This window comes from Mycobacterium sp. SM3041, from assembly GCF_039668335.1.
Lineage (GTDB): Bacteria > Actinomycetota > Actinomycetes > Mycobacteriales > Mycobacteriaceae > Mycobacterium.
Window position 1 is genome coordinate 1 of sequence record NZ_JAYXBQ010000001.1, and the last position, 57,671, is coordinate 57,671.

A 57,671-nucleotide genomic window follows, 5' to 3' on the forward strand; every position below is an offset into this window, starting at 1 on the left:
AAATTCTGACGATCTTCTTCACGTCGGGTGGGTCAGGATTGCACTGGTGTGGCTAACGGGCCGGAAGTGGTAGCTGTCATATCCTGAGACGCGTGGCAATTTCGCGTCGTGACCTGCTGAAATACGCTGCAGCTGCGCCGGCCGCGGTCGGCCTCGGCGCCGGATTGCAATCGGTACTGGGCGCGACCACCGCCTCGGCAGCCCCCTACGGAGTGTTGCTGGACTACGCGGCAGGGGTGATCAGCGCGTCCGACATCCGGTCGGCCGGGGCGCTGGGCGCCATCCGGTATGTGTCGGACCGCCGGCCGGGCGGGGCGTGGATGCTCGGCAAGCCCATCGAGCTGCCGGAGGCGCGCGATCTCTACAAGGGCGGCCTGAAGATCGTCTCCTGTTACCAGTACGGCAAGGAGTCGACGGCCGACTGGCTGGGCGGGCACGCCGCCGGCGTGCAGCATGCCCAGCGCGGGTTCGCATTGCACACCGCGGCGGGCGGCCCGGTCGGGGCGCCGATCTACGCGTCGATCGACGACGATCCGACTCCGGAGCAGTACAAAGCACAAGTTGCGCCCTACCTGCGCGGCTGGGAATCAGTGCTGGGGCACCGGCGGGTCGGCGTGTATGCCAACTCCAAGACCATCGAGTGGGCCGTGCAGGACGGCTTGGGGTCGTACTTCTGGCAGCACAACTGGGGCTCGCCCGGTGGGACCGCGCATCCGGCGGCCGCACTGCATCAGGTCGAGATCGACAAACGCCATGTCGGGGGAGTCGGCGTCGACATCAACCACATCCTCAAGCCGCGCTTCGGGCAGTGGGACTGACGGGCGCGCAGATTACCGCTCAGTAGTTAGCTGGCGGCCAGCTCTAAGAAAACGAGATGAAACCGCAGCAAATGGCGGCGCGGTAACTTACCGCCTATATAGACACACAGACCGTCATTGTCGAGTGTTTTCTGGAACGGGTCTTTTCCTACTCATTAGTAAGGTCCGGCACCGTCACAAGCATGGTCACGATTTGATAACAATACCGCTTTGATCAGCGATGTTGTTACTACTCGACCGTAACCAGCCGCCAACAGGACGTTTGTCCTGTTGGGTACGGGCAGTCCCACGACGCGGTGTTACCCGCGTAGGTGGTTACCGATCCGTAGAACTCGTTGGTAACCATTTCCGGCAGAAAAACGCCGCGAATCTTATGACACTCTTAGTGCAGTCGGCCCGGCTCTCAGGCACCCGAAAAACGGGCGCCAGACGTAGCACGGGCCTCACGTGATCCGACGTCGCATCGCGTTGCCCCAGGGCCGACTACCAAGACCAAGCACCTGACCGGTTCGCGCGGCAAAGACGAGAGGGACGCATGACGATCAACGAGCACCGCAATGTGACCAGTGGCAACACCGAGGCGGTGGCGGCGAGCGCCCATGCTCTCGTGGACCTGCTGAACGCCGGCGAGCCGTATGCCGTCGCGTTCGGTGGTCAGGGTGCCTCGTGGCTGGAGAACCTCGAAGAGCTCGTCAGCTCGGCCGGCATCGAATCCGAGCTCAGCGAGATCGTCGGCGAAGCGGCCCTGCTGCTGGAGCCCGTCGCGCGCGAGCTCGTCGTCGTGCGACCCATCGGCTTCGAGCCCATGCAGTGGGTGCGCGCCCTCGCCGCCGACGAGCCGCTGCCGTCGGCCAAGCAGCTGACCACCGCCGCCATCTCCGGGCCCGGCATCCTGCTGGCCCAGATGGCCGCCATCCGCGCCGTCCAGCGTCAGGGCCTCGACCTGGCCGGCACCCCGCCGGTCGCCGTCGCCGGTCACTCGCAGGGCATCATCGCCGCCGAGGCGCTCAAGGCCAACGGCACCCGCGACGCCGAACTCCTCGCGCTCCTCCAGCTCATCGGTGCCGCCGGTTCGCTCGTCTCGCGCCGTCGCGGCATGGTCGGTCGCGGTGACAAGTCGCCGATGGTGTCGGTCACCAACGTCGACCCCGAGCGCATCGCCGAACTGCTCGAAGACTTCTCCAAGGACGTCCGCACCGTCCTGCCGCCCGTCCTGTCGATCCGCAACGGCCGCCGCAGCGTCGTCATCACCGGCACCCCGGAGCAGCTGGCCCGCTTCGAGCTGTACTGCAGCAAGATCACCGAGAAGGACGAGGCCGAGCGCAAGAACAAGCTGCGCGGCGGCGCCGTCTTCAGCCCGGTCTTCCAGGGCGTGCAGGTCGAGGTCGGCTTCCACACCCCGCGCCTGGCCGACGGCATCGAGGTCGTCGACCGCTGGGCCGCCAAGTGTGGTATCGACACCGAGCTGGCCCACGCGATGACCGAGGCCATCTTCGTCAAGCCCATCGACTGGGTCGCCGAAGTCGAGCGCATGCACGACGCCGGTGCCCGCTGGATCATCGACCTCGGCCCGAGCGACACCGTCACCCGCCTGACCTCGCCGATCATCCGCGGCCTCGGCATCGGCATCGTGCCCGCCGCCACCCGCGCCGGCCAGCGTTCGCTGTTCACCGTGGGCGCCGCCCCGGTCGTGCAGCCCGCATGGTCCAGCTTCGCGCCGACCGCCGTCGAGCTGCCCAACGGCGACGTCAAGCTGTCCACCAAGTTCACCCGCCTCACCGGCCGTTCGCCGATCCTGCTGGCCGGTATGACCCCGACGACCGTCGACGCCAAGATCGTCGCCGCGGCCGCCAACGCCGGCCACTGGGCCGAGCTGGCCGGTGGCGGTCAGGTCACCGAGGAGATCTTCGAGAACCGCGTCGCCGAGCTGACCCAGCTCCTCGAGCCGGGCCGCGCCATCCAGTTCAACTCGCTGTTCCTCGACCCGTACCTGTGGAAGCTGCAGCTGGGCGGCAAGCGCATCGTGCAGAAGGCGCGCCAGTCGGGCGCCCCGATCGACGGCGTCGTCGTCACCGCCGGCATCCCCGAGCTCGACGAGGCCGTTGCGCTGATCGATGAGCTGCACGAGATCGGCATCACCAACGTGGTGTTCAAGCCGGGCACCGTGGACCAGATCAAGTCGGTCATCAAGATCGCCGAAGAGGTCCCGGACAAGGAGATCATCGTCCACGTCGAGGGCGGCCGCGCCGGTGGCCACCACTCGTGGGAGGACCTCGACGACCTGCTCGTCAGCACCTACTCGGACCTGCGCAAGCAGGCCAACCTGACCATCTGCGTCGGTGGTGGCATCGGCACGCCCGAGCGCGCCGCCGAGTACCTGTCCGGCCGCTGGGCCGAGACCTACGGCTTCCCGCTGATGCCGGTCGACGGCATCCTGGTCGGCACCGCCGCCATGGCCACCCTCGAGGCCACCACCTCGCCTCAGGTCAAGCAGCTCCTGGTCGACACCAAGGGCACCGATCAGTGGGTCGGCGCCGGTAAGGCCCAGGGCGGCATGGCTTCCGGCCGCAGCCAGCTGGGTGCGGACATCCACGAGATCGACAACACCGCGTCGCGGTGCGGCCGCCTGCTCGACGAGGTCGCCGGTGACGCCGACGCCGTCGCCGAGCGCCGCGACGAGATCATCGCCGCCATGGCCAACACCGCCAAGCCGTACTTCGGTGACGTCGCGGACATGACCTACCAGCAGTGGCTGCAGCGCTACGTCGAGCTCGCGATCGGCGACGGCAGCAGCACCGCCGACACCAAGCGCGACCACTCGCCGTGGCTCGACATCACCTGGCGCGACCGCTTCGAGGAGATGCTGCAGCGCGCCGAGGCCCGCCTGAACCCGGCCGACGCCGGTCGCATCGAGACGCTGTTCCCGGCCACCGCGGAAGGTGAAGCGCTGCTGGAGGATCCGCAGCGCGCCATCGCCGAGCTGCTGGCCCGGTACCCCGAGGCCGAGACCCTGCGCCTGCACCCGGCGGACGTCCCGTTCTTCGTCACGCTGTGCAAGACGCTGGGCAAGCCCGTCAACTTCGTCCCGGTCATCGACAAGGACGTGCGCCGCTGGTGGCGCAGCGACTCGCTGTGGCAGGCCCACGACGCCCGCTACGACGCCGACCAGGTCTGCGTCATCCCCGGCACCGCAGCCGTCGCCGGCATCACGCGCGTCGACGAGCCCGTCGGTGAGCTGCTGGACCGCTTCGAGCAGGCCGCCATCGACGAGGTGCTGGCCGCCGGCGTCAAGCCCGTTCCGGTCGTCTCGCGCCGCCAGGCGCGTGCCGACGTCACCGGCCCGCTGGCCGTCGTCCTCGACTCGCCCGACGTGCTGTGGGCAGGCCGCACCGCCATCAACCCGGTGCACCGCATCGGCGCCCCGAGCGAGTGGCAGGTCAACGAAAACCGTTCGGCGACACACCCTTCCACCGGCTCCCGGCTGGAGCTCGACGGTGACGGTGTCGTCCTGAACGTCCCGCTGTCGGACATCTGGATCGCGATCCGCTTCACGCTGCCGGCCGCCACCGTCAACGGCGGCATGCCCGTCGTCACCACCGAGGACGCCTCGGCCGCCATGCGCGCCGTGCTCGCCATCGCCGCGGGTGCCGACGGCGTCGACGCGCTGCCGACCGTCACCGACAACGTCGCCACCGTCACCGCCGACTGGGACCCCGAAGAGGTCGCCGACCACACCGGCGTCACCGCCACCTTCGGCGCCCCGCTGGCGCCGGGCCTGACCCTGGTGCCCGACGCCCTCGTCGGCCGCTGCTGGCCGGCCGTGTTCTCGGTCATCGGCGCGGCCGTCACCGCCGACGGCATCCCGGTCGTCGAAGGTCTGCTGAGCCTGGTCCACCTGGACCACGCCGCGCACCTGCTGGCCCCGATGCCGGCCGAGAAGGCCGAATTGACCGTCACCGCAACGGCTTCCGCCGCGGTCGACACCGAGGTCGGCCGCGTGGTCCCGGTCTCGGTCAGCATCACCGACGCCGAGGGCACCGAGCTCGCGCGCCTCGAAGAGCGCTTCGCCATCCGTGGCCGCAGCGGTGCCGCGGAGCTGACCGACCCGGTCCGCGCCGGCGGTGCGATCACCGACAACGCCACCGAGACGCCGCGCCGTCGGCGCCGCGACGTCACCGTCACCGCGCCGGTCGACATGAGCGCCTTCGCCGTGGTGTCGGGTGACCACAACCCGATCCACACCGACCGTGCCGCCGCACTGCTGGCCGGCCTGAAATCGCCGATCGTGCACGGCATGTGGCTGTCCGCCGCCGCGCAGCACGTGGTCACCGCCACCGACGGCCGCGCCACCCCGCCGGCCCGCCTGGTCGGCTGGACCTCGCGCTTCCTGGGCATGGTGCTGCCGGGCGACGAGATCGAGTTCCGCGTCGACCGCGTCGGCATCGACCGCGGCGCCGAGATCATCGAGGTCACCGCGAAAGTCGGTGGCGAACTGGTGATGGCCGCGTCGGCTCAGCTGGCCGCGCCCAAGACCGTCTACGCCTTCCCGGGCCAGGGCATCCAGCACAAGGGCATGGGCATGGAGGTCCGCGCCCGCTCCAAGGCCGCCCGCAAGATCTGGGACTCCGCGGACAAGTTCACCCGCGAGACCCTGGGCTTCTCGGTGCTGCACGTGGTCCGGGACAACCCGACCAGCATCATCGCCAGCGGCGTGCACTACCACCACCCGGACGGCGTGCTGTTCCTGACGCAGTTCACCCAGGTGGCCATGGCCACCGTCGCGGCCGCCCAGGTGGCCGAGATGCGCGAGCAGGGTGCGTTCGTCGAGGGCGCCATCGCCTGCGGCCACTCCGTCGGTGAGTACACGGCGCTGGCGTGCGTGTCCGGCGTGTACGAGCTCGAGGCGCTGCTCGAGGTCGTGTTCCACCGCGGCAGCAAGATGCACGACATCGTCCCGCGTGACGCCAAGGGCCGCTCGGACTACCGCCTGGCCGCCATCCGGCCGTCGCAGATCGACCTCGACGACAACGACGTCACCGACTTCGTCGCGGGTATCGCCGAGGAGACCGGTGAGTTCCTGCAGATCGTGAACTTCAACCTGCGTGGTTCGCAGTACGCGATCGCCGGTACCGTCCGCGGCCTCGAGGCCCTGGAGGCCGAGATCGAGCGTCGTCGCGAAATCACCGGTGGCAAGCGCTCGTTCATCCTTGTCCCCGGTATCGACGTGCCGTTCCACTCCGAGGTGCTGCGGGTCGGCGTCGCCGACTTCCGCCGCGCGCTGGACCGCGTCATGCCGCACGGGCAGGACCCCGAGCTGCTGGTCGGCAAGTACATCCCGAACCTGGTGCCGCGGCCCTTCACCCTGGACAAGGACTTCATCCAGGAGATCCGCGACCTGGTGCCGGCCGAGCCGCTCGACGAGATCCTCGCCGACTACGACACGTGGCGTAACGAGAAGCCGTCAGAGCTGATGCGCAAGACCGTCATCGAGCTGCTGGCCTGGCAGTTCGCCAGCCCGGTCCGCTGGATCGAGACGCAGGACCTGCTGTTCATCGAGGAAGCCGCCGGCGGCCTCGGTGTCGAGCGGTTCGTCGAGGTCGGTGTGAAGACCATGCCGACGGTTGCCGGCCTGGCCACCAACACGCTGAAGCTCCCGGAGTACTCGCACAACACCACCGAGGTGCTCAACGTCGAGCGCGACGCCGCGGTGCTGTTCGCGACCGACACCGACCCGGAGCCCGAGGACGATGCCCCCGCCGCGCCCGCAGCTGAGGCAGCCCCGGCGGAAGCCGTTGCCGCAGCACCGGTTCCGGCCGCCGCCCCCGCGGCGCCCGCCGGTGGCCCGCGTCCGGACGACATCACCTACGACGCCGCCGACGCCACCATGGCGCTCATCGCGCTGTCGGCGAAGATGCGCATCGACCAGATCGAGCCGCTGGACTCCATCGAGTCGATCACCGACGGTGCCTCGTCGCGACGCAACCAGCTGCTCGTCGACCTGGGTTCGGAGCTGAACCTCGGCGCCATCGACGGTGCCGCGGAAGCCGACCTGGCCGGTCTGAAGGGACAGGTCACCAAGCTGGCCCGTACCTACAAGCCGTTCGGTCCCGTTCTCTCCGACGCGATCAACGACCAGCTGCGCACGGTGCTCGGCCCCTCGGGCAAGCGTCCGGCGTACATCGCCGAGCGCGTCAGCAAGGCCTGGGAGCTGGGCCCCGGCTGGGCCAAGCACGTCACCGCCGAGGTCGCGCTGGGCACCCGTGAGGGCAGCAGCGTCCGGGGCGGCGAGATGGGCGGCCTGCACTCCGGTGCACTGGCCGACGCCGGCGCCGTCGACAAGGTCATCGACGCGGCCGTCGCCGCCGTGGCTGCGCGCAAGGGCATCGCCGTGTCACTGCCGTCCGCCGGCGGTGCCGGTGGCGGTGTGGTCGACTCGGCCGCGCTCAACGAGTTCGCCGAGAAGGTCACCGGCCCCAACGGTGTGCTGGCCGGCGCCGCCCGGTTGATCCTGGGCGAGCTGGGTCTGCAGACGCCGGTGTCCGCGCCGGACGCCACCGACTCCGAGCTGATCGACCTCGTGACCGCCGAATTGGGTTCGGACTGGCCGCGTTTGGTGGCTCCGTCGTTCGACGCCCGCAAGGCCGTGCTGTTCGACGACCGCTGGGCCAGCGCCCGTGAGGACCTGGCACGCATCTGGCTGCTCGAAGAGGACGACGTCAACCGCGACTGGGCCAAGCTCTCCGAGAGCTTCGAAGGTGCCGGGCACGTGGTGGCCACGCAGGCCAGCTGGTGGCAGGGCAAGGCGCTCGCCGCCGGCCGCACCCTCCACGCCGCGCTGTACGGCCGCGCGGCCGCCGGTGCGGAGAACCCGGAGAAGGGCCGCTACGCCAACGAGGTCGCGGTCGTCACCGGTGCCTCCAAGGGCTCGATCGCGTCGTCCGTGGTGGGCCAGCTGCTCGCCGGTGGCGCCTCGGTCATCGCGACCACGTCCAAGCTGGACGACGACCGGTTGGCGTTCTACCGGACGCTGTACCGCGACAACGCCCGCTTCGGTGCCCAGTTGTGGGTCGTGCCCGCAAACATGGCCTCCTACAGCGACATTGACGCGCTGGTCGAGTGGGTCGGCAACGAGCAGGTCGAGAACCTCGGCCCCAAGGCCATCCACCTCAAGGACGCGCAGACCCCGACGCTGCTGTTCCCGTTCGCCGCACCGCGCGTCGCCGGGGACCTGTCGGAGGCCGGCGCCCGTGCCGAGATGGAGATGAAGGTCCTGCTGTGGGCCGTGCAGCGGCTCATCGGTGGGCTCTCGCACATCGGCTCCGAGCGTGACATCGCGTCGCGTCTGCACGTGGTGCTGCCGGGTTCGCCAAACCGCGGCATGTTCGGTGGCGACGGCGCCTACGGCGAGTCGAAGGCTGCGCTCGACGCGGTCGTCGCCCGCTGGAAGGCGGAAACCTCGTGGTCGCAGCGAGTTTCGCTGGCGCACGCGCTGATCGGCTGGACCAAGGGCACCGGCCTGATGGGCCACAACGACGCCATCGTCGGTGCTGTCGAGGAAGCCGGTGTCATCACGTACACCACCGACGAGATGGCTTCCATGCTGCTGAACCTGTGCAGCATCGACGCCAAGGTGTCGGCCGCCCGTGAGCCCATCCAGGTCGACCTGACCGGTGGCCTCGGCGACATCGAGCTCGACATGGCCGAGCTGGCCGCCAAGGCCCGCGAGGAGATGGTGGCCGAAGCTGCTGTCGACGAGGAGGACCTCGAAGGCACCATCTCGGCGCTGCCCTCGCCGCCGCGGGGCTACCAGGCCGCGCCGGCTCCGGAGTGGGCCGACCTCGACATCGACCCGGCCGACATGGTCGTGCTGGTGTCCGGTGCCGAACTCGGCCCGTACGGCTCGTCGCGCACCCGCTTCGAGATGGAGGTCTCCGGCGAGCTGTCGGCCGCGGGCGTCCTGGAGCTGGCCTGGACCACCGGTCTGGTCAAGTGGGAAGACGACCCGAAGCCGGGCTGGTACGACACCAACACCGGTGAGCTGGTCGACGAGTCCGAGCTGGTCGAGCGCTACCACGACATCGTGCTGGAGCGCGTCGGCATCCGCGAGTGGGTGGACGACGGCGCTATCGACCCCGATCACGCTGCGCCGCTGCTGGTTTCGGTGTTCCTCGACAAGGACTTCTCCTTCGTCGTGTCCGCCGAGGCCGACGCCCGGGCGTTCCACCAGTTCGATCCGGAGCACACCGTCATCGCGCCGGTGCCGGACAGCAGCGACTGGCAGGTCACCCGCAAGGCCGGTACCGAGATCCGCGTGCCGCGCAAGGTCAAGCTGTCGCGGACCGTCGGCGCCCAGGTGCCGACCGGCTTCGACCCGCAGGTCTACGGCGTCACGCCGGACATGGCCAGCTCGATCGACCGCCTGGCGCTGTGGAACCTGGTCACCACCGTGGACGCGTTCCTGTCGGCCGGCTTCTCGCCGGAAGAGCTGATGCGCTGGGTGCACCCGAGCCTCGTGGCCTCCACGCAGGGCACCGGTATGGGCGGCATGACCTCGATGCAGACCATGTACCACGGCAACCTGCTGGGCCGGAACAAGCCGAACGACATCCTGCAGGAAGTCCTGCCGAACGTCTTCGCCGGTCACGTCGTGCAGTCGTACATCGGTAGCTACGGCGCGATGATCCACCCGGTGGGCGCGTGCGCCACCGCGGCGGTGTCGGTCGAAGAGGGCGTCGACAAGATCCGTTTGGGCAAGGCCGAATTCGTGGTCGCCGGTGGTTACGACGACCTGACGCTGGAAGCCATCATCGGCTTCGGCGACATGTCGGCCACCGCCGAGACCGCGATGATGCGGGCCCGCGGCATCAGCGACTCGAAGTTCTCGCGTGCCAACGACCGTCGTCGCCTCGGCTTCGTCGAAGGCCAGGGCGGTGGCACCGTCCTGCTGGCCCGTGGTGACCTCGCGGTGAAGATGGGCCTGCCCATCCAGGCCGTCGTCGCCTACGTGTCGTCGTTCGGTGACGGTGTGCACACCTCGATCCCGGCTCCGGGCCTGGGTGCGCTGGGTGCCGGCCGTGGTGGACGTCAGTCGCAGCTGGTGCGCGACCTGGCCAAGCTGGGCGTCACCCCGGACGACATCGCGGTGATCTCCAAGCACGACACCTCGACGCTGGCCAACGACCCCAACGAGACCGAGCTGCACGAGCGGCTCGCCGCCTCGATGGGCCGGTCCCCGGGCAACCCGCTGTTCATCGTCAGCCAGAAGAGCCTGACCGGACACAGCAAGGGTGGCGCTGCGGCGTTCCAGATGCTGGGTCTGTGCCAGATTCTGCGCGACGGCGTCATCCCGCCGAACCGCAGCCTGGACTGCGTCGACGACGAGCTGTCCAACGCACAGCACTTCGTGTGGGTCCGCGAGACGCTGAAGTTCGGCGACCGCCTGCCGATCAAGGCCGGTCTGGTGACCAGCCTCGGCTTCGGTCACGTGTCGGGCCTCATCGCCCTGGTGCACCCGCAGGCGCTGGTGGCGGCTCTCGATCCGGCCGAGCGCGAGGACTACCTCCGCCGTGCCGGTGAGCGGGTCCTGGCCGGTCAGCACCGGTTGGCGTCGGCGATCGCCGGTGGGCGCCCGCTGTACGAGAAGCCGGCCGACCGTCGCTTCAACCACGATGCGCCGGAGAAGCGTCAGGAAGCCGACATGCTGCTCGACGCCGATGCGCGCCTGGGCGAGGACGGGTGGTACGCCCGCTCGTGAGGCCTTCTGAGGTATCGGGATTGGGTCCGCTAGGTTGTTGCCCATGAGCATCCTGGGTGTGGGCATCGACCTGGTCTCGATTCCGGATTTCGCCGAGCAGGTCGACCAGCCGGGCACCGTCTTCGCGGAGACGTTCACCCCAGGGGAGCGCCGTGACGCCGCCGACAAGAGTTCGTCGGCGGCACGGCACCTGGCGGCCCGCTGGGCGGCCAAGGAGGCCGTGATCAAGGCGTGGTCGGGCTCGCGGTTCTCGAAGCGCCCGGTGCTGCCCGAGGGCATCCACCGCGACATCGAGGTCGTCACCGACATGTGGGGCCGGCCCAAGGTGCGGCTGTCCGGCGAGATCGCCGAGCACCTCAAGGGCGTGGCCATCCACGTGTCGCTGACCCACGAAGGCGACACCGCGGCGGCGGTCGCGGTCCTCGAGCAGGACTAGTTTTTCAGACATTGATGCCCCCGACACTTCGGTGTCGGGGGCATCAACGTCTGTTCAGTCTTTGCGGCCGGTGACGGCAAGGCTGACGCCCAGGCCGACCATGGCCAGCCCGCCGGCGCCACCGATGGCGGCGAAGCGGCGCGGGGACTGCGCGAACCAGTCCCGGGCCAGTCCGGCCGCCAGCGCCCACACGCTGTCCGAGACCACGGCAATGGCCAGGAACACGACACCCAACATGAGCATCTGGGCCGCCACGTTGCCCGCGGCGGTGTCGACCACCTGCGGCAGCGCCGCGACGAAGAACACGATGGTCTTGGGATTGGTCATCCCGACGACGAAACCGTCGGCCAGGACGCGGCTCGGCCGCTTGGCGGATGCGCCGCCGGTGAGCACCTCGCCGAGGCCATGTCGATGCCGGATGGCTTGGACGCCAAGGTAGATCAGGTACGCCGCGCCGACGAACTTGATGACGCTGAACGCGAGCGACGAGGCCAGGATGAGGGCACCGGCACCCAGGGCCACCGCAAGGATCTGGACGTAGGCGCCCATCGCGTTACCCGCCACCGTCAACAACGCCTGGCGACGGCCGACGGTCAGCGCCCGGCCGACGGTGAACAGAACACTCGGCCCGGGGATCACGATGACCAGCAGCGAGATCAACCCGAACGCCAGCAGATGTCCCATCGACGGCATGCGGTGACGATACGCCGGGCAGACGACCGGCGCACTACGCTCGACGGCATGGCTGATCTTGTCGAACGTGTGCGGGACGTCCTGCCGTCGGTGCGTGCCGACCTCGAGGAGCTGGTCCGTATCCAGTCCGTCTGGGCCGACCCGGCCCGGCACGCCGAGGTGCACCGCAGCGCCGCGCTGACCGCAAAGCTGTTGTCCGAGGCGGGCTTCGGTGAGGTGCACATCGTCCACGAGGGCGGGGCGCCGGCCGTCATCGCACGTCATCCGGCGCCAGAAGGAGCCCCGACCGTGCTGCTCTACGCGCACCACGACGTGCAGCCCGAGGGCGACGCGGCACAGTGGGACTCCGAGCCGTTCGAACCCACCGAGCGCGACGGCCGGCTCTATGGCCGGGGCAGTGCCGACGACAAGGCCGGTATCGCCGTCCACCTGGCTGCCATGCGGGCCCACGGCGGCACCCCGCCCGTCGGCGTGACGGTTTTCGTTGAGGGCGAAGAGGAATCGGGCTCGCCGTCGCTCGGCGCCCTACTGGCCGCGCATCGCGACCTGCTGGCCGCCGACGTCATCGTCATCGCCGACTCGGACAACTGGAGCACCGAGATGCCGGCGTTGACGGTGTCACTGCGCGGGCTGGTCGACTGCGTGGTCGAGGTGGCGACGCTGGATCATGGGCTGCACTCGGGCATCTGGGGCGGCGTGGTGCCCGATGCGCTGAGTGCCCTGGTGCGGTTGTTGGCCACCTTGCATGACGACGACGGCAACGTCGCGGTCGAAGGGTTGTACGAGGGCACCGCCGCCGACGTCGACCGGGGCCCGGACTGGGTCGCCACCGAGACCGGCATGCTCGACGGCGTGCAGCAGATCGGTTCCGGCTCTGTGGTGCAACGACTTTGGGCCAAGCCGGCCATCACCGTCATCGGCATCGACACCACGTCGATCGCCAAAGCGTCGAACACACTGATACCGCGGGCGCGGGCCAAGGTCAGCATGCGCGTCGCTCCAGGTGGGGACGCGCTGGCGCATCTGGCCGCGCTGACCCGGCACCTGGAGAGCCACGCGCCCTGGGGCGCCAAGGTCACCGTGACGCCGGGTGACGTCGGCCAGCCGTATGCCATCGACGCCAGCGGCCCGGTGTACGACGCGGCGCGGTCGGCCTTCACACAGGCGTGGGGTGTTGCCCCGGTGGACATGGGGATGGGCGGGTCGATCCCGTTCATCGCCGAGTTCGCCGAGACCTTCCCCGACGCAACGATTCTGGTGACGGGCGTCGAGGACCCCGGCACGCAGGCGCACAGCATCAACGAGAGCCTGCACCTGGGCGTGCTCGAGAAAGCGGCGATCTCCGAGGCGCTGCTGTTGGGCGCCCTCGGGCGTTAGTGCATCGAGCGTGGGGGTTTACGTGGAAAATCCGTCAGATCTCCGCGTAAACCCCCACGCTCGGCATCGGCGCTAGAACGACTCGGGATCTCGCTGAACCGACTCGGGCACCGGGTGCTGGTAGAGCCGAGAGGCGTTCTCCCAGGTGATCTTTCGAATGACGTCTGCGGGCAGGTCACCGATCTCCTCGTGGATGGTCGCCTGTGTGTGCGGCCAGGTCGAGTCGCAATGCGGGTAGTCGGCTTCCAGCATGATGTTGTCGACGCCGATGCGGTCGCGCTGCACGAACGACGATTGGTCCTCCACCGCGCAGAACCAGAAGTTGCGGGTGAAAACCTCGGCGGGGGTGAGCTTTTCACCGATCCGTTCCCAGGTGCCGTACATGGAGTGGTAGCTGAGCATGTGGTCGAGCCGGTCCAGTAACCCGGCGACCCAGCCGATACCGCCCTCGGACAGGCAGATCTTGAGATCGGGAAACCGGCTGGGCAGACCGGAATACAGCCAGTCGACGGCCGCCGAGATGGCGTAGGCGAAGAACAGCACGCCCTGCACGTCCGGCGGCGCGTCCGGCGTGGTGGAGGGGGAGGAGCCCGACGACCCGATGTGCAGGTTGACGACCGTGCCGGTGTCGGCGCAGGCCGCCATCATCGGGTCCCAGTAGCCCGAGTGGATCGTCGGCAGGCCCAGCATCGCCGGGTTCTCGCTGAAAGTCATGGCGTGGAAACCACGTTCGGCGTTCTCGTAGATCATCTTGGCGCCCACTTCAGGGTCCAGTAGCCACGGCAGCTGACAGGGGATGATCCGGTCCGGGTACGAGCCGGCCCACACGTCGAAGTGCCAGTCGTTCCAGGCCCGCACCGAGGCCATCGCCAGGTCGCGGTCGGTGGTGACCTGCTGCAGGCGCTGGCCGGCGAATCCCGGCAGGAACGACGGGAAGTTCAGCGACGCGTACACACCGTTGAGGTCCATGTCCCGCACGCGTTCGTGGATATCCCATGCGCCCCGGCGCATCTCGTCAAATCGGACCGGCTCGAAGCCGTACTCGGACACCGGACGGCCGACCACGGCATTGAACCCGACGTTGGGTAGTTCCTGGCCGTCGTACACCCAGGTCTGGCCGCCGCCCGCGGTGTCGACGACCCGCGGAGCCCGGTCGGCGAACTTGCTCGGCAGTCGCCCGGTGAAGGTGTCGGGCGGCTCGACGATGTGGTCGTCGACCGAGATCACGGTGTAGCGGCGCGGAGCACGCGGCGGGTCGGGCAGCAGGGTGACGGTACGGTCCGCGCCCGTCTTCGCGACGGTGAAATCGAGGTTGGCGGCCAGATCGTCGATGGATTTCATGTCGTACCAACGCCTTTACTGGAGAACGGACGGATCGGATTTGATGGTCAGGCGGGCAGCGCCGGCCCAGTACACGTCGGCCGCGCGCTCGATCAGGGAGGACTTCATGCCGACCATGTCGGACCACTTCATCTCACTCGGCTTCAGGCCCGTCAGCAGTACGTCGTAGGCCAGCTTGCAGACCCGCTCGATCGAGGCCGCGCGGTACACCGCCTCGGCGAGGTTGCGGCCCGTGGCGATGACGCCGTGGTTGGCCAGGATGGTCGTGTTCGCCGAGCCGATCCGGGCCGCCAATTCGGCTGCGCGGGAAGGGCTGTCGACCTCGCCGTCGTATTCGTCGACGAGGCAGAGGTCGTCCAGGAACAGCGATCCGGTCTGATGTACCAGCTCCGGCAGCCGGCCCAATGCCGCCAGCACGCACACGTAGTAGGGGTGGTTGTGGATGACGACGCGGGCGTCGGGGCGGGCGCGGTGCAGCTCGGTGTGGATGTGGATGGCCGGGGTGACGTCCCAGCGGCCCCGCTGTACGCGGGCGTCCTCGTCGACGACGCAGATGTCGGAGGCGGTGACCTCCTGCCACCACAGGCCCCACGGGTTGACGTACATGTCGGTCCGGCCGTCGGGCTGCCAGGTGATGTGCCCCGCCAGATTCTCGGCGAAGCCGATGGTCGCGAGGTGCCGGAACGCGATGGCCATGGCCCGTTCGTCGGTGAGGTCGACGCCGATCGGTGGTGTCACCGCCGGCGCCCAGACTTCAAGTCCGCCGCGGCGGGGCTTTTCAGCTGCGGTCATGACCGTCTCCCATCCGGGCGCGGATATCTTCGCGGAGTTGGCCTTTGGCGACCTTGCCGCCCGAGGATCGGGGGAGTTCGTCGACCACGATCAGCCGCTCGGGCAGCAGTTCCTTCGAAACGTCCTGCGCGAGCAGGTGCGTGCACAGCTCGGCGAGCTCCAGTGCCGCCGCGCCGATCAGTTCGACGTAGACGCAGACCTTTTCGCCGAACACCGGATCAGGCATGGCGACCGCGGCGGCCAGACCGACCGCGGGGTGCGTCATCACGACGTCCTCGACCTGGGCCGCGCTGATGTTCTTGCCGCCGCGCACGATGAAGTCGGACGTGCGGCCCGTCACCCGCAGGTAGCCGTCGGCGTCGATTTCGCAGATGTCTCCCATCCGCATCCAGCCGTCGGCGGTGAAGAGTTTGTCGTGGTCGGTGCCGCCCAGGTAGCCGAGACTGGTGGCCGGGCCGCGGCAGGCGGGCTGGCCCCGGCCGGTGTCGGTGACGTCGGTGTCCCCGTCGAAGAGGCGGACGGCCATATCGGCGACTATCCGGCCGCCGGTGCGCAGCCGGTGCTCGAGCGAGTCGTGCACCGTGGTGCCGCTGAGTAGGCCCGTCTCGTTGGAGCCGTAGAACTGCAGAATCGTTGCGCCGGTCAGCTTTTCGAACTCGTGTGCGGGCCGGTACGGCAGGGCCTCGCCGCCGGTGAACACCACCCGCAGCGAGCTCAGGTCGTACTCGCGGGCCACCGGGTCGGCCATGATCATGGTCAATTGTGTGCTGACACAACACAACACGGTGACCTTGTGCTGTTCGATGGCCGCGCACGCCGCGGCGACGGTGAACCGGTCCAGCAGGACGTTGGTGGTGCCCAACAGAATCGGGGTGATGTGGGTGGTCCACAGCCCGAAGCCGAACGGGGTCGGGATGACGGGTAGGAACACGTCGTCGGACGTCAGCAGGCCGTTGGCGACCGCTTGCTGATGGAAGTAATACCAACGGTTCTGGGTGTGCACGACGCATTTCGGTAGCCCGGTGGTGCCCGACGTCGAGTTGATGAGGAAGACGTCGTCGGCGCCCAGTTGGGCCTCGGGGCTCAGGTCCGTGGAGTCCGTACCGACGGACAGTTCATCGAGCGTCAGTAGCGGACATCCGATGGCGCCGGCCACGGTGTTCGCCTGCGCCTGCCGCGGGGGGTCGGTGACCAGCAGTCGGGGTTCGGCGCTCTGCAGGATGGCTGTCACTTCGCGGATTCCGGCGCGTGCTCCGACGCCGACGACCACCGCACCACAGCGCTCGATGGCGACGAACAGCACGTGGATCGCCGTGGTGTCGCCATGCCACACCGCGATCCGGTCCCCGGGGCGCACGCCCGCGCCGGCCAGCTGACCGGCCAAAGTGGTTGCCGCGGTATCAAATTCACGCCAGGTCAGCGACCGGTCCGGGTGATCAACATATGCGACGCGATCCGGGGTGCGAGCGGCGTTGGCGCGTACGGCATCCGAGATCGTGGAGTCGGTCCACCAGCCATTGGCATGGAAGCGCGCGACGTCCTTGGCGGTGAATGCCGGCGAACTCGTGACCGCCATGTCCATCGTGGTCGCCTCCGCAGGCCGCATCTTCAAATCATATGAAAATAAGCGCGCACATTGTCAAGGATTCACGAAGATCGCGTGCGGGTGCGCACCATCGCCGGGTCGACCACACCGGCCGAACCCGGGTAGTGCTGGGCGTCGAGCAGATGCGTCGCGGCCAATTCCCGCGCGCGTTCGGCGTCGCCGGCTTCGATAGCGTCGATAAGGGTGCGGTGATCCTCCAGCGCGGCCCGGCGCTCGTCGACCGGAATGCCGGCATGGTCGGTGAACTGCCGTGACCAGTTCAGCTCGTGCGACGACCACAGCTTCTCCAGGGCACCGGCGAGGATGATCATGGTCTCGTTGCCGCAGTGCTGCACCAGCGCCTCGTGGAAGCGCCGGCTCGCGGAGGTCACTGCCACCAGATCCTCGACCGACTCGACCGACTCGGCGTGGATCTGCCGAAGGACCGGCACCACCGCGGTCTTGCGGTCGGAACGCTGCGCGCACAACGCCGCGCAGGCCGGCTCCACCTGCTGCAGCGCGGAGCCGACGTCGCCGAGGCTCACCTGGTTCGCGCCGAGCACCAAACCCATGGTGTAGGCCACGTTGCTCGCGCTCGGCCGGTGCACCACCGAGCCGCCGAGCTTGCCGCGTCGCACGCTGAGCAGCCCTTCGGCGTCCAGGATTCGGATGGCCTCGCGCAGTGAGGGCTTGCTGATCGGAAACTCGGTGAGCAGCTCGTCCTCCGTGGGCAGCACGCTGCCGTCGGGGAGGTCACCGCTGAGGATGCGCCGGCGCAACTCGTCGGCCACCTGCTCGGCGAGGCGGCGGAAACGGACGTCGGGCGCGGCCACGGGTCGAGTGTGCCAGAGCGCGACGCCGGGGTGGTCGAAGCCGGCGCCCCGGTCTATCCGGTGTGGCCGGGGTACGAAACGCCGTACCCCGGCGCCGGGGTTCTACTCGTCGTCCTCGTCGTCTTCCTCGTCGTCCTCGTCGAATTCCAGATCGAGCGGGTCTTCACTGTGGGGGTCGACGGAGTACTGCTGCCAGTAGGACGGGCTGAAGTAGATGGTGTCCGAATGGTCGGCGTCTTCGCCGATCTGGACCCAGAGAATCTGGTCCTTTTCGCCATAGCTCAGCGCGTGCGGGTAGCGAATGCTGCTGTCGACGGTGCGGATGTGGATGTTGTGCGTCACGCCAAAAGTCTTGCACCTGAACGTATCTGCGGCTGATTGCAGAGCGCCGGTGGAGACAACGATTGGCCGAATGGCCACGCAGCTGTCACGCGTGGTTGGGCGGGCCGCCATGCGGTGCCCGGCTCGGCTCGTTCAGCCGGGCACCGTCGACGGCGCGGCTGTCAGACCGACAGGTCCCGTCGCAGCTTGGCCACGTGGCCCGTGGCCTTGACGTTGTACTGCGCGACCTCGATGTTGCCCTTCTCGTCCACGAGGAACGTCGAGCGGATGACGCCCTGCACGGTCTTGCCGTACATCGTCTTCTCACCGAAGGCGCCGTAGGCGGTGAGCACCTTGCGGTCGGGGTCCGATAGCAGCGGGAACGTCAGGCCCTCGTTGTCGCGGAACTTGGCGAGCTTCTCGGGCTTGTCGGGCGAGATGCCGATGACGTCGAGCCCGGCCTCGTTGAGTTCGGCCAGGCTGTCGCGGAAATCGCAGGCCTGCTTGGTGCAGCCCGGCGTCGAGGCCGCGGGGTAGAAGTACACGATGACCTTGCGGCCCTTGTAGTCCGACAGCTTCACGGTGTTGCCGTCGGCGTCGGGCAGGCTGAATGCGGGGGCTTTGTCGCCCACTTCGAGTCGCGGGGTCGGTGCCACCGGGAGGTCCCTTCTGTCGGCCAGGCGTTGCTGTTGCGGCAAGCTGCTCTAGGGTAGAGCGCCAAGGAGCAACGCGAGCTGGAGGGCTGAAGTGGCTGACCGGAATCCTGACGAGATCAAGCAGGAAATCGATCGTGCACGCGATCAGTTGGCGTTGACGGTGGACGCCCTCGCGGAGCGGGCGAACCCCCAGCGACTGGCCGACGACGCCAAGGCCAAGGCCATCGCGATCGCGTCCAAGCCCGCGGTCATCGCAACGTTCGCCGGACTCGGCGTTGTGGTGCTGGTGGTGGTTATCCGCAAGATTCGCGGATAACGCGACTTTCTAGTTCCCGCGCCGCGGCGTCAGCCAGCCTGGCAGCCAGCTGCGCGGGGGATTCGCGACCCGGCCCAGCCGGGTGCAGTTATGGACGATGACCGGGGTGCCGTCGGCTGCTGCCGCCACGTCGGCGCTCGGCGCCGCGTAGGTCGCACCGGCGATGGGTGTCATCAGCTAACTCCCTTCAGTCATCGTCACTTACATTTCTACACCATCATACGTGGTTTCAGCTAACTTTGTTTTTCGGCGGCTCGTCACAAAATTGCAGGTCTATGTGATTTCTGACGGATTTTGGCATCGAGCCGCTATTGACGATCGTGTGTGGATACAGGACCTTGACAGGTGTGCAGTGGCTACTGTTCGGCCGGGATTCGCTGTGGTGGTGCGGGTTTCGGCCGGCTCTGGTGGTGCGCAGGTGGGCGGCGAGTCCATCGCGTGTGATGTTGGACACCTCCAGGGCTGCGTGGAGGGTCCATCGGGCCGTCCGACCCCGTGGGGATACCCGCGATCGGGGCCCGGAAACCCCGCTGACCATACGATTTCACCCTGCGGCCATCGGGCTGTTAAGGTCTCTCTCGCGCGCCGTTAGCTCAGTTGGTAGAGCAGCTGACTCTTAATCAGCGGGTCCGGGGTTCGAAACCCTGACGGCGCACAGATGCGAAAGCCCCCTCCTTCGGGAGGGGGCTTTCGTCGTTTGCGGGCCGGCTCTACGCCATCGCCGCAGCGTCAACGCCGGCTTGGCGACGCCAATGGTGGCGGTGTCGCCGAAAACCCAAGCGGCACAACATCATTACCTGCCAAGTAATCGACTTGCCTCGATTTGGCGGCCAAGCTTTGAGCTGACCACCCCGACACGAAAGAGGTCAGCATGAACGACATCGTCACCGCCTACCTGAAGACGTGGAACGCCACCGATCCGATCGAACGGAAGGCGCTGCTCGACGACCACTGGGCATCCGAGGCGTCGTACACCGATCCGATGGCGGACGTCACGGGTCACGACGCCATCTCCGAGGTGATCGGCGCGGTCCACACCCAATTCCCCGGTTTCGTCTTCTCGCTCGTCAGCGGCCCGGACAGCCACCACAATCAGGCCCGCTTCCAGTGGGGCCTGGGGCCGGCGGGGGAGCAGCCGCCGATCATCGGGTTCGACGTGCTGGCGACGGACGCCGACGGCCGCATCCAGTCGGTGCACGGCTTCCTGGATCAGGTGCCCGGCTGACCCTAGGAGTCGGCGCGAAGGGCGTCGGTGCGAAGGAACGCGGCCAGCTGAGCTGTCGCCAGCGCCTGTTCGGCGTCGTACTGCTCGAACGTCGCGACGACATTGAACCCGAGGCGCTCGGCCAGACGGAGCGAGGCGCGGTTGGCGGTCTGGGTGATGACCAGGACAGGTTGATCGTCCAGCTCGCCGGCCGCGTACTCCAGCAGTAGCCGCGTAGCTTCGCTCGCATAGCCCTGACCCCACGCATGCGGCCGGAAGACGTAGCTCAGCTCGAGTTCGTCGCCATCGGGGTCCAGATGGCCGGGAACGTCGTTGCGACGGCGGCTCAATGTCACCGTGCCCAGCATGTCGTCGGAATCCCTGGCGGTCGCGATGTAGCAGCCGGGGGCTGCCAATAGCGTTGCCGCGCCGACCCCTTCGAGCACGGCGCGCACTTCGCCGACAGGTCGCGGTCCGCCCAGGTACCGGCGCACCCGCTTGTCGGTCTGCGTTTCGATCAGGCCCTCGGCGTCCTCGTCGCGCGCCTTGCGAAGGCGAACTCGAGGCCCTTCGAGGCAGGACGCTCGCAACTCGATCGCATCACCCACGTGCACCACTGTGCCAGCCGGGCGCGCAACCCCCGGAAAACAAACATCGCCTCACCCGCTACGTGCAGGTGAGGCGATGTTCTACCTCGGGGTGGCTGACGGGACTCGAACCCGCGACACCCAGGATCACAACCTGGTGCTCTACCAGCTGAACTACAGCCACCATCGCCGCTTCTCAGAAGCAGCGTCGTAGATACTAACCGCTTAGGCCCGCTAAGCCGAATCGGTCTCCACGGCGTCGTTCGTCGGCGGGCCCAGCTCGCCGGCGACAGCCGCGATTTCGCTGGTAGACGGGCCGGGAGCGGGTACGAACGCGGTGCCGCGGTAGTACTTCAACTCGCGGATGGATTCGTGGATGTCGGCGAGGGCGCGGTGCGCCAGCCCCTTGTCGGGCTGCCCGAAATAGATGCGCGGGTACCAGCGGCGGCACAGCTCCTTGATCGAGCTGACGTCGATCATCCGGTAGTGCAGGAAGTCGTCGAGGCGAGGCATGTCGCGGGCGATGAAGCCGCGGTCGGTGGCGATCGAATTACCGGCCAGGGGAGCGGTTTTCGCCTGCCCGATGTGGCCGCGGATGTAGTCCAGCACCATCTGCTCGGCCTCTTCGAGGGTGACCGTGGAGGTCCGCACCTCGTTGATCAGGCCCGAGCGGGTGTGCATCTTCATCACCACATCGGCCATGCCGTCGAGTGCGGCGTCGTCGGTGTGGATCACCACGTCGACGCCCTCGCCGAGCACGTTCAGGTCGCTGTCGGTGACCAATGCCGCGATCTCGATGAGTCGGTCGGACTTGAGATCCAGCCCCGTCATCTCGCAGTCGATCCATACCAGTTCGTCACGCACGGTGTTCCAGACTATTCCCAGGCGCTCAACGGGGTGTCCATACCCGGCCACCTGTGACCTGACGAAGTAGGGTCAGGCGCATGACGACTGACTCGAGTGCATCCCCCGCGCAGCAGATCGCCGCTGGTTACGCCGTCACCGGCCAAGCGCTGAACCTGGGCGCGGTCGTCGTCGACGGGACCGTCGATGCCGGTGCTCAGGTCAAGATTCCGCTGGCCACCATCAACCGGCACGGCCTCATCGCCGGTGCGACCGGTACCGGTAAGACCAAGACGCTGCAGGTCATCGCCGAGCAGTTGTCGACGGCCGGGGTCCCGGTCGTGATGGCCGACGTGAAGGGCGACCTGTCGGGGCTCGCGCAGCCGGGCGCCGCCAATGACAAGACCACCCAGCGTGCCAAGGACACCGGCGACGACTGGACGCCCACGGCCTTCCCGGTCGAGTTCCTGTCGCTGGGGACGACGGGAACCGGCGTCCCGGTGCGTGCCACCGTCACCAGCTTCGGGCCCATCCTGCTGTCGAAGGTGTTGGGGCTCAACCAGACTCAGGAGTCGACACTCGGGCTGATCTTCCACTGGGCCGACCAGAAGGGCCTGCTCCTCGACGATCTCAAGGATCTGCGCGGCGTCATCCAGTTCCTGACCAGTGATGAGGGCAAAGAGGAGCTCAAGGCGCTCGGCGCGGTCTCGCCGGCCACCGCGGGCGTGATCCTGCGTGCGCTGATCAACCTGGAGGCCGAGGGCGGCGACACGTTCTTCGGTTTGCCCGAGCTCAAGCCCGAGGACCTGATGCGCGTGGACCCCCAGGGCCGCGGCATCATCACGCTGCTGGAGCTGGGCAGCCAGGCCGCGCGTCCGGTGTTGTTCTCGACGTTCCTGATGTGGGTGCTGGCCGACCTGTTCTCGACGCTGCCGGAGATCGGTGACGCGGACAAGCCGAAGCTGGTCTTCTTCTTCGACGAAGCGCATCTGCTGTTCGCCGACGCGTCCAAGGCATTCCTGGACCAGGTCGAACAGACCGTCAAGCTGATCCGCTCCAAGGGCGTCGGCGTCTTCTTCTGCACCCAGCTGCCTACCGACATTCCCAACGACGTCCTCAGCCAGCTGGGTGCGCGCGTGCAGCACGCGATCCGCGCCTTCACTCCGGACGACCAGAAGGCCCTGACGAAGACGGTCCGGACCTACCCGAAGACAACCGTCTACGACCTGGAGTCGGCGCTGACGTCGCTCGGGATCGGTGAGGCCGTCGTCACGGTGCTGTCCGAGGTGGGTGCGCCGACCCCGGTGGCGTGGACCCGGCTGCGCGCGCCGCGGTCGCTGATGGGCACCATCGGCCCCGACGCCATTGCTGCCGCCGCCAAGGCCAGCCCGTTGCAAGCGACTTACGGGGCGACAGTCGACCGCGACTCGGCCCACGAGCGGCTGTCTGCGCAGCCGGCGCCGGCCGGTGCGCCGCCTGCGGCCCCCGACGCGGCGCCCGCGCCCGTGCCTGCCGAAGAGCCCGACCTCACCGCATCCGGCCGCGTCGAGGTGGAGGCCGAAGGACCCGGCATGGTGTCGGAGGTCCTGCAGAGCTCGGCGTTCAAGAGCTTCCTGCGCTCGGCGGCGACCGTGGCAGGCCGCGAGATCACCCGCAGCCTGTTCGGCACGACCCGCCGCAGGTAAGTCGGGGCGCGGCGAGAAGGACCAAACGGTCGTTGGCGGCCGCCGAAAGCAGCCATTTGGTCCCTCTCGGCGCGGCCGCCGGCTTTACGACCCGCCGAGCTTCTTGTAGACGGCGCCGACGATCGGCGCGACGATCGCGCGCGGGGCGTAGCCGCTGGCGGCCGACATGGCCTTCGAGGTCAGGCCCGGGACGACGCGCATCTTGTTCTTCTCGAGGCCGTCCAGCGAAATCCGGGCGGTGTACTCGGTGTCGATCCACAGGAAGTCGGGGATCAGGCGCTCGACCAGTGACTGCTCGGACGGGTCGGGCAGCTCGGTGCGCACGGGTCCGGGTGCCAGCAGCGTGACGTTGATACCGTGCGGCTTGAGCTCACCGCGCAGCGACTCACTGAAGGTGTTGGCGAACGCTTTGGACGCGGCGTAGGTCGCGTTGTTCGGGATGGGCGAGTTGCCCGCGGCCGAACCGGAGATCAGGATGCCGCCGCCCTTGCGCGCGATCATGCCGGGCAGCACGGCGAGCACCAGGTCGTGCACGCCCTGCACGTTGAGCTGCACCTGGGCCTTCTCACCCGCCGCGGGCAGGTCGGCGACGGCGCCGAACGTCGCGGTGCCGGCGTTGGCGCACAGGATCGAGATGTTGCGCTCCGCGAGTTCCGCACAGAGCTTGTCGCGGTCGGCGGGGTCGGTCAGGTCGCAGGCCCGGACCTCGACGGTGACGCCGTACTTGTCGGTGATGCGCTGGGCGACCTCGGCCAGCACCTCGCCGCGGCGCGCCGTGATGATCAGGTGGTGGCCGCGGGCGGCGAGTTCGGTGGCCAGCGCTTCACCGATGTTCTGCGAGGCGCCGGTGACGACGGCGCGGGCGTCGGGACTGGGAGCGGGTACAGGCATGGGTGCAATCGTAGGGACCAATAGAGTGGCGGCATGAGCGAGGCTTGCCGAGCGAATCGACGGGCCTTGAGCAGCCACGTCCCGCCCGTCGACCGGGGCCGCGTCGCCGCCTGGGCGCTGTGGGACAGCGGCGCCACGGGCGTGAACGCCATCGTGACGACATTCGGTTTCAACATCTACCTCATCTCCGAGGTCGGCAGAGGCCTGCCGGGCCCGACGACGCCGGAGAGCTGGCTGGGGCGCGCGGTGCTGGTGGCGGGCATCGCGGTGGCGCTGTTGGCCCCGGTGACGGGCGTGATGGTCGACGCCGCGTACCGGCGACGGCGGGCGCTCGCGGCGCTCACGGGCGCCGTGGTGGTGCTGACGGCATCGATGACGTTCATCAGGCCCGACCACCACTATCTGTGGATCGGCCTGGCGTTGTTGGCCTGCACCGCGGCGTGCATGGATCTGGCGACCGTCCCGTACAACGCGATGCTGCGCCAGTTGTCGACGCCGCTGACGTCGGGTCGCGTCTCCGGATTCGGCTTGGCGGCAGGGTTTTTCGGCAGCGTCGTGCTGCTGCTCCTGGTCTTCGTGGGGCTCAAGTCCGGTAGTGGCGACACCTTGGGCCTACTCGGTGTGCCGAACTCGGACGGCAAACCGGACCGGTACGCGGTCCTGGCGGCCGCGGCGTGGTTCGTCATCTTCGCGCTGCCGTTGCTGCTGACCGTGAAGTCGCCGCCGCACGACGGCACCCCGGCCGTCGGCTTCTTCGGCGCCTACCGCAGGTTGTGGACGGAGGTCGTCGGCGAGTGGCGACGCGACCGCAACGTCGTCTACTACTTGCTCTCCAGCGCCGTCTTCCGCGACGGCCTGACGGGTATCTCGATCTTCGGTCCGGTGGTCGGGGTCAGCGTCTACGGGCTGGCGCCGACGAGCGTGCCGCTGTTCGGGGCCGGTGCGTTCACCATCGCGGCTCTGGGCGCGGCGCTCGGCGGCATGCTGGATGACCGGATCGGTTCCAAGCGCGTCATCGTCGGCTCATTGACCGCGATGGTCGCCGTGGGCATCACGCTGATGTTCCTGTCCGGCCCGCTGGCGTTCTGGATCTGCGGCCTGACACTGTGCCTGTTCGTCGGCCCCACCCAGTCGGCGTCGCGCAACCTGATGCTGCGCATCTCGGCGGACGGCAAGGAGGGCGTGGCCTTCGGGCTCTACACCACCACGGGCCGGGCGGCGCACGTGCTGTCGCCGTGGTTGTTCTCGATGTTCATCGACATCTTCGCGACGACGCGGGCGGGCCTGGGCGGCCTCTGCACGGTCCTGGGGATCGGGCTGGTCGGGATGCTGTTGGTGAAGGTGCCGGCCCGGCGTTAGTGCCCGTGCGTGCGGCCGCGTTTGCCGGACTGCCGGCACACCGTGAGGCCGGCGCCTTCTCGCTGCTGAATCTGGGTGCCGTCGACCGAGATGGTGCAGGCGATGCCGCGTCCGGCGTTGACGATGCTGACGCTGGCCGACCGTGCGGCGGGCCGGTTCAGCTGGACTTCCTTGGTCCACGGCAGCGGCACGTTGAACTCCGTCTGGAGCACCCCGCCGGTGTCGACATACGTGATGCTCACGGCCCGGCCGTTGCCGATCACGGCGTACAGCACGGCTTCGGTGTCACCGCTCTCGTCGTCCGGGGGCGCTGCCGCGGCGGGCGGGCTGACGGCTTCGCTGGGCTCGCTGCTCTCGGGCGTCGTGGTGGTCGTCACGGTCGTCGACGACGTCATCGGGTCCTGCGTCGGGACCGGCAGCGGCGGCGGTGCGACCAGGGTCTGTTGTTCGGAGCTGTTGACGATGACCAGTGCGATCACGGTGCAGAGGGCCAGGATCAGCACCGCGCCGGCCAGCGGGAACAGCCACTTGTGGCGGCGGGCCTTCGGCGGTGCGGTGACACCGTAGGGATCGGTGAAGGCGTCGGTCTGGTACCCGGCCGTCGGCATGGCCGGGAGTTTCTTGGTGGCGTCCAGCCCGTCGTCGCGCGATCCGGTCATGCCCACCTCATGTTTGCAGGGTACCTGCGGCGGGTGAGGGGACGCGGTGACGTTGCGGCGGGTGCGTTCAGCGGTGCGGGGCCAGTGCCGCGACGGTCATGGCGCGCAGCACGGCGCGCGAGGATTCCTCCTGCTTGCGGGCGCCGCCCGCGGTGACGCTGTGCGGCGTCGAGTTCAGGAGCCCGAATGCGGCGTGCGCCATGGTGCGGGCGTCGGCTTCGCTGCGTGACGGGTCGAGCCGGCGCAGGACGTCCACCCAGATTTCGACGTACTGGCGCTGTGAGCGGCGCACCTGCCGTTTGGCGGCGTCGGGGAGGTTGTTGAGGTCGCGGTCCTGGATCCGGATCAGGTCGGATTCGCCGAGCGCGAAGTCGAGGTGGAACTCGATGAGGCTGTTGAGGGCGTCGGCGGGGTCGTCGCATTCGGCGACCACGGCACGTCCGCCGGCGTGCAGCCGGGCGCTGACGCTGACCAGTAGCTCGACCAGTAGCGCTTCCTTGTTGGGGAAGTGCCGGTAGATCGCGGGCCCGCTGATGCCGGCCGCGGCGCCGATGTCCTCGAGGCGGACGGCCAGGAAGCCGCGTTCGGCGAAGAGTCGTTCGGCGGCGGCGACGAGTTGGCCGCGCCGGTCGGATTTGGCTCGGCTACGCGGTGTTTCGGCGTCTGACGCTGATGCCGTCATCGACACCTCCAACCCGGTCTGGACATCTCAGTTAATGAAGACTAACATCGCGTTCGGTTATTCGCCATTAACTCAAGTGAAATGGAGCGACGATGTCGCCGAGCGTTTCCCAACGGGTATCGCATCGCGAGCAGCACCTGGCGCTGGTGGCCGAGCTCAAGGACAAGCTGGCCACCGCTGCCCTCGGGGGATCGGAGCGCTCCCGCGAGCGTCACGTCGGTCGCGGCAAGCTGCTGCCGCGCGACCGTGTCAACGGACTCCTCGACCCGGGCAGTCCGTTCCTGGAGATCGCACCGCTGGCCGCGGGCGGCATGTACGACGACGAATGCCCGGGAGCGGGCATGATCGCCGGCATCGGCCGGGTGTCGGGCCGCGAATGCATGATCGTCGCCAACGACGCGACGGTGAAAGGTGGCACGTACTACCCGATCACGGTCAAGAAGCACCTGCGGGCGCAGGAGATCGCCAGCCAGAACCAGCTGCCGTGCATCTACCTGGTCGACTCCGGCGGCGCGTTCCTGCCGCGCCAGGACGAGGTGTTCCCCGACCGCGAACACTTCGGCCGCATCTTCTTCAACCAGGCCAACATGTCGGCGCGCGGTATCCCGCAGATCGCCGCGGTGCTCGGCTCCTGCACCGCCGGCGGCGCGTACGTCCCCGCGATGAGTGACGAGGCCGTCATCGTCCGCAACCAGGGCACCATCTTCCTGGGCGGCCCACCGCTGGTGAAAGCTGCTACCGGAGAGGTGGTTTCGGCCGAGGACCTCGGTGGCGGCGACCTGCACTCCAAGGTCTCCGGCGTCACCGACCACCTGGCACACGACGACCGCGACGCGCTGCGCATCGTGCGCCGCATCGCGTCGACGTTCGGGCCGCGCGCGCAGGCGCCGTGGGACGTCGCCCCGACGGTGGACGCGGTGTGCGACCAGACCGAGCTCTACGACGTCGTACCGATCGACTCCAAGGTGCCGTACGACGTGCACGAGGTGATCACCCGTATCGTCGATGGCGGCGAATTCACCGAATTCAAAGCCGAATACGGCACCACGCTGGTCACCGGCTTCGCGCGCATCCACGGCCACCCGGTGGGCATCATCGCCAACAACGGCGTGCTGTTCGGTGAATCCGCCCAGAAGGGCGCGCATTTCATCGAACTGTGTGACAAGCGGTCGGTGCCGCTGCTGTTCCTGCAGAACATCTCCGGCTTCATGGTGGGCCGCGACTACGAGGCCGGCGGCATCGCCAAGCACGGCGCCAAGATGGTCACCGCGGTGGCGTGTGCCCGGGTGCCGAAGCTGACCGTCGTCATCGGCGGCTCGTACGGCGCAGGCAACTACTCGATGTGCGGCCGCGCGTACTCGCCGCGGTTCCTGTGGATGTGGCCCAACGCCCGCATCTCGGTGATGGGCGGCGAGCAGGCCGCCTCGGTGCTGGCCACCGTGCGCGGTGAACTGACGCCGGAGGAGGAAGAGGCCATCAAGGCCCCGATCCGCCAGCAGTACGAAGATCAGGGCAACCCCTACTACTCGACGGCCCGGCTCTGGGACGACGGCGTCATCGACCCGGCTGACACCAGAACCGTGGTGGGACTGGCTCTTTCAGTTGTCGCGCAGGCTCCGCTCGAGCCTGTGTCCTACGGCGTATTCAGGATGTGACATGAAAACCTTCAATACGGTCCTGGTCGCCAATCGTGGCGAGATCGCGGTCCGCGTCATCCGGACGTTGCGGGCCATGGGGATCCGTTCGGTCGCGGTGTTCAGCGACGCCGACGCCGGGGCCCGGCATGTCCTCGAGGCCGACGTCGCGGTGAACATCGGGCCGGCCCCGGCCCGGCAGAGCTACCTCAGCATCGAGGCCATCGTGAACGCGGCGCGGCGCACCGGCGCACAGGCCGTGCACCCGGGCTACGGATTCCTTTCCGAGAACGCCGAATTCGCCGCCGCCCTGCACGACGCGGGCATCGTCTTCATCGGGCCGCCGGCCAAAGCCATCGGCACCATGGGCGACAAGATCACCGCCAAGGCAGCGGTGTCGGCGTTCGGAGTGCCGGTGGTTCCGGGCATCTCGCGTCCGGGTCTCACCGACGAGGAGCTCATCGCCGGCGCCCCCGAGGTGGGGTTCCCGGTTCTGGTGAAGCCGTCCGCCGGTGGTGGCGGCAAGGGCATGCGCGTCGTGCATGCGGCGGCCGAGTTGCCGGCCGCGCTGGCCTCGGCCCGTCGCGAGGCCGCCTCGGCATTCGGCGACGACACCCTGTTCATCGAACGATTCGTGTTGAACCCCAGGCACATCGAGGTGCAGGTCGTCGCGGACAGCCACGGCAATGTCGTGCATCTCGGTGAGCGTGAGTGCAGTCTGCAGCGCCGGCACCAGAAGGTCATCGAAGAGGCGCCGTCGCCCGTACTGGATGAGGCGACGAGGGCCCGCATCGGTGCGGCCGCGTGCGACACCGCCCGCAGCGTCGACTACCGCGGCGCCGGCACCGTCGAGTTCATCGTCTCCGCCGACCGTCCCGACGAGTTCTTCTTCATGGAGATGAACACCCGTCTTCAGGTGGAACACCCGGTGACAGAACTGGTCACGGGCATCGACCTCGTCGAACTGCAGGTGCGGGTGGCGGCCGGAGAGGCCCTGCCGATGGCGCAGGACGACATCACGCTGACAGGCCACGCCATCGAGGCCCGCGTGTACGCCGAAGACCCGGCGCACGACTTCCTGCCCACGGGTGGCACCGTGTTGGCACTGGCCGAGCCCGCCGAAGCGCGGGTGGATTCCGGTATCCGGGCCGGTTCGGTGATCGGCAGCGACTACGACCCGATGCTGTCGAAAATCATTGCCTACGGGCCGGATCGGGAGTCGGCGCGGCGTGGCCTGGACCGGGTGCTGGCCGATACCGCCGTGCTGGGTGTCGGTACCAACATCGACTTCCTGCGCTTCCTGCTGGCCGACGAGGACGTCATCGCCGGGCGCCTCGACACCGGACTGCTGGACCGCCGCACGGGCGACTACGTCGCCGCGCAGGCCTGCGACGACGAGTTCATCGCCGCAGCCGCGTACCGCTGGCTACACAGCTGGGCCGACGCCGGCGAGCTGTGGGCCACCCCGACGGGCTGGCGGGTCGGCGAGCACGCACCGACCACCATCCGGCTGCGGGCCGGCGACCGGACCGACCACGTCCACCTCACCGGTACTCCCGCAGCCGCCACGGCACGCATCGAAGACGGCGAACCCCGCAGCGTCACAGCATCGTTGGACGGTGACCGGCTGATCGTCACCGTCGACGGCCTACGCACCGAATACCTGACCGCCGTCGAGGACCACCGGCTGTGGCTGGCCGGAGCCGGCCGCACGACCGTCATCGAGGACGTGCGTGAGGCGCCCGTCCGGGCCGACGACGAACACAGCGGCGACGCCGAGATCGTCAGTCCCATGCCCGGATCCGTCGTGGCCGTGGGCATAACGGACGGGTCGACGGTGAGTAGCGGTGACGTCGTCGTCACCGTCGAGGCCATGAAGATGGAACACGCGCTGTCGTCGCCGGTCGACGGCACCGTGGAATTACTTGTCGCCGTGGGCGATCAGGTCAAAGTGGGCCAGCCGCTGGCCCGGATTACCGCAGCAACCGAGGAGACCAAATGAGCGACTTCATTTCGACCGGCACCCTGCCGGACCACTATGCCGAACTGGCCAAGACGGTCCGGGAATTCGCGCAGACGGTCGTCGCGCCGGTGGCCGCGCAGCACGACAAGGACCACACCTTCCCGTACAAGGTCATCGACGGGATGGCCGAGATGGGCCTGTTCGGCCTGCCGTTCCCCGAGGAGTACGGCGGCATGGGCGGCGACTACTTCGCCCTCTGCCTGGCGCTGGAAGAACTCGGCAAGGTGGACCAGAGCGTCGCCATCACGCTGGAGGCCGGTGTCGGCCTGGGCGCGATGCCGGTGTACCGCTTCGGCACCGAGGCGCAGAAGCAGGAATGGCTGCCGCAGCTGGCCAGCGGAAAGGCCCTGGGCGCCTTCGGTTTGACCGAGGCCGGTGGCGGCAGTGACGCCGGTGCCACCAAGACCACCGCCAAGCTGGACGGCGACAGCTGGGTGATCAACGGCTCCAAGCAGTTCATCACCAACTCCGGCACCGACATCACGAAGCTGGTGACCGTCACGGCCGTGACCGGCGAACTGCCCGGTGGGCACAAGGAGATTTCGTCGATCCTGGTGCCGGTGCCGACGCCGGGCTTCACCGCCGAGCCCGCCTACGACAAGGTCGGCTGGAACGCCTCGGACACCCATCCGCTGAGCTTCGACGACGTGCGGGTGCCGGTCGAGAACCTGCTCGGCGAGCGCGGCCGCGGCTACGCCAACTTCCTGCGCATCCTCGACGAGGGCCGCATCGCGATCGCCGCGCTGTCCGTCGGTGTGGCGCAGGGCTGCGTCGACGAGTGCGTCAAGTACTCGAAGGAGCGGGAAGCGTTCGGCCGCAAGATCGGTGGCTACCAGGCCATCGCCTTCAAGATCGCCCGGATGGAGGCCCGCGCCCACGTGGCCCGCACCGCCTACTACGACGCCGCGGCGCTGATGCTGGCGGGCAAGCCGTTCAAGAAGGCAGCCTGCATCGCCAAGATGATCGCCAGCGAGGCCGCGATGGACAACGCCCGCGACGCCACCCAGGTGTTCGGTGGCTACGGCTTCATGAACGAGTACCCGGTCGCCCGGCACTACCGCGATTCGAAGATCCTCGAAATCGGTGAGGGCACAACTGAGGTTCAGCTCATGCTGATCGCGCGTGAGGCCGGGCTGTGACCGAGAAGCGGGTCATCGAGCAGCGCGGGCTCTGGTACGAGGAGTTCCAGCCGGGCGTCATCTACCAGCACCGGCCCGGCCGCACCATCACCGAGGCCGACAACGTCCTGTTCACCACGCTGACCATGAACACGCAGGCGCTGCACCTGGACGCCGCGTTCTCCGATGCGCTGCCGCCGTTCCATGCACGGCTGGTGAATTCGATGTTCACGCTGTCGACGCTCGTCGGCCTGTCGGTCGCCCAGCTGACCCAGGGCACGATCGTCGGCAACCTCGGTTTCTCCGACATCGCGTTCCCCAGGCCGCTCTTCCACGGTGACACGCTGTACGCCGAGTCCGAGGTGATCGAGAAGCGCGAGTCCAAGAGCCGGCCGGGGGAGGGCATCGTCACGTTCGCCCATACCGGTCGCAACCAGCACGGCGACATCGTCGCCACGGCGACACGCAAGACCATGGTCCGTAAGCGCCCCGCGGAGCAGCCGTCATGAGCTTGACCGCGCCGGGACCCGGCTGGCTGTTCTGCCCCGCGGACCGTCCTGAGCGGTTCCAAAAGGCCGCCGCCGCAGCAGATGTGGTGATCCTCGACCTGGAAGACGGCTGCGCCGCGAAGGACCGGCCGGCGGCTCGCCAGGCGCTCATCGACACCCCGCTGGACCCGGCGCGGACGGTGGTGCGTTTGAATCCGTCGGACACCGCCGATCACCCGCTCGATCTGGAGGCTTTGGCCAAGACGCCGTACACCACGGTGATGCTCGCCAAAACCGAGTCGGCCGAACAGGTTCGGGCGCTCGCGCCGCTCGACGTCGTGGTGCTGGTGGAGACGCCGCGCGGTGCGCTCGCCGTCACCGAGACCGCCCGCGTCGAGAACACCTACGCCGTCATGTGGGGCGCCGAGGACCTGTTCGCGGTGCTGGGCGGCACCGCGAACCGCCGGCCCGACGACAGCTACCGCGATGTGGCCAAGCACGTCCGGTCGCAATCGCTGTTGGCCGCCAAGGCTTTCGGCAAGCTCGCGCTGGACTCGGTGTACCTCGACATCAAGAACCTGGACGGCCTGCGGGCCGAGGTCGACGACGCCGTGGCCGTCGGTTTCGACGCCAAGGTGGCCATCCACCCGACACAGGTCGCGGTCATCCGGAACGGCTACGCGCCGACCGAGAAGGAGATCGCCTGGGCGCGTGCGGTACTCGATGCCGCGACCCGCGAGCGCGGCGTGTTCCAGTACGACGGTCTGATGGTCGACATGCCGGTGCTCCGCCGCGCCGAACGCATCGTCGCCCTGGCGCCGTAGGAGCTACAGGTCCTCGACGCTGAGGATGCCGTCTTGCACGGCACGGGCGACCAGTTGGGCCTTGGTGGCCGCCGGGCGCCCCGCGGCGGCGTACTTGGCGCGAACGCGTTGCAGGTGGGTCCGGACGGTGGTCGGCGCGAGGTGCAGGCGCTTGGCGACGATGTCCTTGCTCTCGGTCTGAAACCAGGCCTTGAGCACTTCACGTTCGCGCTTGGTGAGCCCGGGCCGGCCGGAGTCGGTGTCCGAGCAGATGGCCGCGGCCATGCGGGGACCGACGTACGGCTCGTGGGTGCTGGCCGCGCGGATGGCCTCGATGAGGTGGCCCTGGCCTTCGCTCTTGGCCAGATAGGTGACCACCCCGATGGCCAGGCAACGCAGGATCACCTCGGAGTTCTCGAGGTGCGAGTAGACGATCACCGCGTGTCCCGCGTCCACGATGGCGGCGACCGCATCGAAATCGGGCTGGCGACTGCGCAGTTCGAGATCCAGGATGACCGCGGCCAGCTGGTGGTCGGCCTTGGGGTAGACCGCCAGGAACGACTCGGCGTCGAGATGGTCGGATGCGACGCGGATGGGTGGGTCGGCCTGGGCGCACCATGCCGAGACGCCGGTGTGGATGACGTCGTGGTCATCGACAACGGCGATGGCCAGAGGCTCAGATGGGTTGGCCGGCGCGGACATGATCGGTCGGTCTTTCTGGGAGTGGGTGGCGCACGGTGATCCACACCGTGTCATCGAGGGTGGTCAGGTCGAATTCATCTTCGTCGTCGACACTGGATTTCGTCGGCAAATCGGCGTGCTCAGCCCGCTGACACATGACGCTGAGTTCGACTGCCGCCGTTTCGGCGGCGACGGTGATGCGGGCCGGCGAGGCGGCTGCGTGGAGAATTTGGTCGATGAGCCGGGCCAACCGCCGGGCAGTGGGGACATCCATGGCCGGCGGTGTGCCCTGGACGTCCACGGAAACGGCCAGGCCGCGATTCTGGGCGGCGTCGATGCGTGGGCGCAGTTCGCGAAGCAGTACGTGCTCGAAGCTCGAGGACTGGTCGAAAAGGGTACGCAGCCGCTGGTATTCGAGTTGTGCGCGGCGCCGTGTCTCGGCATCGACCGGTTCTCCGTCGGCAAGGGTCGACAGCAGCGGCTGGATGGTGGCGGCGAGGTCCGCGTAGCGGCGGTCGTATTCCTCCTGCACGGCGTCGGCGATGTGTGCTGCCGCAGTCAGGCGCATGTGACTTTCGGTCTCGGCGGAAGCGGCTGCGGCAGAACGCCGGATCATGTCGGCGACGACCAGAGCACACAGTTGGGCGACGAGGACACTCGCCGTGTCGTATCCGAGGTCGACGACGGTGTGGACCGACGGATTCCGAATGATCGCGTAGACGGCGGGGACGACCCAGCACCACACCAGGACACCAACGGCGTAGCGCAGCTGGACACTGAGCAGCAGCGGCAGCACACACCAGCCGATCGCGCCTTGTGCCCACTGCAGCCGGGGGTCGAGGTCTTTGATCGGCATCGAGATCGACTGCACCAGCGCAACAACGACGAGGATCATGATGCCGAAACGTGCCCGCGGATAGGCCCGGCCCATGACCCGGGGGATCGCGGACAGCGTCGCCGCCGTCGTCACGACGATGAGGGACCACTGCAGATACGGGTATGCCGCGAACTTCAGGGATGAGGGCACGGTCACCAGCAGGTTGGCCAGGCCGTAGGCAACCAGTGCCAGTCCGTAGCCCATGTGTGCCCGCTCGATGAGCCGCTCCGGGTCCGGCGCTGGGTCGGCACTGGCCGGTATTGATGTGGGCCAACGCAATTCGACCGTGGTGCCCTGCCCGGGCTGCGTGATGATCTCCGCGACACCGCCGAGCTGCTGCATGCGGGCGATGATCGAGTCTGCGATGCCGTGCCCCCGCGTCGGCCGGGTCAGATCGAATCCATGCCCGTCGTCGGCGATCTGGATCCGGCCGAGATGCACGGTGATGGTGACCGCCGTGGCGCCGGAATGCCGGTCGATGTTGGTCAGAGCTTCGCGCGCGGCGGCCGCGATGGTCGCCGCCGTCGCGCCGTCCACCCACATCGCGGTCACCCCGGCATAACTCACGGGCGTCGTGGTGTGGGTAGCGTGATCACGCAGGGCGGCAACGAGATCGGCCGGCGGCGCGGGCGTGTGCGATGTCTCGGTGAACACGCGGAGGTCGCGCTGTGCCTGGGCGGCGACGCGCTCGGGTGACAAGGCGGTGCCGGTACCCACCATCAGCAGGGTCGAGGCGACGGTGTCATGGAGCAGCCGCATCTGCTCGCGGTCGTAGTCGCGCACGGCGGCGTTGACCTTCTGGCGGAGCTCGACAGCCAGCCGCTCGGCGCGGGCGACGTCGACCCTTTCGGCCACGTGCACCGTCAAGAAGCGGATCAGCGTCGATGCCACCCACAGCAAGGCGAAGTAGTAGACGTTGACCCATTGGTCGCTGTCGTGGACCCCGCCGACCGACGCCGCGCCGGCGGCGAGCGCGGCAACGACGCCTGCGGTCATCGCCGTGTTCAGCAGCGGTTCGAACACCGTGAAGCTCGCGATGGCCGTACCGGCGATCGCGATCGGCGCGCAGGTCGACGGGCACGCCCGGTCGTCGGCAGCCGCGACAGGCAGGACCAGGCAGGCGGCGAGCGTGACGGCGTAGTCGATCGCGAGAATGCGGGGCGTTGCGGAGCGGGTCAGCAACCGGTACAGCGACCAGGCGCCGGCCAGACCGGCGAACGCGACGCCGGCCAGGCTGATGCGCGGCGCCGAGACCAGCACCACGACGTACACCACCAATGCCCCGCCGTGCCGCATGAACAGGCTGACCCGCATCGCGTGCTGGAGGAAGTTGCGGCGTGCCGCGCCTGTGCCGGTGTCAAACATGATGGGACTGCCGTACGTGTGCGGTCAGGGTGCGGGCGCGGCTAAAGCTCGGGCGACGTTGGGGCCGGCGCGGTTCGGACGTCTCATCGGTTTCTCGCTTCCGGCACTGCCACGTTGATGATGCGATGGTTGTAGCACGCGGCAACGACAGACTTCGGGCCGATTCGCGTGTCACCAGCGCAAATAACAACGAATTCATACGTTCGGGCTACAAGTTGGCCGTATTGCCACCGGCCCGCACCGGCCCGACCGGCGACTGCGACACGTCTTCAGTCTGTTACCTGCGATAACCGCGGCCGGCCGGTCTTCGGGCGCATAATGGCGGTGATGCCCCAGCACTGCGGCGAGCAGAGCGGATCATCCGACTGGTGCCACACCCCGGCATCGGCCGGCGACCCTCACCACCTGAGGGGTTGCCCTGGTCGCCACCGCGCTGAGCTTCTCGCGGACTGACGGCCGAACATGCCGTCACCGAAAGGAGGCGGTATGGCTGACGTGACGGTCCCTGGCCTGGACAACCGGGTGGACCTCGAGCCCGTGCAACTCGTCGCGCCCGACGGCGCGCCCACCTCCGACGCGCGATATCGCCGCGACCTGCCGCCCGAGACGCTGGGCTGGCTGTACGAAGAGATGGTCGTCACCCGTGACCTCGACGTCGAATTCGTCAATCTGCAGCGCCAGGGTGAACTGGCGCTGTTCGCCTCGTGCCGCGGTCAGGAAGCCGCGCAGGTGGGTGCGGCAGCCTGTCTGCGCAAGACCGACTGGCTGTTCCCGCAGTACCGGGAACTCGGCGCCCTGCTGGTCCGCGGCATCACGCCGGCCCAGATCAGTGCGGTGTGGCGGGGCCGCTGGCACGGCGGCCTGGGCTTCACCGAAAAGCACTGCGCGCCACTGTCGATCGACATCGGCTCGCACGGCCTGCACGCGGTCGGCGCGGCGATGGCGGCGCAGCGGCTCGGTGAGGACTCGGTGACCGTGGCGTTCATCGGCGACGGCGGCACGTCCGAAGGCGACATGCACGAAGCGCTCAACTTCGCGGCCGTCACGTCGGCGCCGTGCGTGTTCTTCGTGCAGAACAATCAGTGGGCCATCTCGGTGCCGGTGCGCCGGCAGCAGGCGGGACCGTCGATCGCGCACCGCGCCATCGGCTACGGCATGCCCGGCATCCGGGTGGACGGCAACGACGTGCTGGCCTGCTACGCGGTGATGTCCGAGGCGGCGCAGCGCGCCCGCGCGGGTGACGGGCCGACGCTGATCGAGGCCGTCACGTACCGGATGGGGCCGCACACCACCTCCGATGATCCGACCCGCTACCGCGACCCCGACGAGCTGAAGCACTGGGAGGCACGCGATCCCATCACGCGCTACAGGACGTACCTGGAGCGCGTCGGGGTGTGGACGCCCCGGCTGCAGCAGCACGTCGAGAACCGCTCCCGGCGGCTACGCGCCGAACTGCGCGAGGCGGTGCTGACGGCACCGGACTTCGACGTCGCGGACATGTTCGACAGCGTCTACGCCGACATCACACCCGAACTGGCCCGGCAGCGCGACGCGTTGCTGGCCGAATTGGATTGGGAGGGTTGACATGACGCAGCTCATCGAGCGGCCGTCGTGGTCCGGTGACGCCGAGCCCGACGAGCCGGGGCGGCCGGCGGGGAAAACCGCCACGGCCACCACATTGTCGATGGTGCAGGCCATCAACCGCGCGCTTCGCGACGCCATGGCCGCCGACGAGCGCGTGCTGGTGTTCGGTGAGGACGTCGCACAGTTGGGCGGGGTGTTCCGCGTCACCGACGGGCTGCACGAAACCTTCGGGGAAACAAGGTGTTTCGACACGCCACTGGCCGAGTCCGCCATCGTCGGCATCGCGATCGGCATGGCGATCCGGGGCCTGGTGCCGGTACCCGAGATCCAGTTCGACGGGTTCGCGGCCCCGGCGTTCGACCAGATCGTCAGCCACCTTGCGAAGTACCGGATGCGTACCCATGGCGATGTCGACATGCCGGTGACCATCCGCATCCCGTCGTTCGGCGGTATCGGCGCGGTGGAACACCATTCGGAGTCGACCGAGTCGTACTGGCTGCACACTGCCGGGCTGAAGGTCGTCATCCCGTCGACGCCGTCGGACGCCTACTGGCTGCTGCGCGAGGCCATCTCGTCCCGCGACCCGGTGATCTTCCTGGAGCCCAAACGCCGGTACTGGACCAAGGGTGAGCTGGACACCAGTCGGCCGGCGCCACCCATCGGGCAGGCCGCGGTGCGGCGCACCGGGCGCGACGTCACCGTCATCACCTACGGTTCGCTCGTCGACACCGCATTGGCCGCCGCGGATCTCGCCGACGGCCACGATCTGGAGGTCATCGACCTGCGGTCGCTGAACCCGCTCGACTTCGACACCATCGCGGCATCGATCCGCAAGACCGGACGCGCGGTGGTCATGCACGAGGGGCCGCGCACCCTGGGGTTCGGCGCCGAACTGGCTGCCCGGATCTCCGAAGAACTCTTCTATGACCTGGAGGCACCCGTGTTGCGCGCCACCGGATTCGACACGCCGTATCCGCCGGCCCGGCTGGAGAAACTGTGGCTGCCCGGTGTCGACCGGCTGCTGGACTGCGTGCACAAGGCGATGAGCCAGCCATGACCGCGACACACGACTTCCTGGTCCCCGACCTGGGTGAGGGATTGGAAGACGCCACCATCACGTCGTGGGCCGTGGCGGTGGGGGACACCGTCGAACTCAATCAGGTGTTGTGCACCGTCGAGACCAACAAGGCGGCCGTGGAGATCCCCAGCCCGTACGCCGGCGTGGTGACCGAACTCGGTGGGGCAGAAGGGCAGACGCTCGCGGTGGGCGCCGTGCTGGTCCGCATCGCCACCGACGCGCCGGCGGCCGCAGAGCCGGCCGAGCCGAAAGCCGAGGAGCCGAAAGTCGAAGCGCCCGAGTCCGATGAGCCGAAAGCCACGTCGCCACAACGCAAACCCGTGCTCGTGGGCTACGGCGCGGACGCCGATCTCGATACCACGCGCCGCCGGCCCCGGGCCAAGCCGCGGGTGCGCAAGCTGGCGGCCGACCTGAACGTCGACCTGACCGGGGTGGCGCCGTCGGGCCCGAACGGCATCGTCACGCGGCAGGACGTGCTGGCCTCGGCGCACCAGACCGGCGACACCGACTTCGTTCCCGTCAGCGGCGTGCAGGCCGAGATGGCGCGCCGGATGTTGATGTCACGCAAGGAGATACCGGACGCGCACGCATCGGTTCAGGTCGACTGCACCGAGTTGCTGCGGGTTCGCGACACCCTGGCCGGTGCCGATGCCACCGTCACACCGTTCGTGCTGATGCTGCGGCTGCTGACCATCGCGCTGCGGCACCACCGCGAGTTCAACGCCACCTGGGTGCCGGCCGAACACGGCGCGAGCGTGCACCTCCACGAGTCGGTGCACCTCGGCATCGGCGTCGCGACATCGCGTGGGCTGCTGGTGCCGGTGGTCCGGGACGCCGAGCGACTCTCCACCCGCGACCTGGCCTGGGCGGTGGACGGACTGATCCGTTCCGCCCGGGACGGCACGCTGAAACCCGTTGAACTGCATGGCTCGACGTTCACCGTGTCGAACTTCGGCGCGCTGGGTCTGGACGAAGGCGTCCCCGTCATCAACTATCCGGAGGCGGCGATCCTCGGCATGGGGACACTCAAACCGCGGGCCGTCGTACGTGATGGCGAGGTGGTGGCGCGACCGACCATGACACTCACCTGCGCCTTCGACCATCGGATCGCCGACGGCGCCGGGGCGGCCGCCTTCCTCGGCGAATTGCGGGCGCTCATCGAGGCGCCCGAACTCGCGCTCCTCGACGCCTAGAGCTGATCAGCGCTGCTTGGCGGCAGCCAGGCGGGCGGCGAATTCCGGTGACTCGATCGACGCCGCCTGCGGGACGATCTCGATGTCGACCGCCTTCGCGTGCTGCTCGTGGTCCAGGACGCCGGGATGGTCCGTCGCGCGCATCGAGGCCTTGGTCGCCAGCACCACCTCACGCGGCGCCGCCGCCGGACCGGCGGCCAACGCCAACGCCGCGGCGACGGGATCGTCGGCGACCTCGATCGCCAGGCCGTGCCGCACGGCGGCGTCGGCGTCGAACTTCATGCCGAACAACAGCGCCGCCCGCGCCGCCTGCGGACCGATGGCCCGCTGCAGCATCCAGGTCGCGCCGCCGCCCGGGTGAATCCCGAGCTTCTGGAACCGTGGGTCGAAGACCGCCCCGGGCCCGGCGATCCGGACATCGGCGGCGAGCGCGAGGTTGAGCCCGGCACCGACGGCCGGGCCGTTCACCGCGGCGATGGTCGGCAGCGTGCAGTCGGCCACCGCGAGGAAGCCGTCGTAGATGACCCGCAGGCCGTTGACCGTCGCGGCGCCGAGCGCGGTCAGGTCGGCGCCGGCGCAGAACGCCTTCCCGGCGCCGGTCACGACCACGGCGTGCACGCCATGGTCGGCCTCAGCGGCGTTGATCGCGGCCCGCAGGCCGGCGGACATCTCCGCGGTCACCGCATTGCGGCGGTCGGGATCGTTGACCGTGATGAGCGCGACGCGGTCGATGACCTGCGTCAGTACGAGATCGGACACCGCCTCAGCCTATGGCTTGTGTTTCGACTCACGTGAGTCAAAACCTTTACCCACGGCTGTATCTGCGAAACAACTGTGTGATTCCTTTGGCTATGCAGGTTGAGAGGCGTACGGAGTTCATGTTGAAGCGTTTTGCTGTGGTTGCTGCTGTGGGCATGGTGCTCCCGTTCGGGGCAGCGACCGCTGCGTACGCCGACCCTGCGCCTGTCGGTGACGAGGGCCCGCCGCCGGACACCGGTGTGGTGGCGTCGGAAGAACCGGCGACGGTCACGACGCCCGACGGCTGGGTGCTCACCGTCGTTGCCAAGAACGAGACCGAACTGCCCGTCGCACCGCTCACCACCGCGGTCAGCTCGCGTGAATACCTGGTGGGCGGCACGTTCACGGGGACCGTGACCGGCAAGGGCAAGACCACCCTCAACGGCGGCACGCTGGAGGCCGGCTACCAGATCGGTTGCGGTATCGAGCTGGGCCAGGTGCGTCTGGTCGGGTCGATCGGTATCGCCACCTCCGGGTCGACGCTGGCCGGCCTGCTGCCCACCGGTGTCAGCGTCCCGATGTCGGGCACCATCGAAATCCACCCGAAGCCGGGCACCGTGACCCAGGTGCCGGTCGACAAGAAGACCTTCAAGTCGGCGCCGGTGCGCATCACGCTCAAGGACACCCACGTCAAGGTCGACGGTTGCGTCGGTCAGTCGTTCCTGCGGTCGTACGCGGTGCTGACCAGCTCCACCTCCGACACCGACGACATCGTCGCCTACTACGGCGTCACGAAGTCCGTCTGAGCCACCGCCTAAACGGCATTCGAGCAATGGGGTTCTCGAAATTGCCCTGCAGGAATGCCGTTTCGGCGTCTGGGTGCCGACGATGTGCGTCCGCGGCGAACAATTGGCCCGATATCGGCTCGTAGAGCAGCGAATTCGGGGATAATTTTCCCGAGGTACCGTCTGGGACGGACCAGAGCTGGGGGCCCGTATGGGTGAGCTGACGATGGCCGCGCCGGCGCCGGCGCACCAGCATCAATCAAAGGCGCCAGCGATCCCGCGGCGGCTGCTGTCCGAACCAGGTGACCCCGCCGAACGCCGCGCCACAGCGCGGGCAGCCGATGCACAGGGATGTGCGTCTGATCGTGCCGGCGCGCCTGGTTCGGGCGTTCCGCGGCCCCGGTTGCATCCGTACCTACCGGCGGGCACCCCGACCGCGATCGCTGCTCGCGCGGGTTACGGCCGGCCGCTGGCGGCGGAACAGGCGACCCACCTTGGTCAGGTCCTCGATGCCGACTTTCGCCATGTCCGTATCCACACCGACGACCACGCCGCGGAGTTGGCATCGTCGGTGCGGGCACACGCGTTCACCATCGGCAGTCACATCTTTTTCGGCAGCGGCGAGTACCGGCCCGACACCGTGTCCGGCGCGCGGTTGCTCAATCACGAGCTGGCACACGTCGCGGACGCCATGCCAGGACCGGCCCGGGTGTTCCGTGACGTCATCGTCGATATCGGCGAGCCGACGATCGTCGGTCAACCCGACCCCAATGCCGCCACGAAACCGGAGGACCTGCCGTGGGAGCGGCTCCAGGTGATCGCGACCGGGATGGACGACGCCGCGAAGGCGTTGGCGGCGTTTGCCGGGACCAAGACTCCGTGGGTCTACGTCGGTCTGCATCCGAAGTTCGTGAAGGTCTACGGGACCAACGGCTCGTCTTTGGGGCCGAAGGTGCCGGTGAAGCCTGACGTCAAGGTCACCTTCTACCCGGGCGTGTACGAGCTCGCGGCTGACGGTTCGCTGACGGCGCTGCAGGTTCGCGGCGACGACTACGACCATATTCGGCATGAGATGGATGCAGAGGGCCATGAGGTCCGAAGCGTCATCGGGCAGCGGCAGCTGACTGCGGAGGAACAGAAGAAGGCGCTCGAGGAACGGCAGAAGGCCGCCGACCAGACCGATCCGAAGAGCGCCCCCGCCGCGCCCGCACCCCCCGCCAAAGTGGAGAACGTCGACCTGTTGGGGATGCTGTCTGCGCCGGACCAGGTGCGCGACATGATCGCGAAGGTGCCCGGGGCGCGCGTGATCTATTTCGTGCCGAAGTATCTGGTCACGGGTGGTAGCGGCAAGGGCACCGGTACGGTGCCGTCGGTGTACCGCAGCCCGATCGAAGGTCGCGGCGACGGCAAGGCGCCGAACGCGCCGCCGTGGCCGGTCACCGTCGAAGGACCGAAGTTGGTGACCGTCGACTCGGACCCGACCTTCACTGCCAAGGTGCAGTGGTCCGCCAACGGCAATTACAGCTTCGCCTCCCAGGTCATCACACAGGTCGGCAACGATATTCGGTACCGGTGGGAGAAGTTCGACATCACCGAGTACGCCAAGGCGCAAATCAAGAAAGATCCGTCGCACGCCGCCGCCGACGCCAATGCCGCGCCGGAGAAGACCCTCAACGAGCGCATCGATGAATTCACCCATGCCAAGGCCGGCGCCGGCACCGACGTCACCGGGATGGGCGGTGCCAACCGGGAATTCAGCCGCGAGTTCGAGGACTGGTGGAAGGACACCAAGCGGGCCAACAAGCGACTGGGCGCTTCCGGCGGCTCGACGGTCGCTGAGCGGCTCAACAGCGACGTCGCCAACCTGACCACCATCTCATTGGCTCCGGTGTCCCTGCTGGTCACGGCGCTGGGCGCATCGCTGAAATGGCTGGCCGAATTGTTCGGTCAACCCACCGAACAACAAGAGGTGCCGCTGAAGGAAAAAGGCATCTTCCTCATCAGAACCATCGCGACGCCGGCGATCCGCGAGGACAGCGAGGGCAAGGAAGTCATCAGGCCGCCGGCCGTCGCCGGGCACGTCGTCGAGGTCACCGACATGACCACCGCGCTCAACGAGGCGCTGGACGAACCCGCGGCGCAACTTGCCGAACTGCAGGCCCAGATCGACATCGCCCGGAAAGAGGGCAACCAGTCGAAGCTCGAATACCTCGAAAGCCTCATGCAGAAGGCGAAGATGAACCTGACCGGTTCGCCGCTGGACGTGCTGACCGCTCGGCGCAAGGCCAAGAACGACGAACTGGAGAAGTTCCGTCACGACTACCCCTCGCTGTCGGATTACACGTTGAGCCACGACGTCGAGACGCTCGACCGGCTGATCAGCTTGTACAACCGCTACGAGGACAAGCGCACCGCCGGGGCCAGCACCGCCCTGCCGCCGTCGGTCCGGGTCAACGCCGCACTGATCTCCGAGGTCAGCGGCCAGCAGTACCCACTCCTGCTGGCCGCCGGACCGATGCCCAAGGACGGCGACGACTACCGCTGGCTGATCAACGACGTGACCAACATCGACGGCGCGGGCGCGTACGAAGGTCGCGGCGCCACCCCCAGCAAGGCCTTCCAGGCCGCGCTGGACAAATTCGGGGGGAAGGCGTCCTACGGACGCGGCAGCATCGCGGTTCGCACTGCCGGCCTCGGCTTGGAAGCTGACGCGCCGCCCACGATGAACGCCGAGAGCGCACCGGTGGACTGGGCGGTGGCAGAGAAGCGCATCGACGACCTGGTGACAGTGCTGGCCGCGATCGGGCTCGTCGTGGCTTCGGCCGGCACCGCGGCAGCGTTGATCGGCGCGGCCGCCGCGGCAGCACGGCTCATTCAGAAATGGGAAGCCGGCAAGCTGTATTTGGACGCCTCGACCGTCAGCGACGTCCTCGGGCTGCTGGGCGGTATGGGTGCTGCGGGGCAGCTGGTGGCTGGATTCCGGGTGGCCAAGTTCGGTCGTGCCTTCACCATCTTGGAGGAAGCCGGCGCGACCGAGTCAAAGCTGGCAGAAGCTGCCAAGGCGGTCGAGGGCGCCGAGTCGCTGGTCAAGGGCGCCGAGTTGGCCAACAAGGTCATCGGCGGCGCGGGCGTCATCTGGGGCGACGTGACCTTCATCGACCAGATGATGACCATCAGCGCGCAGGAGGAATCCGGCGCGATGACGCACGCCGAAGCGCGGCGGCAGCGCGCGTCCGCGATCTCGTCGGCGGTACAGAACAACGGCATGTTCATTGCCGGCGAGGCGATCGGGGCCCGGGCCAAAGCCAAGGCCAACGACGCGGCGGCGGCCAAAAGCGGCACGCCCGCACCCGCACACTCCGAAACCGAATCGGGTGGCGCCCCGAAGCCGGGCGAGAGCCGGTCCACCGGCACCCCCGACCGCGGCGCGGGCGTCCTCGACATCAAACCGCCGGTGCCGGAATCCGACCCGAACGCCGGCCACGAAGCGCCCAAACCGTCGGAGCCCGAGAAGCGGGCCGGTCCCGACGAGAAGGACAAATCCGACACCAAACCCACCGACCCGGCCGCCACCACCAAGCCGATCGGCGAGCGGCGAGCTACCACCCAGGAGCTGCGGGAGGCGCTGCCGCACGACCTACGCGACCTGATGGTCATCGACCCGACCCTCGAGGGCGATTTCGTGCAGGCCGACTGGGATCCCGATCCGGACACGGGGCTGGTCACCAACATCCGGCTGCGGGTGAGCCCGGATGCGTTGCCGTCGACGGTGCGGATGCACGCCGACACCCTGCGCACGATGCAGAAGTACCAGGGGTTCTCCGGACGGGTTCGGTTGGCGCTCAAGTGGATTGCCGATCTGATCGGTAAGAAGACGTTGGACCCGACCAACAAGCCGCTGTTCGACGCCCAGCTGGAAGTGCAGAAGCTGAACAAGCTGATCGCCGACCACATGAACGCGATGAAGGCGATGGAGCCCCACGCGCGCACCGACGCGGAGGCCAAACTCGACAGCCTGGAGCAACAGCTGGCCGAGCACCAGGGCGCGCTGGACATCGGCGACCTGACGCCAAGCAGCGGCGTGGCGCAGCGCGATGTGGCCCCGCGCAACCGCAAGAAGTACAACGAGCTGCTGACGGAACTGCGCAAACACGAGGCGGGCAGCGACGAACACAAGCGAATCCGTCGGGAGATGTACGAGCTCACCGGCGGAACCAAGCCACTTGCAGTGTGGGAGGCCATCTACTACAGCAACGTCGACAAGGCCAACAAAGCCAACAAGATCGTCGAAGCCGAGCGGGTTCGGGGGAAGTGGGCCGAAAGCGAGAAAACGATCAACGACCTACCGGATGACCTGGGTACCCGGCGGGTTGATCTGTTCAACCCGCCAAAGGAGGGCGCCGAGGTCAAGGCCTACGAAGGCGGAACCGTCTACGCGAGTGAGGACATCATCGCCGAAGTCGCCGCGGACCGGCACCTGGTCAAACGCCGGCGGTGGTCGATGACGTGGATTTTCATCGATTGCGAGCCGAGCGGTCCGCTGAAGAAGATGCTCGGCGACGCCGGGATCACGATCGAACTGCGCGGCCCGCACTCTTCGGGGGCGAAACTGCTGAATCGCATCCCGCCGCCGGTAACCCGCTGACCGACAGGGCGGTGCGACAATCGTTGGTGTGAACCTGGCGCCGTTCCGCATGCATTCGCGTGATGAATTCCAGACCTGGCTGGCCATGGATCTGGAGGTGCGCGACGAGCTCTACGCGATGGTGGGCGAAGAACTCGACGTGGACGTCGCGTCGCTGGACCGGCTGGAAGCCTTCCTGCTGCAGCGCTATCCGTCAGCCGACGCGATCATGACGCTCGATCAGCGCCCTGTCGCCGACGCGGCGGCCCGTCACGTCGGCCTGGTGCTGTTGCTCAACGTCGACGACGCGGTCTGGGACATCGATCTCGACCATCCCGACAACGTCTATTACCGGCTGCCCATCATCGTCTTCCGCGGCGGCGAACAGGAATGCCCGTTGCTCATGGTGTTGGCGTGCCTGCAACGGCGCACCGGCGAAGAGCTGCGCCTCGTGGTCGAGAACTACCAGGAGGACTACAACGTCGACGGTGACTAGGGCACGCACCGCTCATGCTGGTACGGGAAAGGGTACGGCTGCAGTGCCGGTCCGATCCCACCGGAATTGAGGACGTCACTGACGTAGCGCAGCCGCGTCCCGCCGGTCGAGGCTCCCGTCTGGGTGACCCGGACACCGCAGCGAAAGCCACCGGTGAGACTGAGCCCCCGCACACTGAGCCACGGACCGACCTGGCCGAAGATGCGTACCGCGTCGACCGGGGTGGCGGCGAACTGCGCGACGTCGGTGCTGCCACCGATCCGCACCAGTGACGCGCTGTTGTCGTGGAGGGTGAGCCGGTTGACGCTGCCGACGTAGATCGCGTGCCGGGACCGGTTCCAGTAGAACGGAATGACGCATCGGACGACATTGCGGCTGATGGTCACCTCACCGGCGTTGATGGTGCCGCCGTCGGCGGAGCCGAGTCCGATGTGGATGCCCTCGATCGCGCCTGCGACCAGATTGTCATGGACGCGCACCAGATCAGCGGTGGCACCCGCCACGACGATGCCCTGGGCCATGGCCCGAGACTGTCGGGAGATGCCGGCGAAGAACCGGCTGTTGGCCACCGACAGTGCCAACGAGTCGGGAGCCTGGATCGCCCGGCGGACGAATTTGTTCAGGCCCTGACTCGGGGTGAGCCTGTTCAGGGCTTTCGCGCCGATCAGGGTACTGAACTGCTCGGCGATGTGATGGAGCTGCGGCGGGCCGGACATCGAGAAGCTCGCTCCGTTGGGCAGCCGAACGATCCGAGCGGCTCGGACGTCGGCACCCGCGGGACCCGCGGCCGCAGGTGGCCGCTCGGCTTCCGCGGCCGGCATCTCGACCTTCGCGCTGATGTACCGGCCGAGTTCGCGGGCCAACAGCGGGAGCAGCACGTCGGTGCGGCGGTCGGGGGCGGGCGCGATCCGAAGCTCATTGCCGTCGACGGTGGTCTCGTCGCTGGAGACGACCAGAATGCCGATCTGCTGGTCGCCCACATGCAGTCGGTTGTCGGTGAAATGGTTCCGGCGATTGTCCCGCTTGTCCGAAGGGGCGGTATAGATCGCGGACTGGGTCCGACGCACGTTGTCCGGACAGACCAGTTCGCAGTCGCGCACGGTGACATCGGTGCACCCGAGGAAGGCCAACGTGCCGAATAATCGCGGCCCGCCGATCCGCCCGGCGGTATTGGCGCCTGTGCCGGCCTCGGCGCGGATGCGCTCGACGGTGACGTCCGTGCAGTCCATGAACTGGAGCACCGATTCGTGTCCGCGGATGGAGATAACGGTGGCAGGGCCGACGCCCGTCACCACGATGCGATGTTTGTCGCTGATGGTCACCGGCTCGTCCAGCACGTAGCGGCCGGCGGCCAGGCACAATTCACCGCCGTCATCGGGCAGCGTGTCGGCAGCGGCTTGCAGGTCGTCGCCAGGAAAGGCGGTCACCGTGCAGGTGCACGCCTGGGTGACGGTGAGCGGGTTGAAGGTCGGCCGGCAGTCGGAGATCACCGTTTTCGTCGACAGATCGACGACCGCCAGTGGCGTGATGTGGTGCACGGTGCCATCGGGCGCCGCGTCAGTCAGCGTTTCCACTGCGTCAGCAGCGCTGCCCCGGATCCGCGCCGCCCACCAGTCGCCGGCCAGATACTGGCCCGGCCGGGCGGTGAACGCGACGCCCACGTCGCCACCGTGCCATGTGGCCGATACCTGGCCGGCTGCGCCGACAACCTGGCCGTCCCACCTGCGCAGGCACAACCCCGAGGGGGCGCCGACGACAGTGGTGGGGGCCGACAGCGTCACCACGTCCCCTGCGGTGCCCGGGTTGACCGCGACGGCGGTGAACAGCGGCCCGTTGTCTTTGCGGTCCAGACGCCTGACCAGCGTGCTGACCTCGACCAGATCATTGGGCACAAAGGTGATCGACGGCGACGGCATCAGCGTCGCCGTTGTGCCCGCGACAACGGCAGAGACGGCGGCCGAACCGTTCTCGTAGGACCATGCGAAGCGCGCCGTGGACTCTGAGCCCGAGTCGAGCACTTCGACGCGCAACAGACCGTCGGGCAATTTGCCGCGCGGATCGTCGGGCGGTGCACACGGATCGGCCGGCACTGCGGGCGCGGTGCGCATGACATCGAGGCGGCCGGTGCTGAGCGCCGCCGGGAGCACCGCTGATGCGCCGGCACATGTGGACGCGGGTGAGGGTGTGACGCGCACCCGCCACGCGACCCTGGTGCGCGTCGTCGTGTCGACCCCGTCCATCGCCGGGTCGACGAGTTCGCCCGGATCCTCGGCAGGCTGCAGTTCCTGCACGACGGCATCCAGATACACCGCCGCGACGCCGGCTTGAGGCAGGGCGGGGATCGATTCTTGCGCCGTGTAGGCGATCGATGCCGGGTTCACGGCGCGCAGCCCGCCGATCCACATCGACCCGGCGCCGATCTGCAGGCTGCCGCCCGCGTCGAATGTGATCTCGAAGGCGGTGCTGCCCTCGGCGACACCGGCTTCGCCGATGACGGCGGCGGCCAGGCCGGCGCGTTCCCGTTCGGCGGCGTCGATGTTGAGATTCCAGTCGCCGTCCAGGAGTACCCGGCCCTGCTGCATTTTCGTCGCGAGCCACTGTGGTCCGTTGGGACGCAGGGGCACCGAGGTGTAGTCGCCGCTCACGTTATTCCTCCGGGGACGCGATGGTCAGGTGTGGATGCACCGTCAGAACAGTCATCTCGGGCAGGCGCTGTGCCAGCCGCAGGGCGAGCGGCCCACGCCGGGCATGGTGATACGCGCCGATCTCGCCACCGTCGCTCGCGCCGAGGAACACCGGATCGGCCCGGTACGCAGCCGGCGAGGTCACCAGCGGCGCGAGATATCCGGCGGCTTCGGCGCCGAACGATCCCAGCGGAGGCAGCGGTCCCGCCAGGCATTGATAGGCGGTGGGGTGAGCCTGAGGCTGGTCGTGAGGGCCGAGGTGGCAGTAGCGCAGGCAACCTGTCGCCGTCACGACGGCCCGCAGGCCGTCGATGAACAGGCAGTCGGTGGCATCGATCACGTCGACGGCGACGACGCCAACGAAAGTGCAGCCGCGGGTCCGCAGCTGCGGTGGGAACCGGTTCGCGGCGGCCAGTGCCGGCGTGGGGGCCGGACCTGCGCCCGGTGTGCCGCAGGGCGAGAGCGGAACACCCGCCCCATCGATGGTGCAGTCGGTGAGGTTTATGGGGAAGGCGGACAGGTCCGCGCGGATGGCGCCGAGGTAGGACCGGCCGGCGTGCAGCCGCACGGTCCACGCGTCGGGGCTGACGGACAGCACGCGCCGCGCCGCGACATTCATGGTCACCGACGTCAACGTGAGCCCGGCGAGGTTGGCGTCGACGTTCAGATTGCCCTCGAGGTAGCACCCGGCGAGCTCGATCTGCGCGCCGTCAAGGCCGAATCCGAGGTCGCCGACGATCACCGGCGTGAGGCCGGCCGGAGCCACGATGCGCCAGCGGGTGGCTGCTGGGCTTCCGGTGACCATCCCGGGCGAGACGATGCGGTCGTTGGTCGCCAATCGGATTTCCACATCCGGCGCCTCAGCCGCGTCGGGCGGGCGCGCGACGGGCTGGGGCAGCGCCAGCGCGGCGGTCATGGCCGCGGTCAGATCGGGCACGACGACCTCACCGCCCGCGGCCGGTGTCCCGCTCGGGTCGACGACGATGACGGTACCGGCGCCCTCGTCGGGTTCGGCAGTGCTCGCCAGTGCGCCGATGGAGCCGGGGAGCGGTCGGTAGAACGTCGCTCGGATGGTGCCGGTCAACCCGGATCCCACCGACAGGGTGCCGCGCGCCGGGTCGACCAGCACCTGCATCGGGTCGGGTGTGGGTGCTCCCGCGTCGGGTAGGCCGGTCAGCCCGATCGAAGACCAGGGCAGTGGGGTCCCGTCGACGGTAAGGGTCAGCAGCGGTGGATCGTCCGGCGTGTTCGCGGCCAACGGGTGGTTCGCGGCCAGGCGCCATACCGCGCCGTAGGTGATGGCGTCGGGGCCCAATGCTGCGATCAGGCGCCACGTCGCGCGCAGCGGCAGCTCGCCGGGTGCGCGCGGAGGCCGTGCCGTGGGAGGCATACCGGGTGGGTTCTCGTCCTCGGCGTCACTGGCGATCAGCAGTGGCTGGGGCCGCAGGTAGAGCGGCGCGGGGATGCCGAGGGGGTGCAGGGCGAACCGTCGCGGTGCCGACAACGGGCACACCTGAACACCGTCGTATCGCCTGACCTGCCACGGGAACACCGTTGCCGTCGCGGCGGCCGGATGGAAGGAGCCGCCCGGGGTGACGCTGCGCCGTGCCTGATCGAGCTCGCTGCCGACCAGGAGGTGTTCGCCGGCGCGCAGCGAAATCGACGCGGTGTGCCGCACCGGGTGGCTGAGCTGCTGGCACCACAACGTGGTTTGCCAGCCTTCGGTCACCCGGGTCGGCCAGCCGGTCACCACCTCGGCGAAGTCCTCCAGCGCGCCGGGCGTCCCGCGGCGGCGCCGCAGCGCCGTTGCCGAGCCGATCTCGGTGCGCCCCGCGTCGGGCGGCAGACCGAGCAACTGGCCGAGGTACGGCAGTGCCCAGTCGGCGGCGCTGTCGGGGAACGTGTCATCGAGGACGCGATCGACGTCCGCGGCCAGCTCGAGCCACTGCTCTTCGAGAGCTGCCAGCAAGGCCAGCGACACAGGAGGTTGATCGCCGTCCGGTGATTCCAGCAGCGCCGGCGGCAGCATGGCCAGGAAGCGGCGGGACGGCACACCGCCGCCGGCGGTCACGCCGAGCTCCCCGAGAGTTGCGCGGTGGCCACGTACAGCAATTCGTAGGGCAAGGCCGGCAGGCGTCCCAGCGACAGGTCGCCCGAGCTTGCCGCGGTGGCGCTGCCGGTCATTTCCAGTGCGGCGATGCCGATGACGCCGGTGACGGGCTGTGCCACCTCGATGACGTCGCTGCCGTCAAGCGGGACGGCAAGGTCGCGCGGCATCGGGGCCAGTGGCCCGACCGGGTCGAGCAATGCCGCGCCGACCGCGGCGCAGACCGCGGCCGGGTCCCTTCGGGGGTCGACGGCGACGCTGGCGGTCACGGTGATCGGACTGGGACGGGCCGCGCAGACGCACAGCGGAACTCGCGTGTCGCGGCGTGCGTCGAGGTAGCTGCTCAGCGAGTGCAGCTCAGCGGGAACCGGGGCCCGGACGCCGGTGGCGGCGCTGCGGAGCACGGCGACGTGGAGGCCGGAACGCCCGCATGGGCAGCCGGGTGGGCCTGCGCCACGCCAGGCGGTGCTGTGGCTGGTGCCGGGGACAGTGAGCGACAGATCGGCCAGATCCTGCAGCGCGACAACTCGGTCCAGAGCACGGATACGCGCGGCGGCGGCCCGGCGCATCCGCAACGGATCCTCCTGGTCGGCGGCGCCGCTGGTCGGCCCGACGCCGGCGATCTTGCGCACGCCATTGATGCTGGTGGACAGCGTCGTGATGTCGGTGCCGTCGAGTTCACCCGACAACCCGCCGCCGACTCGCCAGCGGGCGGTGATGGTCCCGCGGGGCAGAGCGCCGTTGACGCCGTCGCCGAATGTGACCGCGAGCCGACCGTCGGCCGCCAGGCGGGTGGTGTAGACGGGCTCGCCCGGGCCGCGACGATACAAACTCGGCACCTCGTCGAAGCGCTCACCGGAGACGCTGACGACCAGGCTGTCGGTCACCGTGCCGTCGATGCTCACGTCGCCGGTGACCGGACCGCTGATCACCGCGGTGGCGCCCACCGGCGTCAGCTGGCTGGTGTGGGTGGCACCGTGCTGGATGGGAGCGAGGTTGCCGGTGGCCCGACCACTGCCCTTACCCCGGTCAGCTTTGCCGTGGCGGGCGTTTGCGAGGCTGATCAGCTGGCCACCGGGGTCCGACGGAGTGTCGGACGCGCTGGCCGTGCATGCCGACAGTTCCCAGCCGGTACTCCCGTCGGCGGCGGTGGTTTGGATCGCCAGCCGTGCCGGCAACTGATCCAGGCGCGGGTGAATTCGTGCGGTCGACGTCGTCGCTGCGAGCGGCGGCAGCTCGTAGTGTTGGGCGACCTGGCGGGAATCGGTCAGCAGCACCGAAAGCCCGGACTTGACGAGGGCATTCGGCAGCGGATCGGCGAGTTCGATCTTGGCGACCCTCCGGGTGGTGCCGGGCGCCACATGCCAGTCGGTGGCGGTGATGGATTTGATGGTCGTGACGTGGCACTGGCCCGACGAGCCGGCGTACAGCAGGATGTACTGCCCGACGCTGGCCTCGCGGGCGTCGTCGACGAATATCCAGTTCTGGTTGTAGGGCGCGGTGGGTTCGCCGCTGGGATAGGGCGCGTCAGCGGTCTTGGGGGCGCCGGAGCTGTCGACGTAGCTGATCTTGTCGAGCCGGGTGGGCAGCCGCAGCTCAGTGCGCACGCGGTAGGCGGCGTAGCTGATCCCGCTGGTCAGGGGCAGCAGCTTGTCCAGGCGACGGTCGAAGGTGAGCAGGACCGCGCCGAGGTCGTCGGCACGTTTGGTCACCCGGGCCAGACCGCGGACGGCCTGGCCGGTGAGTCCGACATAGCTGCTGCCGTTCAGCATCAGCCACCACGCCAGCCACAGATCCCAAATAGTGGGGAACACCGGCGCGCCGCCTTCGCTGACGAACACCACCCGGTCGGACGCGATGAAGCCGGGATCGGCGAGGAACCGCAGTTGCTTTCCCGCTGGGGCGCTGGGTACCGGCACGCCGGTGATGGTCAGTTGCGCCCATTCGGCGCGCAGCTGCGTATCGGCGGCGACCTCGTACATCTGCGCGGCGTGCGTCGACGTGCCCGGCGCCTGCACCGGGGTACCGGCCGGCATCAGTGGGGCGGCGCCCGGCGCCGTCTCGGTGCGGATCCAGCCGTGGGCGGCTGTGCGCTGGCCTGGTCGGTAGCCGACCAGTTCGACGACGCGGCGAAGGTCCGTCCAGTCCTGGGCGGTCCCCAGATACGCCTCGCCTGCGGTCATTTCGGCGTACGCGCACACCGAGTCCGCGACCCGGGCCCACAGGCCGGCGACCTGCAGCAGGGTACGGTCGCCGGCGACGTCGAGAATGTCGCCGAACGTGCCCGCAGGGCGGCTCGGGTCCGGCATATCGGCCAGTCGGGCCAGCAGGTCGTCGCGCAACGCCAGCCGGTCGCCGAGGCGGCGGCGCAGCCGGGACAAGCCGGGCAGCGGATCGGGCGGGGTGGGCAGCAGTTCGGGGGTGACCACGGACTCCGGGGTGGGCATGGTCATGTCAGCGGCCTCCCTCGATGCTCAGCACGATGCGGCCTCGGTCGGGGCGATTCATGTCGTCGTCGCAGACGGCCACCTCGGTGCGGCTCATCACCAGCACGGTGCTGACCGTCCCAGATGGGTCGGTCAGGCGCCGCGCCTCGTTCACCGATACGGCGTCGACCTGGGGCAGGGCGGCGACGGTGGCAGTGACGGTCGACAGGTACACGCTGGCGCCCATCAAGTGCGCTCCGGGAGCGAAAAGTCCTGGGGCCGAGGGAGTTCCGGGGCGGAGGCTGGCGAGGATCGCGGCCCGCGCGGAGTCGGGGTCGCTGCCGGGATAGAGGCAGACCGTCAACGCGATCAGGATGCCGACCGGGGTAGCGGGTGTGGTGATGACTTCCGTTCCACACATCCGCACACCGTCGAGAGTCGACTGCACGGTCGATGCCAGTGCGGCGGCCGCCACCGGGTCGGCGGTATCACCGAGATCGGTTTCGTGGGACTCGTACGCGACGGAGCCGACCGGCCAGGAGCCTGACCACGACCGGGTGGCGGTGGCTCGTTCGATGCCGGGTATCTCGATGGCGAATGTGGGCAGGTCGCTGACCAGCACAGCGCGGCGGGGGACCACCGCGTACGCCTGCGGGGCATCGCGGCGGACGTCGTCCAGCGACGTCGCCGCGACTCCACCGCGGCCGGGGGTGATGTTGCGGGCCGTCACGACGGCAGTGGTGGAGTCTTCGACGTCGAGCCAGACGCACGGTGCGCCGACCGGGGTGGTGCTGCGGATCAGCCGATGGGTGGCGTTGGCAGCGGCATTGCCGGCCGGACCCGCGCCGACCTGGTAGCGGGCTGTCACCACGCTGCCCGAAGGCGGGGTCAGCCCGAGTGCGCCGGTGCGGAAGCGGAGCCGGGCGGGCAGCTCGTCGTCCGCGTCGACGACGACCGAGAATCCTCCCGCGGGGGCACGCAGCAGGCTGGTCACCCGGGTGGCCGGCACCGTCATCTTGTTGGGCAGCGTCACGCTGACCTCGAGCAGCCACGGCCGGCCCCCCGGTCTGTGGGACAGCCCGGGCGAGGCTTCGGGCCCGGCGCTGACCATGAGGTAGTCGCTGACCTGCTCGGTCGCCGGGTCGGCGATCCGGCCGGTGAGGCGGTCGACCGGCACCAGCGTGGCCGGGCCGTCGACCGGCAGACCGTGGTGAGCGCTGAAGAGGCCGAGTCGCGCGACTCCGACCCGCATGCCGCCGCGCATCTCGACGCTGGCCGGCACCGCCGTGCGCAGCGCCTCGGCGCCGTCCCAGAAGACGCGCACCAGCGGCAGTGCCGGCCGCAGGGGATCGGTGAACGCGACGGCCGACGTGACGCGCACGACCTGTGCGGGCCGGCTGGCCAGCGGCGGGCGTGGCCACTGCGGCGCTGCTGTCGGCGTGGCAGCGCGGGCCCAGTCGCGCTGCGCTTGGAGGTTGTCGATGGCGACGACCTCGAAGCCGAGCAGCGCGCCGGCCGGCAGCCAGTCGGCGAGCGGTATGCCGGCGGACTGCGCCGGCCGGACAAGTACCGCGCTGGTCGCGCCTGCGGAGAGCACGGCGTCGTCTTCGGCCCAGTCGTACAGCGCGACCTCGGCGTGGCTGTGGTAGACCCTGGCCGGGGTTTCCAGCGTGAAGCACGTCGCTGCCGCGGTGACCGGCTCGTCGGCTGCGGCGTCGGTGGCCACGTCGCCGGCGAGCACGTCGACGTGCGGATCGCTGCCGGCCGAGTCGGCAACGACCACCTGGACCGTGGTGGCAGCGCTGATCGCCGGGTACACCGGGTAATCGACAGTGCGGGCCAGGCGCGTCACGTTGGCGCGCCGGCGCGCCGTAGCCAGCCACATCTCGGTGGCGACACGGTCCAGCCGGTAGTGCAAGAGGTCCCCGAGGTGCGCAAACAGCTCGACGAGGGTCACCGTGAAGTCGGCCACCGAGGTATCGGCCGTGGGATCTTCGAATGTCAGGCGTTCCATCAGCATCGCGCGCAACGCGGGGTAGTCGCGAGCCAGGGTGTCGTAATCGGGAGCGATGTTTCTGGCCGGTGGCGGCGGTACCTCGGTGCAGTCACCGCGGTCACCGCATTCGGGGCGCAGACCCAGGGGCAGGTACACGCGCAGCGGGTCGACCGGCACGCCGAGCGCTGTGGTTGCCGCGGGGTCCAATCGCAGCTGGTACACCCCGCGCCCGGGCCGCACGGTGTCGAGCGACAGGGTCAGGTGCGCCGGGATCGGGGTGCCGTCGGCATCGGTCGTCGCGGGAACCGTCGCGACCGCGGTGATGCCGGGTCGAGGTGCTCCCGGCGCCGGGCGCAACGACCACAGGGCCGGGTCGATCAACGCGGCCGGCGGGTCACCGTAGAGCCACACGTCGATCACCCGGCCGGCGGCGGTGAGCCGCGCGGTACCGGCGCGCAGCCCGACGACGTTGTCGACGCTGTCGAACAGTTCCTTGGGGCGTTCCACTGCCGTGGCAGTGGGCTGCTGGGGCAGTGTGTACTGGTCGGGGGCGGGCGTCGTCATGGCCCGACCTTGGGGAGTTCGGCGGTCACCGTCCGCGGTTCACCGGCGGGCAGCGGCCGGTAGGTGATGTGTGCGGCCAGGGTGCTGTCATTGATGTCGACCTGTACGTCCTGGACCTGGATGCGGTCGCCGAGAGCGTCCATCAGACTGCCGCGAACGCGGGCGATGACGGTGGGTTCGAGGCTCAGCGACAGTGGTTCGAACAGGGCCGAGGCGCCCAGGCCCGCGCCGAAGCCGGGGTGATGCAGACGCTCGTTCGGGCCGGTCAGCACGACGGCGCGGACGAGGTCGTCCAGGTGCTGCAGATAGTCGGCCGGGACCAGCCGGCGTCCGACGATGCGCCACGGCGCGCGCGTGATCATCATGTTCCTGTCGCTGCGGTCTGGGCGGGCGCGAGGACGACGGGCCCCTGCGGGGCATTGGCTCCGTTCATGCACATGCCGACGCTGGCGGTGGTGAGTACGGCGGCGCCGCCGGCGGTGCATGCGGTCGAGGTGCTGCTCCAGCTCACCGAGAGACAGGGACTGGGGTTGGAACCGACCGTGAAGGGGCAGCCGGTGATGAGCACTGTGTCGGCTTCGGTGCACACCTCGGCGCCGGCGGTGACGGCGATCTGTGAGGGCACGATGGTGCCCTGTCCGCCGTGCGGGCAGGTGATGGTCGCGTTGGTGGTCAGCAGCGGCGCGCTCATCGGCGGGCTCCCGGGCGCGTCACTGTGTCACCTTGAAGGATTCGCCGTTGAGGCTGATGATGCTGCCCTGCAGCGTCAGGGTGGCACCCTGCCCGTTGTCGAGGGTGATGCCGTTGTCGTCGAGCGTCAGACTGGCTCCGCCGGACGCGGACAGGGTGATCGAGGTGCTGTCGTCGGACACTTCGACCCGGTGGCCACCAGGCGTGACGAGCACGATGGTGCCCGGGCCCGCGCCCGCGACGCCGTTGCCGTTGGTCCAGTACGCACCGGACCACACGGGAGGCTTTCCCAGGTCCCCGGCCGGCCATTCGACCCATACCGGGGCCCCGACCGGCGGCACCATCGCCAGGCCGACACCGTCCCCGGCGTACGGCAGCGCGGGCAAGCACCAGCCGGTGGAGCCCGAAAGCACATCGGGCACCTGGACATTGAGGCGGCCGATTCCCGCGGGGTCGTCGTTGTCCAGGACGACCCCGGCGAACTTCCCGAGATAGCGGTCACTCATGTCGAACCGTCTTCCCGGCCGAGGCGATCACAATGACACCGCCGCGGACAGGGCAGCACCCAGGCCGCCGCCAGTTGACGCCGTCGGGTCGCCGAGCGCGTTGCGCGTCAGCGACACGTTTTGGGTGTGCCCGCCGGGTGTGACGGTGTGGCGCACGGACTTGACCAGCCACGGACCCGACACGAGGTCACCGAGACCCCGAACCTGCACGGTGCGCCGAGCCCGCACCAGCGGCATGTTGGGCGTCGACAGGGACACCGACAGGGACGCGGCGAACGCGCTGTGCTCGGCCAGGACGCGCGCGGCAACGTCGGGCGGTTGGGTGCCCGCCAGATCGGCCGGGTCGCGCAGCACCGTCACCGCCCCGCCCAGCGATTGG

General features: G+C 68.7%; 43 protein-coding genes and 2 tRNA genes (1 of these 45 running past the window's edge). 20 read left to right on the forward strand and 25 right to left on the reverse strand.

Annotated features, from left to right (window positions below):
- Positions 1-92 precede the first annotated feature (92 nt).
- From VXD91_RS00005 to VXD91_RS00015, 3 genes are all read left to right on the forward strand, one after another.
- Positions 93-818, forward strand: a complete 726-nt coding sequence (locus VXD91_RS00005) for a DUF1906 domain-containing protein (RefSeq protein ID WP_318985588.1) — start codon at positions 93-95, stop codon at positions 816-818.
- 535 nt (positions 819-1,353) lie between these two features.
- Positions 1,354-10,572, forward strand: a complete 9,219-nt coding sequence (locus tag VXD91_RS00010; protein WP_346414301.1) for a fatty acid synthase subunit beta domain-containing protein — start codon at positions 1,354-1,356, stop codon at positions 10,570-10,572.
- A 43-nt stretch (positions 10,573-10,615) separates the two neighbouring features.
- Positions 10,616-11,008: a holo-ACP synthase gene (locus tag VXD91_RS00015; protein ID WP_020102278.1), complete on the forward strand. Its 393-nt coding sequence runs from the start codon at positions 10,616-10,618 to the stop codon at positions 11,006-11,008.
- 54 nt (positions 11,009-11,062) lie between these two features.
- Here VXD91_RS00015 and VXD91_RS00020 read toward each other — a convergent pair whose 3' ends face one another.
- Complete coding sequence (locus tag VXD91_RS00020; protein WP_064986693.1) at positions 11,063-11,701, reverse strand: LysE family translocator; 639 nt, start codon at positions 11,699-11,701, stop codon at positions 11,063-11,065.
- Between the two features lie 48 nt (positions 11,702-11,749).
- Here VXD91_RS00020 and VXD91_RS00025 point away from each other — a divergent pair, with 48 nt between their 5' ends.
- Positions 11,750-13,078: a dipeptidase gene (locus tag VXD91_RS00025; protein ID WP_318985586.1), complete on the forward strand. Its 1,329-nt coding sequence runs from the start codon at positions 11,750-11,752 to the stop codon at positions 13,076-13,078.
- Positions 13,079-13,150: 72 nt separating this feature from the next.
- On the opposite strand, the gene VXD91_RS00030 is transcribed toward VXD91_RS00025, so the two are convergent.
- From VXD91_RS00030 to bcp, 6 genes are all read right to left on the reverse strand, one after another.
- On the reverse strand, positions 13,151-14,419 hold the full coding sequence (locus VXD91_RS00030; protein ID WP_318985585.1) for an amidohydrolase family protein: 1,269 nt from the start codon (positions 14,417-14,419) through the stop codon (positions 13,151-13,153).
- 15 nt (positions 14,420-14,434) lie between these two features.
- Positions 14,435-15,211 carry a class II aldolase/adducin family protein gene (locus VXD91_RS00035; RefSeq protein ID WP_318985584.1) on the reverse strand — a complete coding sequence of 259 codons (777 nt, stop codon included), beginning with the start codon at positions 15,209-15,211 and terminating at the stop codon, positions 14,435-14,437.
- Entirely contained in the window at positions 15,198-16,817 is a 1,620-nt protein-coding gene (locus VXD91_RS00040) for a class I adenylate-forming enzyme family protein (RefSeq protein WP_318985583.1), read from the reverse strand. Before VXD91_RS00040 ends, VXD91_RS00035 begins: the two co-directional genes overlap by 14 nt.
- A gap of 41 nt (positions 16,818-16,858) precedes the next feature.
- A complete protein-coding gene (locus VXD91_RS00045; protein WP_318985582.1) occupies positions 16,859-17,629 on the reverse strand; it encodes an FCD domain-containing protein in 771 nt (256 codons plus the stop codon).
- Between the two features lie 102 nt (positions 17,630-17,731).
- A complete protein-coding gene (locus VXD91_RS00050; protein ID WP_318985581.1) occupies positions 17,732-17,971 on the reverse strand; it encodes a hypothetical protein in 240 nt (79 codons plus the stop codon).
- A 161-nt stretch (positions 17,972-18,132) separates the two neighbouring features.
- Positions 18,133-18,606, reverse strand: a complete 474-nt coding sequence (gene bcp, locus VXD91_RS00055) for a thioredoxin-dependent thiol peroxidase (RefSeq protein ID WP_029119327.1) — start codon at positions 18,604-18,606, stop codon at positions 18,133-18,135.
- Between the two features lie 91 nt (positions 18,607-18,697).
- Between bcp and VXD91_RS00060 the strand changes: the two genes are divergently transcribed.
- Positions 18,698-18,922 (forward strand): DUF3618 domain-containing protein, encoded by a 225-nt coding sequence (locus tag VXD91_RS00060; protein ID WP_020102269.1) that lies wholly within the window; start codon positions 18,698-18,700, stop codon positions 18,920-18,922.
- Positions 18,923-18,931: 9 nt separating this feature from the next.
- Here VXD91_RS00060 and VXD91_RS00065 read toward each other — a convergent pair whose 3' ends face one another.
- Positions 18,932-19,096 (reverse strand): hypothetical protein, encoded by a 165-nt coding sequence (locus VXD91_RS00065; protein ID WP_318985580.1) that lies wholly within the window; start codon positions 19,094-19,096, stop codon positions 18,932-18,934.
- A 408-nt stretch (positions 19,097-19,504) separates the two neighbouring features.
- On the opposite strand from VXD91_RS00065, the gene VXD91_RS00070 reads away from it, so the two are divergent.
- Both VXD91_RS00070 and VXD91_RS00075 read left to right on the forward strand, forming a co-directional pair.
- A tRNA-Lys gene (locus tag VXD91_RS00070) sits at positions 19,505-19,577 on the forward strand.
- A gap of 216 nt (positions 19,578-19,793) precedes the next feature.
- Positions 19,794-20,147 (forward strand): nuclear transport factor 2 family protein, encoded by a 354-nt coding sequence (locus VXD91_RS00075; protein ID WP_318985579.1) that lies wholly within the window; start codon positions 19,794-19,796, stop codon positions 20,145-20,147.
- 2 nt (positions 20,148-20,149) lie between these two features.
- Here VXD91_RS00075 and VXD91_RS00080 read toward each other — a convergent pair whose 3' ends face one another.
- The 3 genes from VXD91_RS00080 to orn form a co-directional block, all read right to left on the reverse strand.
- Positions 20,150-20,722 (reverse strand): GNAT family N-acetyltransferase, encoded by a 573-nt coding sequence (locus tag VXD91_RS00080; RefSeq protein WP_318985674.1) that lies wholly within the window; start codon positions 20,720-20,722, stop codon positions 20,150-20,152.
- Positions 20,723-20,824: 102 nt separating this feature from the next.
- Positions 20,825-20,897: transfer RNA gene (locus VXD91_RS00085), tRNA-His, on the reverse strand.
- 50 nt (positions 20,898-20,947) lie between these two features.
- Positions 20,948-21,577, reverse strand: a complete 630-nt coding sequence (gene orn / locus VXD91_RS00090; protein ID WP_020102265.1) for an oligoribonuclease — start codon at positions 21,575-21,577, stop codon at positions 20,948-20,950.
- 80 nt (positions 21,578-21,657) lie between these two features.
- On the opposite strand from orn, the gene VXD91_RS00095 reads away from it, so the two are divergent.
- The gene (locus VXD91_RS00095) at positions 21,658-23,241 is read left to right on the forward strand and encodes a helicase HerA-like domain-containing protein (protein WP_346414302.1); all 1,584 of its coding nucleotides are present in this window, start codon (positions 21,658-21,660) and stop codon (positions 23,239-23,241) included.
- 84 nt (positions 23,242-23,325) lie between these two features.
- Here VXD91_RS00095 and cmrA read toward each other — a convergent pair whose 3' ends face one another.
- Positions 23,326-24,132, reverse strand: coding sequence for a mycolate reductase (cmrA, locus tag VXD91_RS00100; protein WP_346414303.1), 807 nt, complete (start codon positions 24,130-24,132; stop codon positions 23,326-23,328).
- A 33-nt stretch (positions 24,133-24,165) separates the two neighbouring features.
- On the opposite strand from cmrA, the gene VXD91_RS00105 reads away from it, so the two are divergent.
- A complete protein-coding gene (locus VXD91_RS00105; protein ID WP_346414304.1) occupies positions 24,166-25,491 on the forward strand; it encodes an MFS transporter in 1,326 nt (441 codons plus the stop codon).
- Here VXD91_RS00105 and VXD91_RS00110 read toward each other — a convergent pair.
- On the reverse strand, positions 25,488-26,150 hold the full coding sequence (locus VXD91_RS00110) for an MmpS family transport accessory protein (protein WP_212812374.1): 663 nt from the start codon (positions 26,148-26,150) through the stop codon (positions 25,488-25,490). The genes VXD91_RS00105 and VXD91_RS00110 overlap by 4 nt on opposite strands.
- A gap of 67 nt (positions 26,151-26,217) precedes the next feature.
- Complete coding sequence (locus VXD91_RS00115) at positions 26,218-26,832, reverse strand: TetR/AcrR family transcriptional regulator (RefSeq protein ID WP_346414305.1); 615 nt, start codon at positions 26,830-26,832, stop codon at positions 26,218-26,220.
- Between the two features lie 92 nt (positions 26,833-26,924).
- Here VXD91_RS00115 and VXD91_RS00120 point away from each other — a divergent pair, with 92 nt between their 5' ends.
- From VXD91_RS00120 to VXD91_RS00140, 5 genes are read left to right on the forward strand one after another with little or no spacing between them, the layout of a single operon-like run.
- Entirely contained in the window at positions 26,925-28,487 is a 1,563-nt protein-coding gene (locus VXD91_RS00120; protein ID WP_346414306.1) for a carboxyl transferase domain-containing protein, read from the forward strand.
- Position 28,488: 1 nt separating this feature from the next.
- Entirely contained in the window at positions 28,489-30,468 is a 1,980-nt protein-coding gene (locus tag VXD91_RS00125) for an acetyl/propionyl/methylcrotonyl-CoA carboxylase subunit alpha (protein WP_346414307.1), read from the forward strand.
- The gene (locus VXD91_RS00130; protein WP_073696761.1) at positions 30,465-31,628 is read left to right on the forward strand and encodes an acyl-CoA dehydrogenase family protein; all 1,164 of its coding nucleotides are present in this window, start codon (positions 30,465-30,467) and stop codon (positions 31,626-31,628) included. Before VXD91_RS00125 ends, VXD91_RS00130 begins: the two co-directional genes overlap by 4 nt.
- Complete coding sequence (locus VXD91_RS00135) at positions 31,625-32,116, forward strand: MaoC family dehydratase (protein WP_073696760.1); 492 nt, start codon at positions 31,625-31,627, stop codon at positions 32,114-32,116. Before VXD91_RS00130 ends, VXD91_RS00135 begins: the two co-directional genes overlap by 4 nt.
- Entirely contained in the window at positions 32,113-32,919 is an 807-nt protein-coding gene (locus tag VXD91_RS00140) for a CoA ester lyase (protein ID WP_073696759.1), read from the forward strand. The genes VXD91_RS00135 and VXD91_RS00140 overlap by 4 nt, the downstream gene beginning before the upstream one ends.
- Positions 32,920-32,922: 3 nt before the next feature.
- Here VXD91_RS00140 and VXD91_RS00145 read toward each other — a convergent pair whose 3' ends face one another.
- Positions 32,923-33,600 (reverse strand): LuxR C-terminal-related transcriptional regulator, encoded by a 678-nt coding sequence (locus tag VXD91_RS00145; protein ID WP_212812369.1) that lies wholly within the window; start codon positions 33,598-33,600, stop codon positions 32,923-32,925.
- Complete coding sequence (locus VXD91_RS00150) at positions 33,575-35,821, reverse strand: ATP-binding protein (protein WP_346414308.1); 2,247 nt, start codon at positions 35,819-35,821, stop codon at positions 33,575-33,577. The genes VXD91_RS00145 and VXD91_RS00150 overlap by 26 nt, the downstream gene beginning before the upstream one ends.
- A gap of 486 nt (positions 35,822-36,307) precedes the next feature.
- Between VXD91_RS00150 and pdhA the strand changes: the two genes are divergently transcribed.
- The 3 genes from pdhA to VXD91_RS00165 are packed head-to-tail and all read left to right on the forward strand — an operon-like array spanning position 36,308 to position 39,676.
- Positions 36,308-37,405 carry a pyruvate dehydrogenase (acetyl-transferring) E1 component subunit alpha gene (pdhA, locus tag VXD91_RS00155; RefSeq protein ID WP_346414309.1) on the forward strand — a complete coding sequence of 366 codons (1,098 nt, stop codon included), beginning with the start codon at positions 36,308-36,310 and terminating at the stop codon, positions 37,403-37,405.
- A gap of 1 nt (position 37,406) precedes the next feature.
- A complete protein-coding gene (locus tag VXD91_RS00160) occupies positions 37,407-38,462 on the forward strand; it encodes an alpha-ketoacid dehydrogenase subunit beta (protein ID WP_346414310.1) in 1,056 nt (351 codons plus the stop codon).
- Positions 38,459-39,676: a dihydrolipoamide acetyltransferase family protein gene (locus VXD91_RS00165; RefSeq protein WP_346414311.1), complete on the forward strand. Its 1,218-nt coding sequence runs from the start codon at positions 38,459-38,461 to the stop codon at positions 39,674-39,676. Before VXD91_RS00160 ends, VXD91_RS00165 begins: the two co-directional genes overlap by 4 nt.
- A gap of 6 nt (positions 39,677-39,682) precedes the next feature.
- On the opposite strand, the gene VXD91_RS00170 is transcribed toward VXD91_RS00165, so the two are convergent.
- Positions 39,683-40,435 carry an enoyl-CoA hydratase gene (locus VXD91_RS00170; RefSeq protein WP_346414312.1) on the reverse strand — a complete coding sequence of 251 codons (753 nt, stop codon included), beginning with the start codon at positions 40,433-40,435 and terminating at the stop codon, positions 39,683-39,685.
- A gap of 155 nt (positions 40,436-40,590) precedes the next feature.
- Between VXD91_RS00170 and VXD91_RS00175 the strand changes: the two genes are divergently transcribed.
- The 3 genes from VXD91_RS00175 (at position 40,591) to VXD91_RS00185 (ending at position 46,319) form a co-directional block, all read left to right on the forward strand.
- A complete protein-coding gene (locus VXD91_RS00175) occupies positions 40,591-41,220 on the forward strand; it encodes an MspA family porin (protein WP_346414474.1) in 630 nt (209 codons plus the stop codon).
- 190 nt (positions 41,221-41,410) lie between these two features.
- Positions 41,411-45,844, forward strand: coding sequence for a DUF4157 domain-containing protein (locus VXD91_RS00180; protein ID WP_346414313.1), 4,434 nt, complete (start codon positions 41,411-41,413; stop codon positions 45,842-45,844).
- Between the two features lie 28 nt (positions 45,845-45,872).
- Positions 45,873-46,319 (forward strand): hypothetical protein, encoded by a 447-nt coding sequence (locus VXD91_RS00185; protein WP_346414314.1) that lies wholly within the window; start codon positions 45,873-45,875, stop codon positions 46,317-46,319.
- Here VXD91_RS00185 and VXD91_RS00190 read toward each other — a convergent pair.
- The 8 genes in view from VXD91_RS00190 to VXD91_RS00225 are tightly spaced (at most 27 nt apart) and all read right to left on the reverse strand, a layout consistent with a single transcriptional unit that may run on beyond the window.
- On the reverse strand, positions 46,316-48,964 hold the full coding sequence (locus VXD91_RS00190; protein WP_346414315.1) for a hypothetical protein: 2,649 nt from the start codon (positions 48,962-48,964) through the stop codon (positions 46,316-46,318). The two genes, VXD91_RS00185 and VXD91_RS00190, sit on opposite strands and share 4 nt — an antisense overlap.
- A 1-nt stretch (position 48,965) precedes the next feature.
- Complete coding sequence (locus VXD91_RS00195) at positions 48,966-51,074, reverse strand: hypothetical protein (protein WP_346414316.1); 2,109 nt, start codon at positions 51,072-51,074, stop codon at positions 48,966-48,968.
- Positions 51,071-53,563 carry a hypothetical protein gene (locus VXD91_RS00200; protein WP_346414317.1) on the reverse strand — a complete coding sequence of 831 codons (2,493 nt, stop codon included), beginning with the start codon at positions 53,561-53,563 and terminating at the stop codon, positions 51,071-51,073. Before VXD91_RS00200 ends, VXD91_RS00195 begins: the two co-directional genes overlap by 4 nt.
- A 1-nt stretch (position 53,564) precedes the next feature.
- Positions 53,565-56,096, reverse strand: a complete 2,532-nt coding sequence (locus tag VXD91_RS00205) for a hypothetical protein (protein ID WP_346414318.1) — start codon at positions 56,094-56,096, stop codon at positions 53,565-53,567.
- Positions 56,093-56,461, reverse strand: a complete 369-nt coding sequence (locus VXD91_RS00210) for a hypothetical protein (protein WP_346414319.1) — start codon at positions 56,459-56,461, stop codon at positions 56,093-56,095. Before VXD91_RS00210 ends, VXD91_RS00205 begins: the two co-directional genes overlap by 4 nt.
- Positions 56,458-56,787 (reverse strand): hypothetical protein, encoded by a 330-nt coding sequence (locus VXD91_RS00215; protein WP_346414320.1) that lies wholly within the window; start codon positions 56,785-56,787, stop codon positions 56,458-56,460. Before VXD91_RS00215 ends, VXD91_RS00210 begins: the two co-directional genes overlap by 4 nt.
- Positions 56,788-56,806: 19 nt before the next feature.
- Positions 56,807-57,292 (reverse strand): phage baseplate assembly protein V, encoded by a 486-nt coding sequence (locus VXD91_RS00220; RefSeq protein ID WP_346414321.1) that lies wholly within the window; start codon positions 57,290-57,292, stop codon positions 56,807-56,809.
- Positions 57,293-57,319: 27 nt separating this feature from the next.
- Positions 57,320-57,671 carry the 3' end of a hypothetical protein gene (locus VXD91_RS00225; protein WP_346414322.1) on the reverse strand. It continues 746 nt past the right edge of the window, so the window shows 352 of its 1,098 coding nt (coding positions 747-1,098); the start codon falls outside the window, past its right edge; its stop codon occupies positions 57,320-57,322.

Bases quoted from the DNA above. Each gene is read 5' to 3' on its own strand.
- VXD91_RS00010 (WP_346414301.1), top strand. From the start codon at position 1,354: ATGACGATCAACGAGCACCGCAATGTGACCAGTGGCAACACCGAGGCG.
- VXD91_RS00015 (WP_020102278.1), top strand. From the start codon at position 10,616: ATGAGCATCCTGGGTGTGGGCATCGACCTGGTCTCGATTCCGGATTTC.
- VXD91_RS00020 (WP_064986693.1), bottom strand. From the start codon at position 11,701: ATGCCGTCGATGGGACATCTGCTGGCGTTCGGGTTGATCTCGCTGCTG.
- VXD91_RS00025 (WP_318985586.1), top strand. From the start codon at position 11,750: ATGGCTGATCTTGTCGAACGTGTGCGGGACGTCCTGCCGTCGGTGCGT.
- VXD91_RS00030 (WP_318985585.1), bottom strand. From the start codon at position 14,419: ATGAAATCCATCGACGATCTGGCCGCCAACCTCGATTTCACCGTCGCG.
- VXD91_RS00035 (WP_318985584.1), bottom strand. From the start codon at position 15,211: ATGACCGCAGCTGAAAAGCCCCGCCGCGGCGGACTTGAAGTCTGGGCG.
- VXD91_RS00040 (WP_318985583.1), bottom strand. From the start codon at position 16,817: ATGCGGCCTGCGGAGGCGACCACGATGGACATGGCGGTCACGAGTTCG.
- VXD91_RS00065 (WP_318985580.1), bottom strand. From the start codon at position 19,096: ATGACACCCATCGCCGGTGCGACCTACGCGGCGCCGAGCGCCGACGTG.
- VXD91_RS00075 (WP_318985579.1), top strand. From the start codon at position 19,794: ATGAACGACATCGTCACCGCCTACCTGAAGACGTGGAACGCCACCGAT.
- VXD91_RS00095 (WP_346414302.1), top strand. From the start codon at position 21,658: ATGACGACTGACTCGAGTGCATCCCCCGCGCAGCAGATCGCCGCTGGT.
- cmrA (WP_346414303.1), bottom strand. From the start codon at position 24,132: ATGCCTGTACCCGCTCCCAGTCCCGACGCCCGCGCCGTCGTCACCGGC.
- VXD91_RS00105 (WP_346414304.1), top strand. From the start codon at position 24,166: ATGAGCGAGGCTTGCCGAGCGAATCGACGGGCCTTGAGCAGCCACGTC.
- VXD91_RS00110 (WP_212812374.1), bottom strand. From the start codon at position 26,150: ATGACCGGATCGCGCGACGACGGGCTGGACGCCACCAAGAAACTCCCG.
- VXD91_RS00115 (WP_346414305.1), bottom strand. From the start codon at position 26,832: ATGACGGCATCAGCGTCAGACGCCGAAACACCGCGTAGCCGAGCCAAA.
- VXD91_RS00120 (WP_346414306.1), top strand. From the start codon at position 26,925: ATGTCGCCGAGCGTTTCCCAACGGGTATCGCATCGCGAGCAGCACCTG.
- VXD91_RS00125 (WP_346414307.1), top strand. From the start codon at position 28,489: ATGAAAACCTTCAATACGGTCCTGGTCGCCAATCGTGGCGAGATCGCG.
- VXD91_RS00130 (WP_073696761.1), top strand. From the start codon at position 30,465: ATGAGCGACTTCATTTCGACCGGCACCCTGCCGGACCACTATGCCGAA.
- VXD91_RS00140 (WP_073696759.1), top strand. From the start codon at position 32,113: ATGAGCTTGACCGCGCCGGGACCCGGCTGGCTGTTCTGCCCCGCGGAC.
- VXD91_RS00145 (WP_212812369.1), bottom strand. From the start codon at position 33,600: ATGTCCGCGCCGGCCAACCCATCTGAGCCTCTGGCCATCGCCGTTGTC.
- VXD91_RS00150 (WP_346414308.1), bottom strand. From the start codon at position 35,821: ATGTTTGACACCGGCACAGGCGCGGCACGCCGCAACTTCCTCCAGCAC.
- pdhA (WP_346414309.1), top strand. From the start codon at position 36,308: ATGGCTGACGTGACGGTCCCTGGCCTGGACAACCGGGTGGACCTCGAG.
- VXD91_RS00160 (WP_346414310.1), top strand. From the start codon at position 37,407: ATGACGCAGCTCATCGAGCGGCCGTCGTGGTCCGGTGACGCCGAGCCC.
- VXD91_RS00165 (WP_346414311.1), top strand. From the start codon at position 38,459: ATGACCGCGACACACGACTTCCTGGTCCCCGACCTGGGTGAGGGATTG.
- VXD91_RS00175 (WP_346414474.1), top strand. From the start codon at position 40,591: ATGGTGCTCCCGTTCGGGGCAGCGACCGCTGCGTACGCCGACCCTGCG.
- VXD91_RS00180 (WP_346414313.1), top strand. From the start codon at position 41,411: ATGGGTGAGCTGACGATGGCCGCGCCGGCGCCGGCGCACCAGCATCAA.
- VXD91_RS00200 (WP_346414317.1), bottom strand. From the start codon at position 53,563: ATGACCATGCCCACCCCGGAGTCCGTGGTCACCCCCGAACTGCTGCCC.
- VXD91_RS00205 (WP_346414318.1), bottom strand. From the start codon at position 56,096: ATGACGACGCCCGCCCCCGACCAGTACACACTGCCCCAGCAGCCCACT.
- VXD91_RS00210 (WP_346414319.1), bottom strand. From the start codon at position 56,461: ATGATGATCACGCGCGCGCCGTGGCGCATCGTCGGACGCCGGCTGGTC.
- VXD91_RS00215 (WP_346414320.1), bottom strand. From the start codon at position 56,787: ATGAGCGCGCCGCTGCTGACCACCAACGCGACCATCACCTGCCCGCAC.
- VXD91_RS00220 (WP_346414321.1), bottom strand. From the start codon at position 57,292: ATGAGTGACCGCTATCTCGGGAAGTTCGCCGGGGTCGTCCTGGACAAC.